The sequence below is a fragment of the Winogradskya humida genome (assembly GCF_016862215.1).
Classification (GTDB): domain Bacteria; phylum Actinomycetota; class Actinomycetes; order Mycobacteriales; family Micromonosporaceae; genus Actinoplanes; species Actinoplanes humidus.
Map to the genome: position 1 here is coordinate 166,191 of NZ_BOMN01000001.1, position 55,382 is coordinate 221,572.

The 55,382-nt window shown below is 70.0% G+C and carries 56 protein-coding genes and 1 pseudogene (2 of these 57 cut by a window edge); 25 read left to right on the plus strand and 32 right to left on the minus strand.

Annotated elements, in window-relative coordinates; genetic code table 11:
* Both Ahu01nite_RS00825 and Ahu01nite_RS00830 read right to left on the minus strand, forming a co-directional pair.
* Positions 1-1,895: the 5' portion of an ATP-binding protein gene (locus Ahu01nite_RS00825; RefSeq protein ID WP_203834375.1), read on the minus strand. Its footprint begins 97 nt before the window's first position; 1,895 of the gene's 1,992 nt are visible here — the first part of the coding sequence; it begins with the start codon at positions 1,893-1,895; its stop codon lies off the left edge, out of view.
* 17 nt (positions 1,896-1,912) lie between these two features.
* The gene (locus Ahu01nite_RS00830) at positions 1,913-2,287 is read right to left on the minus strand and encodes a response regulator transcription factor (RefSeq protein ID WP_203834376.1); all 375 of its coding nucleotides are present in this window, start codon (positions 2,285-2,287) and stop codon (positions 1,913-1,915) included.
* 163 nt (positions 2,288-2,450) lie between these two features.
* On the opposite strand from Ahu01nite_RS00830, the gene Ahu01nite_RS00835 reads away from it, so the two are divergent.
* Positions 2,451-2,687: a hypothetical protein gene (locus Ahu01nite_RS00835; RefSeq protein WP_203834377.1), complete on the plus strand. Its 237-nt coding sequence runs from the start codon at positions 2,451-2,453 to the stop codon at positions 2,685-2,687.
* Positions 2,688-2,842: 155 nt separating this feature from the next.
* Here Ahu01nite_RS00835 and Ahu01nite_RS00840 read toward each other — a convergent pair whose 3' ends face one another.
* Together Ahu01nite_RS00840 and Ahu01nite_RS00845 are read right to left on the minus strand one after the other, a co-directional pair.
* The gene (locus Ahu01nite_RS00840) at positions 2,843-3,208 is read right to left on the minus strand and encodes a VOC family protein (protein WP_203834378.1); all 366 of its coding nucleotides are present in this window, start codon (positions 3,206-3,208) and stop codon (positions 2,843-2,845) included.
* A 74-nt stretch (positions 3,209-3,282) separates the two neighbouring features.
* Positions 3,283-3,819, minus strand: coding sequence for a TetR/AcrR family transcriptional regulator (locus tag Ahu01nite_RS00845; protein ID WP_203834379.1), 537 nt, complete (start codon positions 3,817-3,819; stop codon positions 3,283-3,285).
* Positions 3,820-3,893: 74 nt separating this feature from the next.
* Between Ahu01nite_RS00845 and Ahu01nite_RS00850 the strand changes: the two genes are divergently transcribed.
* On the plus strand, positions 3,894-4,925 hold the full coding sequence (locus tag Ahu01nite_RS00850) for an aldo/keto reductase (RefSeq protein WP_203834380.1): 1,032 nt from the start codon (positions 3,894-3,896) through the stop codon (positions 4,923-4,925).
* Between the two features lie 47 nt (positions 4,926-4,972).
* Here Ahu01nite_RS00850 and Ahu01nite_RS00855 read toward each other — a convergent pair whose 3' ends face one another.
* The 6 genes from Ahu01nite_RS00855 to Ahu01nite_RS00880 all read right to left on the minus strand — a co-directional run bounded on the left by Ahu01nite_RS00855 (position 4,973) and on the right by Ahu01nite_RS00880 (position 13,378).
* Positions 4,973-5,167, minus strand: a complete 195-nt coding sequence (locus tag Ahu01nite_RS00855) for a hypothetical protein (protein WP_203834381.1) — start codon at positions 5,165-5,167, stop codon at positions 4,973-4,975.
* 29 nt (positions 5,168-5,196) lie between these two features.
* The gene (locus Ahu01nite_RS00860; protein ID WP_203834382.1) at positions 5,197-6,378 is read right to left on the minus strand and encodes a reverse transcriptase family protein; all 1,182 of its coding nucleotides are present in this window, start codon (positions 6,376-6,378) and stop codon (positions 5,197-5,199) included.
* 664 nt (positions 6,379-7,042) lie between these two features.
* On the minus strand, positions 7,043-7,486 hold the full coding sequence (locus Ahu01nite_RS00865) for a hypothetical protein (RefSeq protein ID WP_203834383.1): 444 nt from the start codon (positions 7,484-7,486) through the stop codon (positions 7,043-7,045).
* Positions 7,487-7,600: 114 nt separating this feature from the next.
* Positions 7,601-9,406: an anthranilate synthase family protein gene (locus tag Ahu01nite_RS00870; protein ID WP_203834384.1), complete on the minus strand. Its 1,806-nt coding sequence runs from the start codon at positions 9,404-9,406 to the stop codon at positions 7,601-7,603.
* A 407-nt stretch (positions 9,407-9,813) separates the two neighbouring features.
* The gene (locus tag Ahu01nite_RS00875; RefSeq protein WP_203834385.1) at positions 9,814-11,010 is read right to left on the minus strand and encodes a TolB-like translocation protein; all 1,197 of its coding nucleotides are present in this window, start codon (positions 11,008-11,010) and stop codon (positions 9,814-9,816) included.
* Between the two features lie 121 nt (positions 11,011-11,131).
* Positions 11,132-13,378, minus strand: coding sequence for an ATP-binding protein (locus Ahu01nite_RS00880; RefSeq protein ID WP_203834386.1), 2,247 nt, complete (start codon positions 13,376-13,378; stop codon positions 11,132-11,134).
* A gap of 223 nt (positions 13,379-13,601) precedes the next feature.
* Between Ahu01nite_RS00880 and Ahu01nite_RS00885 the strand changes: the two genes are divergently transcribed.
* On the plus strand, positions 13,602-14,798 hold the full coding sequence (locus Ahu01nite_RS00885) for an FAD-dependent monooxygenase (protein WP_203834387.1): 1,197 nt from the start codon (positions 13,602-13,604) through the stop codon (positions 14,796-14,798).
* Here the strand turns inward: Ahu01nite_RS00885 and Ahu01nite_RS00890 are convergent.
* Together Ahu01nite_RS00890 and Ahu01nite_RS00895 are read right to left on the minus strand one after the other, a co-directional pair.
* Positions 14,739-15,059, minus strand: a complete 321-nt coding sequence (locus tag Ahu01nite_RS00890) for a hypothetical protein (protein WP_203834388.1) — start codon at positions 15,057-15,059, stop codon at positions 14,739-14,741. The genes Ahu01nite_RS00885 and Ahu01nite_RS00890 overlap by 60 nt on opposite strands.
* A gap of 56 nt (positions 15,060-15,115) precedes the next feature.
* Complete coding sequence (locus tag Ahu01nite_RS00895; RefSeq protein WP_203834389.1) at positions 15,116-15,385, minus strand: hypothetical protein; 270 nt, start codon at positions 15,383-15,385, stop codon at positions 15,116-15,118.
* Positions 15,386-15,597: 212 nt separating this feature from the next.
* Here Ahu01nite_RS00895 and Ahu01nite_RS00900 point away from each other — a divergent pair, with 212 nt between their 5' ends.
* Genes Ahu01nite_RS00900 through Ahu01nite_RS00915 form a run of 4 tightly spaced genes read left to right on the plus strand, consistent with a single transcriptional unit; the run spans position 15,598 to position 19,771 of the window.
* Positions 15,598-16,854: an ABC transporter substrate-binding protein gene (locus tag Ahu01nite_RS00900; protein WP_203834390.1), complete on the plus strand. Its 1,257-nt coding sequence runs from the start codon at positions 15,598-15,600 to the stop codon at positions 16,852-16,854.
* Positions 16,851-17,786, plus strand: a complete 936-nt coding sequence (locus Ahu01nite_RS00905) for a carbohydrate ABC transporter permease (protein WP_275411687.1) — start codon at positions 16,851-16,853, stop codon at positions 17,784-17,786. The genes Ahu01nite_RS00900 and Ahu01nite_RS00905 overlap by 4 nt, the downstream gene beginning before the upstream one ends.
* The gene (locus Ahu01nite_RS00910) at positions 17,786-18,604 is read left to right on the plus strand and encodes a carbohydrate ABC transporter permease (protein ID WP_203834391.1); all 819 of its coding nucleotides are present in this window, start codon (positions 17,786-17,788) and stop codon (positions 18,602-18,604) included. The genes Ahu01nite_RS00905 and Ahu01nite_RS00910 overlap by 1 nt, the downstream gene beginning before the upstream one ends.
* A gap of 6 nt (positions 18,605-18,610) precedes the next feature.
* Positions 18,611-19,771 (plus strand): ABC transporter ATP-binding protein, encoded by a 1,161-nt coding sequence (locus tag Ahu01nite_RS00915; protein ID WP_203834392.1) that lies wholly within the window; start codon positions 18,611-18,613, stop codon positions 19,769-19,771.
* Between the two features lie 46 nt (positions 19,772-19,817).
* On the opposite strand, the gene Ahu01nite_RS00920 is transcribed toward Ahu01nite_RS00915, so the two are convergent.
* From Ahu01nite_RS00920 to Ahu01nite_RS00930, 3 genes are all read right to left on the minus strand, one after another.
* Positions 19,818-20,528, minus strand: coding sequence for an SDR family NAD(P)-dependent oxidoreductase (locus Ahu01nite_RS00920; RefSeq protein ID WP_203834393.1), 711 nt, complete (start codon positions 20,526-20,528; stop codon positions 19,818-19,820).
* Positions 20,529-20,595: 67 nt separating this feature from the next.
* Positions 20,596-21,246, minus strand: a complete 651-nt coding sequence (locus Ahu01nite_RS00925) for a helix-turn-helix domain-containing protein (RefSeq protein ID WP_203834394.1) — start codon at positions 21,244-21,246, stop codon at positions 20,596-20,598.
* A gap of 8 nt (positions 21,247-21,254) precedes the next feature.
* The gene (locus Ahu01nite_RS00930; RefSeq protein ID WP_203834395.1) at positions 21,255-22,265 is read right to left on the minus strand and encodes an acyl-CoA dehydrogenase family protein; all 1,011 of its coding nucleotides are present in this window, start codon (positions 22,263-22,265) and stop codon (positions 21,255-21,257) included.
* An 88-nt stretch (positions 22,266-22,353) separates the two neighbouring features.
* Between Ahu01nite_RS00930 and Ahu01nite_RS00935 the strand changes: the two genes are divergently transcribed.
* Entirely contained in the window at positions 22,354-23,250 is an 897-nt protein-coding gene (locus Ahu01nite_RS00935) for an AraC family transcriptional regulator (protein WP_203834396.1), read from the plus strand.
* Here Ahu01nite_RS00935 and Ahu01nite_RS00940 read toward each other — a convergent pair.
* The gene (locus Ahu01nite_RS00940) at positions 23,247-24,269 is read right to left on the minus strand and encodes an aldo/keto reductase (protein WP_239158529.1); all 1,023 of its coding nucleotides are present in this window, start codon (positions 24,267-24,269) and stop codon (positions 23,247-23,249) included. The genes Ahu01nite_RS00935 and Ahu01nite_RS00940 overlap by 4 nt on opposite strands.
* A 45-nt stretch (positions 24,270-24,314) precedes the next feature.
* Between Ahu01nite_RS00940 and Ahu01nite_RS00945 the strand changes: the two genes are divergently transcribed.
* Positions 24,315-25,124, plus strand: a complete 810-nt coding sequence (locus Ahu01nite_RS00945; protein WP_203834397.1) for an SAM-dependent methyltransferase — start codon at positions 24,315-24,317, stop codon at positions 25,122-25,124.
* A gap of 22 nt (positions 25,125-25,146) precedes the next feature.
* Here the strand turns inward: Ahu01nite_RS00945 and Ahu01nite_RS00950 are convergent, their stop codons facing one another.
* From Ahu01nite_RS00950 to Ahu01nite_RS00960, 3 genes are all read right to left on the minus strand, one after another.
* Positions 25,147-26,076: an alpha/beta hydrolase gene (locus tag Ahu01nite_RS00950; RefSeq protein WP_239158530.1), complete on the minus strand. Its 930-nt coding sequence runs from the start codon at positions 26,074-26,076 to the stop codon at positions 25,147-25,149.
* Positions 26,073-26,534: a YybH family protein gene (locus Ahu01nite_RS00955; protein WP_203834398.1), complete on the minus strand. Its 462-nt coding sequence runs from the start codon at positions 26,532-26,534 to the stop codon at positions 26,073-26,075. Before Ahu01nite_RS00955 ends, Ahu01nite_RS00950 begins: the two co-directional genes overlap by 4 nt.
* A 99-nt stretch (positions 26,535-26,633) precedes the next feature.
* Complete coding sequence (locus tag Ahu01nite_RS00960; protein WP_203834399.1) at positions 26,634-27,455, minus strand: helix-turn-helix transcriptional regulator; 822 nt, start codon at positions 27,453-27,455, stop codon at positions 26,634-26,636.
* Positions 27,456-27,587: 132 nt separating this feature from the next.
* Between Ahu01nite_RS00960 and Ahu01nite_RS00965 the strand changes: the two genes are divergently transcribed.
* Together Ahu01nite_RS00965 and Ahu01nite_RS00970 are read left to right on the plus strand one after the other, a co-directional pair.
* Complete coding sequence (locus Ahu01nite_RS00965) at positions 27,588-28,019, plus strand: TIGR03668 family PPOX class F420-dependent oxidoreductase (protein ID WP_203834400.1); 432 nt, start codon at positions 27,588-27,590, stop codon at positions 28,017-28,019.
* A 58-nt stretch (positions 28,020-28,077) separates the two neighbouring features.
* The gene (locus Ahu01nite_RS00970; RefSeq protein WP_203834401.1) at positions 28,078-31,299 is read left to right on the plus strand and encodes an SCO7613 C-terminal domain-containing membrane protein; all 3,222 of its coding nucleotides are present in this window, start codon (positions 28,078-28,080) and stop codon (positions 31,297-31,299) included.
* 102 nt (positions 31,300-31,401) lie between these two features.
* Here Ahu01nite_RS00970 and Ahu01nite_RS00975 read toward each other — a convergent pair whose 3' ends face one another.
* From Ahu01nite_RS00975 to Ahu01nite_RS00985, 3 genes are all read right to left on the minus strand, one after another.
* Positions 31,402-31,545, minus strand: coding sequence for a hypothetical protein (locus Ahu01nite_RS00975; protein WP_203834402.1), 144 nt, complete (start codon positions 31,543-31,545; stop codon positions 31,402-31,404).
* Entirely contained in the window at positions 31,542-31,739 is a 198-nt protein-coding gene (locus tag Ahu01nite_RS00980; RefSeq protein WP_203834403.1) for a hypothetical protein, read from the minus strand. The genes Ahu01nite_RS00975 and Ahu01nite_RS00980 overlap by 4 nt, the downstream gene beginning before the upstream one ends.
* A 71-nt stretch (positions 31,740-31,810) precedes the next feature.
* A complete protein-coding gene (locus Ahu01nite_RS00985; RefSeq protein ID WP_203834404.1) occupies positions 31,811-34,426 on the minus strand; it encodes an MGH1-like glycoside hydrolase domain-containing protein in 2,616 nt (871 codons plus the stop codon).
* Between the two features lie 109 nt (positions 34,427-34,535).
* Here Ahu01nite_RS00985 and Ahu01nite_RS00990 point away from each other — a divergent pair, with 109 nt between their 5' ends.
* Positions 34,536-35,132, plus strand: coding sequence for a TetR family transcriptional regulator (locus Ahu01nite_RS00990; RefSeq protein WP_203834405.1), 597 nt, complete (start codon positions 34,536-34,538; stop codon positions 35,130-35,132).
* 74 nt (positions 35,133-35,206) lie between these two features.
* A complete protein-coding gene (locus Ahu01nite_RS00995) occupies positions 35,207-36,082 on the plus strand; it encodes an SDR family NAD(P)-dependent oxidoreductase (RefSeq protein WP_203834406.1) in 876 nt (291 codons plus the stop codon).
* Here the strand turns inward: Ahu01nite_RS00995 and Ahu01nite_RS01000 are convergent.
* A complete protein-coding gene (locus tag Ahu01nite_RS01000) occupies positions 36,058-37,689 on the minus strand; it encodes an aminotransferase class I/II-fold pyridoxal phosphate-dependent enzyme (RefSeq protein WP_275411688.1) in 1,632 nt (543 codons plus the stop codon). The genes Ahu01nite_RS00995 and Ahu01nite_RS01000 overlap by 25 nt on opposite strands.
* A 44-nt stretch (positions 37,690-37,733) precedes the next feature.
* On the opposite strand from Ahu01nite_RS01000, the gene Ahu01nite_RS01010 reads away from it, so the two are divergent.
* Positions 37,734-38,279, plus strand: coding sequence for a CGNR zinc finger domain-containing protein (locus tag Ahu01nite_RS01010; RefSeq protein WP_203834407.1), 546 nt, complete (start codon positions 37,734-37,736; stop codon positions 38,277-38,279).
* A 467-nt stretch (positions 38,280-38,746) separates the two neighbouring features.
* Entirely contained in the window at positions 38,747-39,223 is a 477-nt protein-coding gene (locus Ahu01nite_RS01015) for a DUF6841 family protein (RefSeq protein ID WP_203834408.1), read from the plus strand.
* A gap of 301 nt (positions 39,224-39,524) precedes the next feature.
* Here the strand turns inward: Ahu01nite_RS01015 and Ahu01nite_RS01020 are convergent, their stop codons facing one another.
* Positions 39,525-40,355, minus strand: a complete 831-nt coding sequence (locus Ahu01nite_RS01020) for a metal-dependent hydrolase (protein ID WP_203834409.1) — start codon at positions 40,353-40,355, stop codon at positions 39,525-39,527.
* Between the two features lie 93 nt (positions 40,356-40,448).
* Entirely contained in the window at positions 40,449-40,913 is a 465-nt protein-coding gene (locus tag Ahu01nite_RS01025) for a DUF1707 SHOCT-like domain-containing protein (protein ID WP_203834410.1), read from the minus strand.
* A 225-nt stretch (positions 40,914-41,138) separates the two neighbouring features.
* Between Ahu01nite_RS01025 and Ahu01nite_RS51265 the strand changes: the two genes are divergently transcribed.
* The 3 genes from Ahu01nite_RS51265 (at position 41,139) to Ahu01nite_RS01040 (ending at position 43,701) form a co-directional block, all read left to right on the plus strand.
* Positions 41,139-42,722: a sensor histidine kinase gene (locus tag Ahu01nite_RS51265; RefSeq protein ID WP_203834411.1), complete on the plus strand. Its 1,584-nt coding sequence runs from the start codon at positions 41,139-41,141 to the stop codon at positions 42,720-42,722.
* Positions 42,719-43,399 carry a response regulator gene (locus Ahu01nite_RS01035; RefSeq protein WP_203834412.1) on the plus strand — a complete coding sequence of 227 codons (681 nt, stop codon included), beginning with the start codon at positions 42,719-42,721 and terminating at the stop codon, positions 43,397-43,399. The genes Ahu01nite_RS51265 and Ahu01nite_RS01035 overlap by 4 nt, the downstream gene beginning before the upstream one ends.
* Before the next feature lie 128 nt (positions 43,400-43,527).
* Positions 43,528-43,701 (plus strand): ATP-binding protein, encoded by a 174-nt coding sequence (locus Ahu01nite_RS01040; protein ID WP_203834413.1) that lies wholly within the window; start codon positions 43,528-43,530, stop codon positions 43,699-43,701.
* Between the two features lie 458 nt (positions 43,702-44,159).
* Here Ahu01nite_RS01040 and Ahu01nite_RS01045 read toward each other — a convergent pair whose 3' ends face one another.
* Positions 44,160-44,618, minus strand: a complete 459-nt coding sequence (locus tag Ahu01nite_RS01045; RefSeq protein WP_203834414.1) for a hypothetical protein — start codon at positions 44,616-44,618, stop codon at positions 44,160-44,162.
* A 180-nt stretch (positions 44,619-44,798) separates the two neighbouring features.
* Positions 44,799-45,617 (minus strand): SDR family oxidoreductase, encoded by an 819-nt coding sequence (locus Ahu01nite_RS01050; protein ID WP_203834415.1) that lies wholly within the window; start codon positions 45,615-45,617, stop codon positions 44,799-44,801.
* Between the two features lie 100 nt (positions 45,618-45,717).
* Here Ahu01nite_RS01050 and Ahu01nite_RS01055 point away from each other — a divergent pair, with 100 nt between their 5' ends.
* Positions 45,718-46,566 carry a helix-turn-helix domain-containing protein gene (locus tag Ahu01nite_RS01055; protein ID WP_203834416.1) on the plus strand — a complete coding sequence of 283 codons (849 nt, stop codon included), beginning with the start codon at positions 45,718-45,720 and terminating at the stop codon, positions 46,564-46,566.
* Here Ahu01nite_RS01055 and Ahu01nite_RS01060 read toward each other — a convergent pair.
* Positions 46,550-46,975, minus strand: coding sequence for a MarR family winged helix-turn-helix transcriptional regulator (locus tag Ahu01nite_RS01060; RefSeq protein ID WP_203834417.1), 426 nt, complete (start codon positions 46,973-46,975; stop codon positions 46,550-46,552). The two genes, Ahu01nite_RS01055 and Ahu01nite_RS01060, sit on opposite strands and share 17 nt — an antisense overlap.
* A gap of 89 nt (positions 46,976-47,064) precedes the next feature.
* Here Ahu01nite_RS01060 and Ahu01nite_RS01065 point away from each other — a divergent pair, with 89 nt between their 5' ends.
* Positions 47,065-47,259: a hypothetical protein gene (locus tag Ahu01nite_RS01065; protein ID WP_203834418.1), complete on the plus strand. Its 195-nt coding sequence runs from the start codon at positions 47,065-47,067 to the stop codon at positions 47,257-47,259.
* A 10-nt stretch (positions 47,260-47,269) separates the two neighbouring features.
* The gene (locus Ahu01nite_RS01070; RefSeq protein ID WP_203834419.1) at positions 47,270-47,782 is read left to right on the plus strand and encodes an NUDIX hydrolase; all 513 of its coding nucleotides are present in this window, start codon (positions 47,270-47,272) and stop codon (positions 47,780-47,782) included.
* 4 nt (positions 47,783-47,786) lie between these two features.
* On the opposite strand, the gene Ahu01nite_RS01075 is transcribed toward Ahu01nite_RS01070, so the two are convergent.
* Entirely contained in the window at positions 47,787-49,688 is a 1,902-nt protein-coding gene (locus Ahu01nite_RS01075; protein ID WP_203834420.1) for an amylo-alpha-1,6-glucosidase, read from the minus strand.
* 57 nt (positions 49,689-49,745) lie between these two features.
* Between Ahu01nite_RS01075 and Ahu01nite_RS01080 the strand changes: the two genes are divergently transcribed.
* Positions 49,746-51,173 (plus strand): hypothetical protein, encoded by a 1,428-nt coding sequence (locus Ahu01nite_RS01080; protein ID WP_239158532.1) that lies wholly within the window; start codon positions 49,746-49,748, stop codon positions 51,171-51,173.
* Here the strand turns inward: Ahu01nite_RS01080 and Ahu01nite_RS01085 are convergent.
* Positions 51,158-51,529: a nuclear transport factor 2 family protein gene (locus tag Ahu01nite_RS01085; protein WP_203834421.1), complete on the minus strand. Its 372-nt coding sequence runs from the start codon at positions 51,527-51,529 to the stop codon at positions 51,158-51,160. The two genes, Ahu01nite_RS01080 and Ahu01nite_RS01085, sit on opposite strands and share 16 nt — an antisense overlap.
* Complete coding sequence (locus Ahu01nite_RS01090) at positions 51,530-52,378, minus strand: NAD-dependent epimerase/dehydratase family protein (protein ID WP_203834422.1); 849 nt, start codon at positions 52,376-52,378, stop codon at positions 51,530-51,532.
* Between Ahu01nite_RS01090 and Ahu01nite_RS51750 the strand changes: the two are divergent.
* From Ahu01nite_RS51750 to Ahu01nite_RS01105, 3 genes and pseudogenes are all read left to right on the plus strand, one after another.
* Positions 52,329-52,658, plus strand: a pseudogene (locus Ahu01nite_RS51750) (GntR family transcriptional regulator); the annotation flags it as partial. The gene Ahu01nite_RS01090 and the pseudogene Ahu01nite_RS51750 overlap by 50 nt on opposite strands.
* 178 nt (positions 52,659-52,836) lie before the next feature.
* A complete protein-coding gene (locus Ahu01nite_RS01100; RefSeq protein ID WP_239158533.1) occupies positions 52,837-53,586 on the plus strand; it encodes an aminotransferase class I/II-fold pyridoxal phosphate-dependent enzyme in 750 nt (249 codons plus the stop codon).
* A gap of 56 nt (positions 53,587-53,642) precedes the next feature.
* A complete protein-coding gene (locus Ahu01nite_RS01105; RefSeq protein WP_203834425.1) occupies positions 53,643-54,320 on the plus strand; it encodes a hypothetical protein in 678 nt (225 codons plus the stop codon).
* A 30-nt stretch (positions 54,321-54,350) separates the two neighbouring features.
* On the opposite strand, the gene Ahu01nite_RS50090 is transcribed toward Ahu01nite_RS01105, so the two are convergent.
* Positions 54,351-55,382: the 3' portion of a bifunctional 3'-5' exonuclease/DNA polymerase gene (locus Ahu01nite_RS50090; RefSeq protein ID WP_438874745.1), read on the minus strand. The gene runs 957 nt beyond the window's last position; 1,032 of the gene's 1,989 nt are visible here — the last part of the coding sequence; its start codon lies off the right edge, out of view — the gene reads right to left on this strand; the stop codon is at positions 54,351-54,353.

Genomic DNA, 55,382 nt, shown 5'->3' on the forward strand with positions numbered 1-55,382 from the left:
ATGGCCAGGCCGAGGCCGGTGCCGGGGATCGCCTGATGGATGGCGTTGGTCGCGCGGAAGAAGCGGGTGAACAGGGCTTCCTGCTCGGGCGGAGGGATGCCGATGCCGGTGTCCGCGACCACGACGTTCACCTCGCCGTCGGCCCGGTACACGCGCAGGGTGACCGTGCCACCGGCGGGGGTGAACTTGACCGCGTTCGTCAGCAGGTTCATCAGGACCCGCTCGAGCTGCTCCGGGTCGGCGGTGAGCTCCTGCGGGCCGTCCAGCTCGGGCTTGAGGCGTACCTCACCCTTGTCCGCAGCCGGGCCGATCGCCGTGAGTGCCTGCTCCGCGAGCGCGACCAGGTCGACCGGCCGCCGGGCGGTCTTGAACGAACCCGTCTCGATCTTCGACAGGGTGAGCATGTCCTCGATCAGTTCCCGCAGCCGGCGCGTGTTGCGGGCGATGACGTCCAGCATCCGGCGCTGCGGCGGGTCCACCTCACCGGCGTCGGCGTCCAGCAGCAGCTCGACATACCCGGCGATGCTGGTCAGCGGCGTACGCAACTCGTGCGACACGGTCGACATGAAGTCGGTCTTGGCGTTGTCGAGCTCCTGCAGCCGGGCCACGAGATGCTGTTCACGCTCGTACAGCCGGGCCAGGTGCACGCCCCGGCCCAGGTCGGCGGCGACCACCTCGGTCAGCCGCACCTCGACCGGCGTCCAGTCCGGCCCGGTGTCGCGGATCAGGGTGAGCGCGCCCAGGCATTCCTCGCCGCCGCTGACCGCCACCGTCAGCACCGGGCCGTCGCCGACCGCGGCCCACGCGCGCCGCTCCGCCTCCGAGGGTTCGACCTCCCCGGTCGGCGCAGGATCGTTGGTCACCCACACATCCCCGGTCCGCAGCCAGGTCGCATCGGCTTCGGCCAATTCTTTGAGTACGCCGTGAGCGTGCTCGTCGCGAAGACTCGCCACCGGCGGCAGCCCCGTCTGCCCCGGAGCCATCCGCAGCAGCACATGGTCGGCGCCGATCGTGGTACTCAGCCCGTCAAGGGCCTCCCGGACGGCGTCCTCGACCTTCAGATGCGCCCGGATCCGGTAACCGAGCGCCCGCACCTCACCCCGCTGACGCGCCACGGCGGCCTCGGCGACCCGCGTACGGTCGGCCTCCTCGGCCAGCTCGTTGACTGCCTGCGCCACCGCCCGGATCTCGGTGGGCCCGACCGTCGCGTCAGCCCGGGAATTCAGGGCGCCGACGCGGCGGCGGTCGATCACCGCGACGACACCGGCCAGCGGCAGGGTGATGCGGCGGGTGGTCACAACGGCGGCGAGTACGGCGGTCACGGCGGCGAGCAGCGTCAGCGCGACCACCACGGCGGTGGTCACCGTGCTCAGCCGGGAGCTGCGTTTCTGCAGGTTCGCGGCGCGCCCGGCGAGGGCCGCGTCGAACTGCGTGTTCTCGGCCGCGAACGCCTCGAAGAGCGGCCTGCCCTGGCTCACGTACGCGGCGGCGGTGTCACTGCGGGGCACGGCAAGCCGCTGCTGCTCGGCGTGCTGCCACCAGATATCGGCACGGTCGAGCTGGTCGTTGATCGAGGCCCGTTCGTCGGCGCGGGCCAGTCCGGTCAGCGCCCTGCTCGACGTCGTATAGGCGGTCCGCGCCACCTGGTACGAATCCAGCAACTGGCTGTCGCCGGTGAGCAGATAGCCGCGCAGCCCGCGCTGGGCGTCACCCAGAACGCTGCGCAGCTCGGCATTGGCCAGTTCCAACGGCTGCACGTACGCGGAGAGCTCCCGCACCACGCGGTGCTGCATCACCAGGGCGGTGGTCTCGGCGACCCCGGAACAGACGATGAGCAGCACCAGGACGCCGAAGGCCCCGGTCAGGAGCCGGCCGACGGACCTGCTCGGGCGCATGGGCGTACCCGTGGGTGTCAGGCCCGGGTCCGGCTCAGCAGGGCCTGGATCCGGGAGACCAGCTCGCGTGGGCTGAAAGGTTTGGTCACGTAGTCGTCGGCACCGGCGCTGAACCCGCCCTCGACGTCCTGCTCCTGCACCCGCGCGGTGAGCATGATGATCAGCATCCCGGCGGTCGCCTGATCGGCCCGCAACATCCGGCACACGTCGATCCCGGAGAGCCCCGGCATCGAGACGTCGAGCACCGCGAGCGTCGGCTGCCGGGAGCGCGCCTGCTCCAGCGCCGCCTGCCCGTCCTCGACCGAGATCACCTCGAGGCCGGCCTGCTCCAGCTTGAACGCGACCAGGTCCCGGATATCGGCATCGTCATCGGCGACCAGCACCACCGTCACGGCTGCTCCCCCTCAAACTCGGCGCTCATCCGACGATATCGCCTCATCTCCGGCGTGACTGCCGGTCTCCGCAACCGCACCGCAACTTGTACGCAGCACGAATGCATCCTGGCCCAGGTGTGCTGTCTTTAGCCCGCCCGCTCGATCTTGGCAGGAGGACCCGATGCCCGTACTTGATACCGACGACACCCGCACCGACGCGCTGTTCGTCTCCCACCTGCAACGCTCCCAGCAACCCACCCCGGAGTTGATCCGAGCCGCAGTGACCGCCACGGTCGACCGCCTCGGCGAGAACACCTGCGCCGCCCTGGTCGCCCAGGAATTCGGCGAGCACCCCGACTGCGCCCTCGGCCGTATGCGCTGGGCCCGCCGCGCCATCCAGGCCGCCTTCGCCGCCTGACCTTCTACTCCCGCACCCTCTGTTCTCGGCCCGGGGCCACTGCCGCACCCGCCGATGACAGCCCTTTGCGCGCTTCTTCGGCCTTTGCGCGCTTCTTCGGCCTTTGCGCGCTTCTTCGGCCTTTCGCGCTTCTTCGGCCTTGCGCGCTTCTTCGGTCAGCGGCGTAGGCAGAATGGGTGGCCGGCCGGGTCGCGCAGCACCCGGAAGCTTTCCGGCGCGGATTGTTCCCCTTCTTTTGTGGCTCCGAGCGCGACCGCCTGCGCCTCCGCCTCGTCGAGGCTCTCGGTGCCGTCGACGGCCAGGTCGAGATGCATCTGCTGGGATCGCTCCGCCGAGGGCCACGTCGGCGGCTCGTAGCCGGGGACGCGAACGGCCCCGACGTAGAGCGCGCCCGCTTTGACGGCGCAGAAGTCCGGTGTCTCGATCGCGACCTCGCCGCCGAGCATGGCGGCCCAGAACCGGGCCAGGCCGGCCGGGTCGGGGCCTTCAAGGTTGATCGCGGCGACGTGAGCGACAGCCATAGTTCCTCCAGGGATGGACATTCCCCGCGACCCTAGCACCCAAAAAGAGAGATCACTCTTTTTAGTGACTGCGACTACCCCTCGATGATCGCCATCAGGGCGGCCACGAAGGGAGCGGGCTCCACGTCACCACGGATCGCTATCTGCTGGCTGTAACTGGCACAAAGGGCCACGAACGCTTCGGCGATCTGCCCGGCGTGCGCGCGCCGGCGCTCGGGAACCAGCTCGGCGATCGCGGCCCGCCCGGCGGCGAGCTGTTGCCGGACAACCACTGCGAGCTGCGGAGACACGGCCGCCTCGGCATAGATCTGAGTCACCAGGCGAGCGTGGTCGGTGTCTCGGGCCCGGGCGCGCACATGCTCGAGGAAGCCGGCGACGGCCTCGGCGGTGAGCGCGTTGGGCAGGGCTTCCGTCCCCTGCTCGCAGACGGCGATGACGATCTCGTCCTTGCTGGTGAAGTACCGGTAGATGGCCCCGTTGGACAGCCCGGACTCGGCCACTATGTCGGCCATCGACGTACGGGCGAAGCCGTGGCTGGCGAATCGGGCGCGAGCGGCGTCCACGATCTGCAACCGGCGCGCGTCGAGATGAGCTTGACTGACCCTAGGCATAAAAAGAGTGACCCCTCGCTTTACTTGCTACCATGGCGAGCCTACCCCTCCGGCACCACGCTCAAGGAGTTGCCATGCGCTACCAGACCTTCGGCCGGCTCACCGGACTACGCGTGTCGGAATACGCGCTCGGGACGGCGGGCTTCAGCACCTCGAACACCGAAGCACCACAGATCTTCGAGACCTTCGTCGCCGCCGGCGGCACCACGTTCGACACGTCCAACATCTACCAGGACGGCCAGGCCGAAACCGTACTCGGTGAGCTGCTCGGGCGGGACCGCGACGACTACGTGGTCATCACCAAGTACAGCGGGACCAGGCAGACCCAGGCCCGCCCCGGCACGACCGGCAACAGCCGCAAGAGCATGATCCGCTCCCTCGAAGCCAGCCTGTGCCGCCTGAACACCGACTACGTCGACGTCTTCATGCCACACTTCCCCGACGGCATCACCCCGATCGAGGAGATCCTGGCCGGCTTCAACGACCTCATCCGCGCCGGCAAAATCCTCCACGGCGGCCTCTCCAACTTCCCAGCCTGGCGCGTAGCCGGCGCCGCCCTCCGCGCCGACCTGCAAGGCCTGGCCCCGCTGGTCGGCGTCCAGACCGAATACAGCCTGGCCGAACGCTCCGCCGAACGGGAGCTGCTACCGATGGCGCAGGCTCACGGCCTGGGCGTCGTCCTTTACTCGCCCCTCGCAGGCGGGTTGCTCACCGGCAAATACCGGCTCGGTGAACAGGGCCGGCTGAGCGCCCGCGGCAACGCCATCGAGGGCGACACCCAGCGCACCGCCGTCGTCGACGCCGTCCTGGCGGTCGCCGACGAGCTCGGCACCACCGCGGTCCAGGTCTCCCTGGCCTGGCTGCGCCGCCGAGCCGCCCTCGCCCCCACGGCCCTGATCCCGATCGTCGGCCCCCGCACCGTCGCCCAGCTGGAGGAATACCTGCGATCGCTCCAGCTCAACCTCACCGACAAGCACTACCTGCAACTCGACGACGCCAGCGCCATCAAACTCGGAACCCCGCACGAGGACGTCGCCGCCGCCCTGGCCCACGGCACCGACGGCGACCGCACCCTCCTCGACCCCCACGCCGTCCCCGTCATCTGAGGGAACAGGCGGGGCTCGCCGGGTGGTCAGGCGGGCTCCCCGGGTGGTCAGGCGGGCTCGGGGACCGGGCCGGGCTCGGTTCCCGGGACGTTGCCCGGGTCGTCGGGGCCCGGCATCGGCTCGACCGGGGCGGGTGGCAGGGTCTCCGGGGTGTCCGGGGAGAGCACGCCCGGGTCGTCCGGGATGGGCTCGCTGGGGTCGATGGGCGGGTAGTTGTCCGGGTCGGGTCCTGGCTGCACCATGTCCCCTTTGTGCCCACCCCGGCCCGGTCTCATGCGCGATCTTCGCCGAGAGTGGCGGCCAGCAACCGGTCCAGCTTGGCGGCCCGGCCAGGATGCCGGTGCGAGACCCAGGCCACCCACCCCTTCAGGTACGCGGAAAAGTCCGCATGCCCGTCCCGATTCGCCTCATCCAGCCCGCGCCGCGCGGCATCGTGCAGCACCGCCCGCAGCCTGTCGTACTCAACCCGGGCCACGGCCGGCCGCTCGTTCACGACCAGCCCGGCCAGCACCTGCCGGTCCCCCTGCCCCCGGACCCGCGTCTTCGCATGACGCAGCTGGAACCCCTCGTCCTTCACCACCGCCTCGAGCGCCGCCAGCAACCGCGGCGCGGACACCCGCGGCCCGGAGAACGCGAGGTCGTCGGCGTACCGCGTGTAGGTCATCCCGAACCGCGCGGCGAGCCCGCTCAACCGCCGATCCAGCCGGTACGCGACCAGATTCGCCAGCGCGGGCGAGCTGGGCGCCCCTTGCGGCAGATGGGCGTGCCGCAACAACGGAAGATACTTGCCACCCAGGATGTCGGCCGGGGTCCGGGTGGTGGTCAGCGCGGTTAGGGCGTGCGCGACAGGCTCCGGGTAACCAGCCGTGCGGAACAGCCCATAGATCCGCGGCGCCGTGACGCTGGAGAAGAACGAGGCCAGATCGACTCGGACGACCATCGGCTGCCCGCTGTGCGGCACCGCGAACGTGTGCACCCCACGACCGGGTACGAAACCATGAGCAGCAGGATGAACCGGAATCCGCCCGAGCACCCCGTCGAGCAGACGCCGCTGCACCGCCCGCAGCCGAGGCTTGGGCGCCTCGATCAGCCGATGCGGCAACCACCGATACCGGTAGTGCCGTAACCGCTGGTCCCGAGCGTGCCGATTGATCTCCTTCCGGTCCGCGAACCAGTCCAGCTCATCGCCCGCAAGCCCGAGAAACCCCGCCAGCACCCCGAGATCATCGATGCGCGGCGTATCCCAGCGCATCCGCACAACCCGAACCGGCACCGCGCGCCGCACCACCACCGGATGCGACTGCACGCGCCCGCTGAGAAAGCCCGCCAACTCCCGCGGCCGATCAGCCGGAGCATCCCTGTACGCCCGGAGCACCCCCGCCACCACCGGCCGCAACCACCACGGCCGCCCACCCAGCACCTCACCCCCAGCCCGCACCAACCGCCCCAGCACCCACCCCGACCCCGCAGCCCGCGACGCAGCGCGGCCGAGAAGATCCGGGCGTGAACCGACGACCGGCCTGGCATCCCCGACCAATCCCCCAGCCCGCAATCCGGCCGACGCAGCCGACGCAGCCGGGCCTGGGCCAACCCGCGACCCAGCCGACGCAGCCCGACCTAAGTCAACCCGCGATCCGGCCGACGCAGCCGGGCCGAGGTCAACCCGCGACCCAGCCAGGCCTTGCGGGGTCGGAACCGGGCGAGCCGGTCGGGGCGGGCGCGGTGTGAGTCGGCGCGGGCGTGGGGCGGGGGCCGGGGCGGTGGCCTCGGTGAGGAAGGCGTCGGCCAGGGCGGTAGCTACTTGAGAAGGGGTGGCAGCGCGGCCCGACGATGCCCGGTTGTGCCTGCGTCGTGCCGCGCGGAGCGCGGGGGCACGCCGGCGGTGCTGTGCCTGGCTGATCATGTCGCCCCCGGGGTTGCCCCGGAGAGACCGTCGGCGGACCGGCGGTCAAGCTCGGGACGCGCTGCCACCAGCCAGGAAGTCTAGGCACCACCCGCAACCCGCGCACCCAGCTCCAGCACCCGGTCACCCGCGCGAAAAACCCGGCTCCGCGAGAAGCCCAGCCCCGCGCAGAGAACCGGCCCCGCACGGGAAGTCGGTCCGCGGAAAGCCAGGGTCAGTCGCCGGAGAAGCCGAAGAAGTAGATCTCGGTGGGTTTGCCGTTCTCGTGGAGGACGGCGCATCGGCCGTACCAGCGGCGCTCGGCGAGATCGTTCAGAGCCTTCGCGTGCTCGCGGGTGGGGTGTTCGGTGCCGACGTGGGCCAGGGCTTCGGCTGGGGAGACCGGTTCGACGGTGCCGAACTCGGGGTTCTCGCCGGGGTCGAGGACTTTGAAGACGTCGAGGATGGAGTGGGTGCCGCTCTCCTGGACCTCTTCGTCGTCGAAGAGGTCGTCCCAGGTGGTGGGGCGGTTGGGGAAGTCAGCGGCGGATTTGCCGTACTCCCCGGGGACCGCCCACCAGTAGTCGCCCTCGGCGAAGACCTTGTCCCGGAGGGCGTCGAGCGCCGCATCGAGATCTTCCTGGTAGGGAACGTAGTAATTCCAGCCCGAAGCGCCCATGGTCTCCCCCTCGTTTGTGGACGGGGCAAACCGTAGCGTCGGGGTGTGACAAGAATTGGGGCCGGTGGTCCAAGAGGAGGCTCTCGGTCCGCTTGAACCACCGGCACTTCTTCGCTACCCGCTCACGGACGGACTAATCACGCGATCGAGAAGTGGTGGGAGAAGTTCTTGAAGGACCGCGACGCCGTCCGCGCTGAGCACTGACTCCGGGTGGAACTGGACGCCCGCGAAGCCCTCGCCGCGCAGGGCGTGGATCTTGCCGTCGGGGTCGGCGGCGAAGGAAACGCCGGGGACGGTAGCTGCAAGGGCGGTAAAACTCGAGTAGAAGCCGACGCGGCGGGTGGTGCCGAAGAAGTGGATGTCGCGGGCTATTCCCTGGTAGGTGGAGTCGCGGCGGAGCAGGGGCAGGCCCAGGGTGGTGGCCAGGATCTGGTGGCCGAGGCAGATGCCGAGCAGGGGGCGGCCGGCGGTCAGTGCTTCCTGGGCCAGGGCGCGCAGGCGGTCCATTTTCGGTGTGGACGCGCCGGGGTCGCCGGGGCCGGGGCCGAGGATCAGCAGGTCGGCCGCGGGGATGATCGGGGCGGTCCAGGGCACCACCGTGACGGTCAGGCCCAGGGCGCGCAACTGGTGGGTGAGCATCGCCGTGAATGTGTCCTCGCCGTCGACGATGACCGCTGAGCGGCCGGCGAGGGCGGGCATGGTGAGGGCTCCCGGGACGCGCTGGTCCAGCCAGAAGCGGGCGAGGCCGTCGTTGCGCGCTGCCAGGGCCAAGTCCAGTTCAAGATCGGTGGGCTCCGGGCGTACTGATAAAGGTTGAGGTTGAGAGCGCAGGCTGAAGGCGGAGAGCACCCCGGCGGCCTTGGCGTGGGTCTCGGCCACCTCGCCCTGCGGGGTCGAGTGCCGGACCAAGGTCGCCCCCACGGGTACGCGCAGAGCCCCGTCGTCCGAGATCTCCGCCGTCCGGATGAGAATCGGCGCGTCCAGGGTCTGGCGGCCGTCAGAATCATGACCGAGCAGGGCGAGCACGCCGGCGTAGTACCCGCGGCCGCGGCCCTCGTGGCGGGCGATCACCCGGCAGGCGTTCTCGACCGGGCTGCCGGTGACCGTGGGGGCGAACATCGTCTCGCGCAACACGTCGCGGACGTCGAGGGAGCCCTTGCCGGCCAGCAGGTACTCGGTGTGGGTGAGGTGGGCCATCCGTTTCAGGTACGGCCCGATGACCTGGCCACCGTGCTCAGCGACCGTGGCCATCATCTTCAGTTCCTCGTCGAGGACCATGTGCAGCTCCTCGATCTCCTTGCGGTCGGCGAGGAAGTCGGCGAGGCTGCGGGCGCCGTCGTGGCGGTGGGTGCCGGAGATCGGGTTCATCATGGTCAGTCCGTCGGTCACGCTGACGTGCCGCTCGGGCGTGGCGCCGACGAGGGTACGCGTACCCGTGTGCACCAGAAACGTCCAGTAAGCACCCCGCTCGCCGGTGAGCAGGTTGCGGAACGCCGCGCGGGCCGTCTCCAGCGGGTCGCCGTCGACAGTGGCCTGATAAACGCGGTGGATGACGAAGTTCGCGCCCTCGCCGTGCCCGATCTCCTCGTCGAGCACCGTCCGGACGATCTGCTCGTAGTCCTCGTCCGCGATGTCGAAGGCACCGTCACGGATCGCCACGGTCCGGGGCAGCGAGGCGATCAGGTCGTCGAGCGGCACGGTCTCATGCCGCTCGACGCGCAGGCACTCCAGTGGCGTCCCGTCGTCGACGCACGCGAAGCCACGTTCCCTGATCTGCCGGTACGGGATCAGGGCCAGCGTCTGCGGCCCGTTCCCCGCCGGGAGCGGGATGTCGGCCAGGGCCTCAACGGTGACGACGTCGCCGTGCAGGACGTCGACATGGTCAGCGCCGTCACGGTGCAGCAGGGCAAAAGGTTTCATGGGTCCTCGATGGGCTGGGGACCGCCACCGAGAAGGACCACACAGAAACGGCCGCCTCGGGGAGGCGGCCGCGGTGAGTGTTTTTACACGCGGGTGGGTGTGGCCGCCGGTTCGGCGTGCCACCACATGCTCAATCGCGCGTGCATGCGATGGAGCGTAGCGCATCTCGGCCCGCCGACATTTACCCAGGTTGACGGTATATACCGGTGGACGTAATCTACCGGCATGGCAGCGATGCCGTCGTGGCGGTGCTGACGGCCGTGGGGGCCGGGGTATCGCAAGGCTGAGATGACTCAGGGTTCCGCCGGCCTGGACATGGACATGTGGCCGTGTCCAGGTCGCGGTCGACCTACGGGATTCGTCGTGTTTGGCCGGTCCTGGTCCGACGGTGAGTTGTCTGCCGCTGGTCAGCAGATGAGCAGAGGGAACCCTTCTGGGGGAAGGCGGTAGACGCTGCCGCGGGCGCCGGTCCAGGGGTCGAGCGCGACCATGTCGGTGGGATCGGTGGGATCGGCCGGCTGCTGCCCGGTCGTCGGGTCGCCTCCCTCGAACTGGACGAGGGCGTTGGGGCCGAGTCCGCATCCACTGCTGTGGAGGCGTACGCGTGCGGTGTTGGCGGGCAGATCCAGACGGTGCCGGACAACGCCGGTGGTGAGGTCGACCAGCAGGATTGCATCGCCGTCGGCCCACGGGGCGTCGCCGCCGGCCCGGATGATGGGCACTACGGCGGTGATCCCGTCGCCGAGCATCACCTCGCCCGGCCATCCCGTCGGGTTGACGATCTCGCCGGGCCGCAGGTGGGAGCGCAGGTCGGCGTCGACAACGCGGGGCTGCCGGCCTCCCACGATCCAGTGCACCGTGGTCGCGCCGGTGTTCGCGGGTTTCGCCCAGATGAGGTCGCCGTGGGCGGAGACCGCGACAAGCTGGGCGTCATCGGCGGCGGCTGGATCTTCGACCAGCCGCGCGTTGACGATGTCGACGACGGCGACCTTTTGCCCATCGGGACTGTCCGCAGACACCGCTGCCCAGCGCGCGTCGGGTGACCAGGACACCGGACCCCACGCCGCGAGGTGGTCGGGCAGGGCCACCCTGCGCGATGTTCCGCTGTCCAGACGGCGCAGGACCAACCCGTCGGACTCGTCGTACAGCATCAGGAAGGCGCCGTCCGGAGAGATCGGACCGGGCCCTTCGTGCATCACGCTTTTGGGCAGCGTGTACTGGGAGCCGTCGGTGAGCACGAGTCGGAATCGGCAGTTCTCGTCCTCGACGTTTATAGGGTTGCACCGTGAGTAGAGGAACGCGGCGCGGGCCAGCGGCCGGTCAGGCAGCGGCGCCGGATCGGCCACCGGGGAATCCACCGTGGACAACGAGGCGGTGGACGCGGCCGGTAAGTCGGCCCGCGGTCCCGTCGGGTGGGCCGACCGGTCGGGAGCCGACGGGTGTAGCGGCGAGCACGCCGCGACGAGGCCGGCCGACACCAGCCCAGCGGCCGCCAGCAGGGCCAGCCGGCGGAACCGGCGGCGGCCCGGCCGTCCGGTCAACTCCTCGTCCGGCCCGGCACCGTCGGCGCCCGCACCCAGCAACTTCGACCGGTAATCATTCATGGCTGTCAGCGTTGCGATCGTCAGGCCCGTACGCCTGAGCGCCGGTACTCAACCGAGGGTGAATTCCGGCACCTACCTGCACGTCGACCTGACGACGGATTGTGCTGTCGCCCCGGGCTGATCAGGACGCGAGTTTGGCGCGGACGGTGGCGGCGTCGGGGTGGTCGAGGTTTTCGAGGATGGTGAGGGAGCGGCGCCAGGCGTCGCGGGCCTGGGGGTGGTTGCCGGCGGCGTGGTGGGTGTCGCCGATGTGGGTGAGGATTTCTGATTCGTTGTACGGGTCGGCTGCGCGACGGTACGCCGCGAGGGCCTCCGCGTAGCAGCGCAGCGCCTCGTCATGGTTGCCGAGGTGGTGGTGGGCGTAGCCGACGGTGTCCCAGGCGGCGCCCACGCCGGAGTGGTCGTCGTCGCCGAGTTTGAGGTGCAGGGCGACGGATTCCTGGCTGAACTTCAGGGCGAGCGGGTAGTCGCCGAGCTGGACGTGGCACCAGCCGATGGCGTTGAGGGCGTGGGCCTCGTGTTCGCCGGAGCCGACCCGGCGGTAGAAGATCAGGGCCTGTTCGTTGCAGGCGAGGGCTTCGCGGTGGCGGTCGGCGACGCCGAGGACGATGGCCAGGTTGAGGTTGGCGCCGGCCTGGCCCATGGCGTCGCCGAGGGCGTCGTAGAGGGTGATCGCCTCGCGGAGGTGGTCGAGGGCTTCGTCGACGCGGCCGACGTTGAAGTAGCCGCCGGCCAGCTCGGTGTGGGTGCGGACCTGGCGGTCGCGGTCCCCGAGGCGTACGGCTGCGGCCATCGCGGTCTGCTGGGTGGTGACCCAGTCCTGGAAGAGGGCGCGGCGGTGCAGGTAGGTCGCCATGGACCAGGCGAGGTGCCAGACGTGCGCGTCGTTGCCGGTGCGGGCGGCCTGGTCGATCGCGGCGAGCAGGACCTCGTGCTCGGCGAGGAACCAGGTCATGGCCTCGTCGCGGCCGGGGGGCTCCTCGACCAGGGCGCCGGGGGCGGGCGCGGGGGCCGCGATCGGGTTGCGGTGACGGGCGAAGACCCGGTCGGCGGCGAGCGCGGTGTGCAGGAAGTGGTCCATCATGCGGCGCGATGCGGCCTCGCGGGCGGTCACTTCCTCTTCGCGGTACGCCCGGTCGGCGGCGTACGCGCGCAGCAGGTCGTGGAACGTGAACCGGCCCGGGAGTGGTTCGCTGAGCAGGCTGGCCGTGGCCAGCTCGGCGAGCAGCAGCCGGGTCCGCACGACCGGCTCGGCGATCAGGCTGGCCGCCGACTCGACCGTCATCTCGGGCCCGGGGTGCAGGCCGAGGAGCCGGAACAGCCGGGCCGCGCCGGGGGTGAGCGTGCGGTAGGACCAGGAGAAGACCGCTCGCACGTCGCCGGCCGCGTCACCGACCGCGAGTGTGTCGAGGCGGGTGTCGCGCAGCTCGGCGGCCAGATCTTCCAGGGCCACGCCGGGGCGGGTGGCGGCGAGCGCTGCGGCGATGGTCAGCGCGAGCGGCAGCCGGGCGCAGCGGGTGATGATCTCCTCGACCGCGGCGGGTGCGGCGGCCAGGCGGTCGGCGCCGAGACGGCGGGCCAGCAGCTGGAACGCCTCGTCGGTGCTGAGCAGGTGCAGCCCGAGCGGGTGCGCGCCGTGCCGCGCGACCAGTCCGGCGAGGTCGTCGCGGCTGGTCACCAGGACCATGCAGTCCTTCGCGCCGGGCAACAGCGGGCGGACCTGCGCGGCGTCACGGGCGTTGTCGAGCAGGACCAGCATCTTGCGGTCGGCGAGCATGCTGCGGTAGAGCGCTGCCCGGTCGTCGAGCCCGGCGGGGATCTCCTTGTGCTGCACCCCGAGCGCCCCGAGGAACCCGGAGAGAACGTCGCCGGGGTCGCGCAGGGCGCCGTCGGGGTCGAAGCCGCGCAGGTCGGCGTGGAGCTGGCCGTCGGGGTAGCGGGCGCGGGCCTTGTGCGCCCAGTGCACGGCGAGGGTGGTCTTGCCGATGCCCGCGGCCCCGGACAGCGCCGAGATCGCCACCGCTGCCGGGCGGCCCCCGGCGACGGTGGTGATCGTGTCGAGGGCGCGCAGCTGGGCGGTGCGGCCGACGAACCCGTACACGTCGGGTGGGAGCTGGGCGGGGACCGGGCGGCCGGGTGCGGATCCGCCGAGGAACTTGCCGCGGGCCTCCTCGTCGTCGAGGCGCAGGGCGTCGGCGATCATCCGAGCGGTCGCCGGGCGTGGCGTACGCTTCCCGGTCTCGATCATGCGGACGGTCTTCACGTCGATCCGGGCGAGCTCGGCCAGCTCCTCCTGGGTCAGTCCCAGCTCCCGCCGCCGTGCCCGCACCCGCTCGCCGAACAACGCGTCCCCCGAACCGCCGCTCAAGCTGCCCCCCGAAACACCAAACGCCCGGTGAACGCCCTGGAGACGCCCCCTGTACTAAGGGACGGTAGCTCTACGCCGATCGATCGTTCACATCGGCAGGCGTAACGGGGGCGGTCCGAGCGGTCCCGGCATGCCGTGCACGCAGGCCGGGCGTTCGGGTCGTCATACACGCTGTGAGCGTTGTGTCAGTGCGCTGTGAGCGGCGGGACCTAGCGTCGCCGTCATGAACAACACCAGGGTCCTGATCTCCGGCGCGAGCATCGCCGGTCCCGCGCTGGCATATTGGCTGGCCCGCTACGGCTTCGACGTCACGGTGGTCGAGAAGGCCGCCGAGCTGCGGCCGGGTGGGCAGGCGGTCGACTTCAAGGGCGTCACTCACCGTACGGTGCTGAGCCGGATGGGCATCCTCGACGACGTCAAGCGGCTGCAGACCGGCGGGCAGGACGGCACCGTGGTCGACGCGCGGGGTCGCAAGCTGGCCGTCGTCCCGGGTGAGTTCAGCGGCGGGGAGATCGAGATCGTCCGGGGTGATCTCGCGCGGCTGCTCTACGACCGCACGTCGTCGACCTGCGAATACATGTTCGGCGACTCGATCAGCACGCTCGATGAGACCGGCGAGGGCGTGCATGTGACTTTCCAGCACGCGCCGCCGCGGACATTCGACCTAGTCGTGGGCGCTGACGGGATCCACTCCCACACCCGCGGGCTGGCGTTCGGGCCGGAGGCGGATTATGTCCGGCATCTGGGCTACTACTACGCCCTGGCCGACATGGACACCGGCGACGATGATGCGATGTACGGCGAGCCGGGCCGGATGGCCGCGATCGGTGGCCGCAAAGCCCCGGCGTTTTTCGTCTTCGCGTCGGAGCTGCTCGACTACGACCGCGACGACGTCGACCAGCAGAAGCGGCTGGTCGCCGACGCGTATCGCGGTGGCGGGTGGCGGATCCCGGAGCTGATCGCGCAGCTTCCGGCGGCGAAGGAGTTCTATCTCGACTCGATCAGCCGGGTGACCACGGACCGGTACTCGAGTGGGCGGGTGGTGCTGCTCGGCGACGCCGCCTACGGCAACACGCTGGGCGGATTCGGGACCGGGCTCGCGGTCGTCGGTGCCTACGTGCTGGCCGGCGAGCTGTTGCGGGCCGGCGGCGACCACACGGTCGCGTACGCACAGTACGAGGCCAAGTTCCGCGGTTATGCCAAGGTCTCCCAGCAGGTCAGCGCGGGCCGGATTCTCGCACCACGGACCAGGCTCGGGATGCGTGGGCGTAATGCCATGTTCTCGGTGTCGTTGCTGTTCAAGCCGCTGATGAAGCTCATGGACCGGTTCGCCACCGACATCGAGCTGGAGGATTACCCCTCAGAGCACGGTGACGCGGGACGTGCGGAACACCCGGACGAACTGCAGGACCACGGCTGAGACGATGCCAGCCAGTGCGAGCGTCGACAGGATGCGGTTGCCGCCGGTCAGCTCGTCGACCGCGCGCAGGGTGAGGCAGACACCGAAGAGGAGCTCGATCGCGGCGAGCATCCCGGGGCCGAGCACGGGCTGCTTGCGCCAGAGGTGCACCGGGCCACCCGCGGCGCGGTGCCGGCGGACAAGCAGGATCACTGCGAGGGTGACGCACAGTGCGGCCGCGGCGAGCTCGAAGACGATGAACGCCGTGTCGGACGTTGACATGGGAGGAACGGTATCGGGTGTGCGCCAGCGCGGGGCCGGCGCACTCCCGGCGGATATCAGCCCTCGCGGACGATGGCCTCGGCCACCCGGCGCAGCTCGCGCTGGTCCGGCACGAAACCGTCGGCGATGTCGTGGTGCAGACCGGCCTTGGTCTCGTCGAGGATCTCGGTGGCGACCGTGTCGACGGGCTCCCCCGCGTACTCGTGGGAGACCTTGTCGGTGGCGGCCTGCATCGCCGACGTGAGCTGCTGCTCCAGCGGGCCGCGGAGCTTCTCCTCGACCGGGCTGAGGCTGTTCGGGTCCAAAGTGACGTGTGGCTCGACCATGGTGAGCTCTCCCCCGGCTTTATGTCTGACAACTACTGAAGACAACGCGCGAATACCCATCATGGCTCGGTCGGCAAACCGCCTGACTGAGCCGGGTGACAAGAGATCTGGGCTGGGTGACAAGAGATCGATGGTTACGGGTTTGTTTCGTGAGCCGGTGGGGCAGGGTGATCGCACGTGACCTGTGTGACCTAGATCACCTTGGAGGGTCCATGGCACTTGCCCGACGAATAGCCGCAGCGGCGGCCGCGACGATGCTGCTCACCCCGCTCGCCGCCTGCGGATCCGACGACGAGGGCGGGATACCCACCCTCAACCTCTACCAGTTCCCCGTGCAGGACATGCAGACCGTCATCGACACCTGCAACCAGGCGGCGGCCGGCCGCTACGAGATCGCGTACCAGGTCCTCCCCCGGGCCGCCGACGACCAGCGCGTGCAGATGGTGCGCCGGCTGGCCGCCGAGGACGACAGCATGGACATCCTCGGCCTCGACGTGACCTGGACCCAGGAGTTCGCCAGCGCGCACTGGATCAGGGGCTTCACCGGCGCCGACCGCGCCGAGATCGAGAAGGGCACGCTCGCCGGTCCGCTGGCCTCCGCCACCTACGACGGCAAGCTGTACGCCGCCCCGAACAACACGAACGTGCAGCTGCTCTGGTACCGCAAGGATCTCGTGCCCACGCCGCCGACGACGTGGGACGAGATGATCCGGGCGTCCCTGAAGCTGAAGGCCGAGGGCAAGCCGTCGCAGGTGCTCACCATGGGTGCGCAGTACGAGGGCCTGGTCGTGCTCTTCAACAACCTCGTCGCCAGCGCCGGCGGGCACGTGGTCAGTGACGACGGCAAAACCGCGGTCATGGATGAGGGTACGGTCACCGCGCTGCGCGTCATGCGGCAGTTCGCCACCGCAGGCGTGACGAGCGCGTCGTTCTCCAACTCCATCGAGGACGACGTGCGGCTCGCTTTCCAGAACGGCGACGGGGCGTTCCAGCTCAATTGGCCGTACGTGTATTCGGCCCTGCAGAGCGACGCTCCGCAGCTGGCACCGAACGTCACGTGGGCCCGGTATCCGGCGATCGACGCGGGGACGCCGAGCCGGGTCACGATCGGGGGCTCGAATCTGGCGGTCAGCGCGTACAGCAGGCATCCGGATCTGGCTGTCGACGCGGTGAAGTGCCTGCGCAACGCCGCCAATCAGAAGTTCCTCGCCATCAAGGCCGGGCAGCCGCCGTCGATCGAGAGCGTCTACGCCGATCCCGAGATGACGAAGGCGTACCCGATGAAGCAGGCCATTCTCGACGAGCTCAAGGATGCGGCGCCGCGACCGTTGACGCCGGCCTATCAGAACGTCTCGACCGTGGTGGCCGCGCAGTTGTCGCCGCCGTCCGCGATCGATCCCGCACGGACCGCCGCGGAGTTGAAGAAGGCGATCCAGGACGCCATCGACTCCAAGGGGGTGCTCCCGTGACCGCCGTTGTGGAAAAGCCGCGCAAGGCCGCTCGGAGCAAGGTCGCTCTGAGTGAGGGAAAGAGGCAGGAGCGGCGGCTCGGCTGGTTGCTTTGCGCGCCGGCGGCGATCGTGATGGTGGCGGTCACCGCGTACCCCATCCTGTATTCGTTCTGGCTTTCCCTGCAGCGCTACGACCTGAAGTTCCCCGGCGACCGGGAGTTCGTCTGGTTCGACAATTACATAACCGTGCTGGGCAACGGCTACTGGTGGAGCGCGTTCGGCGTGACGATGCTGATCACCGTCATCTCGGTTGTCTTCGAGCTGGTGCTCGGCATGGGGCTCGCGCTGATCATGCACCGGACCCTGATCGGGCGCGGCCTCGTGCGCACGTCTGCGCTGATCCCGTACGGCATCGTCACGGTGGTCGCGGCGTTCAGCTGGCGCTACGCGTGGACGCCCGGCACCGGATACCTCGCGAACCTCGTCACGCCGGACGGGGCACCGCTGACCGAGCGGGCCAGCGCGCTCGCGATCATCATCGTGGCCGAGATCTGGAAGACGACGCCGTTCATGGCGCTGCTGCTCATGGCCGGGCTGGCGCTGGTGCCCGAGGATCTGCTCAAGGCGGCGTCGATGGACGGCGCGAGCGCGTGGCAACGGTTCGTGCGGGTCATGCTCCCGGTCATGAAACCGGCGATTCTCGTGGCGTTGCTGTTCCGCACGCTCGACGCGCTTCGGGTATTCGACAACATCTACGTGCTGACAAACGGCGCGAACGATACGCGATCGGTGTCGATCATCGCGTACGACAATCTCATGAAGGGTTTGAATCTCGGTATCGGCTCGACGATGTCGGTGCTCATCTTCCTCACCGTGGCGATCATCGCGTTCATCTTCGTGAAGCTGTTCGGAACGGCCGCTCCCGGGGCCGGCGACGAGGGGAAACGCTGATGCCCGTCAAGCTCAAGTGGGGACTGCTGGACGCGCTCGTCGTGGTTTTCGCGATCGTGCCGGTGCTCTGGATCGTGTCGCTGTCGTTCAAGACCACGGCGACGCTGACCGACGGCAACTTCATCCCTCGCGAATGGACCCTCGACAACTACCGGACCATTTTCCAGACCGACCAGTTCGTACGAGCCCTCGTGAACTCGATCGGGATCGCGCTCATCTCGACCCTCATCGCGGTGGTCCTCGGCACGATGGCCGCGTACGCGATCAGCCGCCTGGACTTTCCCGGAAAGGGCCTGCTCGTCGGGGTTTCCCTGCTGATCGCGATGTTCCCGCAGGTGTCGCTGGTCTCGCCGCTGTTCAACATCGAACGGCAGACCGGGCTGTTCGACACGTGGCCGGGCCTGATCCTGCCCTACATCACGTTCGCGCTGCCGCTGGCGATCTACACGTTGTCGGCGTTCTTCAAACAGATCCCGTGGGACCTCGAGAAGGCCGCCAAAATGGACGGTGCTACCCAGGGCGAGGCGTTCCGCCGGGTGATCGCCCCGCTCGCGGCGCCCGGCGTGTTCACCACCGCGATCCTGGTCTTCATCTTCTGCTGGAACGACTTCCTCTTCGCCATCTCCCTGACCTCGACCGAGCAGTCCCGCACGGTCCCGGTGGCGCTGTCGTTCTTCACCGGCGCCTCGCAGTTCGAGGACCCGACCGGCGCGATCTCCGCCGCCGCCGTGGTCATCACGATCCCGATCATCCTCTTCGTGCTGTTCTTCCAGAAGCGCATCGTCGCGGGTCTCACCTCCGGCGCCGTGAAGGGATAAGAACCCATGGCTGACATCGTTCTCGACAAGGTGACCAAGAGCTATCCCGACGGCACGATCGCGGTGCACGGCATCGACCTGGAGATCGCCGACGGCGAGTTCATCATCCTGGTCGGCCCGTCCGGCTGCGGGAAGTCCACGACCCTCAACATGATCGCCGGCCTGGAGGACATCACGACCGGCGAGCTGCGCATCGGCGGCGAACGCGTCAACGACAAGGCGCCCAAGGACCGGGACATCGCGATGGTGTTCCAGTCGTATGCGCTGTATCCGAACATGACCGTACGCGACAACATGGGCTTCCCCCTGAAGCTCGCCAAACTCCCGAAGGCGGAGATCGACAAGAAGGTCGGCGAGGCCGCGAAGGTCCTCGAACTGACCGACTACCTCGACCGCAAACCCGCGAACCTCTCCGGCGGGCAGCGCCAGCGGGTCGCCATGGGCCGCGCGATCGTGCGTAACCCCAAGGCCTTCCTGATGGACGAGCCGCTGTCCAACCTGGACGCCAAACTGCGGGTGCAGATGCGTACGCAGGTATCACGCCTGCAGAAGCAGCTCGGCACCACCACGGTCTACGTCACCCACGACCAGACCGAGGCGATGACGCTCGGCGACCGCGTGGTGGTGATGCGCGCCGGTCACATCCAGCAGGTCGGCGACCCGCAGACCCTCTACGACAAGCCGGTCAACCTGTTCGTCGCCGGGTTCATCGGCTCCCCCTCGATGAACTTCCTCCCGGCCACGGTGTTCCCCGGCGGTCTCCACACCCCGATCGGCGACCTCCCGATCCCGGTCAAGGACAACGCCCCGAAGGACCTGGTCCTGGGCATCCGCCCCGAGCACTTCGAGGACGCCCGGCTGGTCGAGGAGGCGCTGCGGCCGCGCGGCTTCGAGTTCACGCTGCCGGTCGACCTCGTCGAGTCCATGGGCTCCGACAAGTACGTCTACTTCACCGTTGAGGGCGGAAAGTCGGACCTGGCGTCAGCGGACCTTGCCGACCTGGCCGCGGACGCCGGCGGCGCGGACCTCCCCGACCAGAGCGGCCTGGTCACGCGTCTGTCGGCGGAATCCCGGGTCCGCGAGGGCGCCGACGCCCGCATCTGGCTCAACCTCGACAAGATCCACCTCTTCGACCCCTCCGACGGCCGCAACCTCACCCTCGATTAGGTCTCCATGGGGACGCTCGGTTAACCGGGCGTCCCCGACATCGGCGTCAGAGGCTCTGGCCGCCGGAGAGGTCGATGATCGAGCCGGTTGCCCATTGGAACGCGTCGGAGAGGATCGCGGGGACGGCGGCGGTGATGTCGGCAGTTTCGGCGATGCGGCCCTGGGCGATCGTGTGGGCGGCGAGTTGCTGCACGTCGGGCGAGCGCATCATCCCGCCGCCGAAGTCGGTCGCGACCGCGCCGCCCATCAGCGTGTTGACCCGGATGCCCCGGTCGGCGAGTTCCACGGCCTGGTAGCGGGTCAGGACCTCGATCGCGCCCTTGGTGGCGGCGTAGGCGGACATGCCGGGCACGACGCCGCGGGTCAGCGCTGTCGTCACGTTGAGCACGCGGCCGCCGTCGTTGATCAGGGGCAGGAGCGCCTGGGTGAGGAAGAACGGGGCCTTGAGGTTCACGGCGACCAGCTCGTCGAACTGCTCGGGCGTGGTCTGCGCGTACGGTGCATAGGTCCCGATCCCCGCGTTGTTGACCAGGTAGTCGAAGGTCTCGACGCCGAACCGGTCCCGCAGCGTCTCCCGGACGGCGGTGACGAATGCGGGGTACGTGTCGAGTTCGGTGACATCGAGCCGGCAGAAGTCGGGGCCGGGTGAACCGGTGCGGTAGGTGCCCAGGACCGCGACACCCGCACGCGTCAAATGCTGTGCCATACCCTGGCCGAGCCCGCGCCCGGCGCCGGTGACCAGTGCAATTTTCGTCATGCCGTCACGATGATGGAGGCGCCCCGCCGGATCGAGCGGTTGTCCGCTGAACGGACGCCCCGTTGAATCAAGCCCGTTGAGCGGACGCCAGCTCGATCGCCGCCCGGTGGACGGGGGCCGCGAGCCGGTGCGCGGGGCGGTGCGCCGCGGTGGCGACCTGCAGGGCCGCCTTTCGCCCGCCGGGCAGCCCGACCGGCACGGCGTAGCAGGTCAGCCCCTCGAACATGTCCTCGTCGTCGACCGCCGCACCGAACGGCCGTCGCCGCGCCGCCGGTGTGGTGCCGGGGGCCAGGACCATGGCGGCGGCCGTCGACGCGGGCATCCGCGCACCGCTGCGCGCGTCGATCGGGAGCGTGTCGCGGCCGGGGATCATCTCCAGCGCGACGAAATCCCCGTCCGACGCCACGACCAGCGACACCGCGGCGCCCGTCTGCTCCCGCAACCGCGCGATGACCTTCGAGGCCGACTCGCGCAGCCCGGCGAGCGGTTCGACCCGCTGCGCGAGGTCCAGCAGGGACGCCGCCAGTGTCCAGTGCCCGTTCGCCCACTCCACCGCGCCGGATTCGCGGAGCTGGCCGAGCAGCCGGTGCACGGTCGGCCGGGGCAGCCCGGTCAGCTGCGCGAGCCGCGCGAGCTGGTGCTGCGTGCCGGCCTCCGGCAGGGCCCGCAGCACGCGGAAGGCACCGTCGACGACGCTGCGCGGTTCCCGGTCCGCCATCACTCACCTCACGGTCGCTGGGTCAGGGCCTTCCCATAATTCTCGACCGCCAGGTACGCGTTGAGGTGCGGGTGCCTGCTGGCCACCGCAACGTCCCGCCAGAACCGCTGGACGGGGTTCGAAAGGGCAAAAACGCCCGCGCCGTGCAGGTCGACCAGCATGTCCACCGCGGCCCGGCAGTCGCGGGCGATGGACGCCTGGTCCATGTGCCAGCGCGGCAGGTCCGCCGGCGGCACGTCGTCGCCGTCCACGGCTGCCGCGAGCGCGAAGGCGGTGCGCTCGGCGCGTTCGATCAGGTGGGTGGCGTCGGCGAGCCAGTGCCGGGCGCCGGGCGATTCGCCGATCGAGGCGTACGCGCTCATGAACGGTTTGCGGCCCGAGTCGAACATGGCGTGCGTGGCGTCCAGGGCACCCCGCGCCCCGCCGATCACCGGCCCGATCACGGTCAGTGCGAAGAGCATCACGTCGTTGACGCCGAACGGGCGGAACGGCGCCACCTGCACGGCCGGAACGACCAGCTCCTCGGCGACCAGCGTGTGACTGCCGGTCGCGCGCATGCCGGCCACCCGCCAGGTCCGGTCGATGCGCAGGTCGGCAACGCGGAGCTGGGCGAAATGCGGCACGCCGTCGATCATCAGCGCCACCCCTGCCCACGTCGCGTCCTCGCATCCCGACGCGTTCGGCCACGCGCCGGTGACGGTGACCGTGCCGTCGTCGTTGCGTGTACCCCGACCGCACTCCGGGCGGCCCGACCCGCAGGCCAGATCCGCGTAGACATCCTTGAGCAGCGATTCGTCGGCCAACCGCCCCGCGAGGGTCTTGCTCACCACATTCACGCCGACAACCCACGACGAGGACGGATCCGTGCGGCCCAGCTCGATCAACCGGCCAAGGATCGCCCCCGCACTCGCGCCCTGACCGCCGTGCTCAACCGGCACCGCGAGCGCAAAATCGCCGGCCGCCCGCAGCTCCTCGATCGTCTCGAGCGCCAGCCGGCTTTCTTCCAGACCATCAATCATGATCAAACCCAATCGCATCGGTACGCCCGGAGCCATGCGCGAGCGGACCCGGGGCATACGCGTGTGTACCGCGGTTACCATTTCGGCCGTGGATGTGATCAGCGAGGCCGTGGAGGATCTGCGGATCGGGCAGGTCTACGGGCGCCGGGCCGAGGTGGGGGCGTCGTTCGCGGGCCGGTTCCTGTCCTGCGAGGGCGTCGGCTTCCACGTGATGCTGCGTGGCGAAGGCTGGCTGATCTCCGGCTCGGCCCCGCCGGCGCGGATGCGTGCCGGTGACATCGCGCTGATCCCGCACGGCGCCGAGCACGGGTTCTCCCCGGAGCCGTGCACGCTGGCCGAGCTGCCCCCGGCCCCGATGGGCCTGCAGGATCCGCCGGCCGAGCGGCTGCCGGTCGAGATGATCTGCGGGATCTACCGGCTGGAACGAGGCGGCGCTGTCCACCCGTTCCTGCGCTCGCTGCCGGACGTGCTGCTGGTGTCGCCGGACTACGACCGTGAGGCTCGTTTACGCGTACTCATCGACCTGCTCGTCGAAGATCTGGACAAGCCGCGCGAGGGCACGCTCGTGACCCGGCCGGCGCTGGTCGACCTGATGCTCGTGCACACGTTGCGGCTGTGGAGCGGGACGACCGCGGAAACCTGGGACGCGCTCGGCGACCCGGGCATCGCGGCCGCCCTGCGGGAGATCCACGACAGCCCGCAGACGCCGTGGACCGTGGAACGACTCGGTCGCACGGCCGGGATGTCGCGGACCGCCTTCACCCGGCGCTTCACGACGCTGGTCGGCACGCCACCGATGACGTACCTCATCGGCCGCCGCCTCAACCAGGGCGCCCACCTGCTCCGCGAGACGGACGCGCCGCTGTCCGCGATCGCCCGCCAGGTCGGCTATGCCACGGAGTTCGCGTTCGCCGGCGCGTTCCGCCGCGAGTTCGGCATCTCCCCCGGCCGCTTCCGCCGGCGCACCGAGCCCATCCTGAATTAGTCGAGGGTGCGGCTGCGCTGGTCGAGGCCGAGGAGACCGTACGGATAGTCGGGTGCCTGGGGGTCGCTCGCCGCGTCGAGGGTCGCTGTCTCCGCCGGGTTGAGGTGCAGGGTTGCGGCCTTCAGGTTGGCGTCGAGCTGTTCGACCGTACGCGCGCCGAGGATTGTCGATGTAACGCCGGGGCGGTCGGAGACCCAGGCCAGAGCGACCTCGGCCATCGACACGCCACGGCCCTCGGCGACCTGCTGGACGGCGTCGATGACCGTCCAGGCACGCTCGGTGCCGCGCCGGTCCCAGGCCTCCATGCCGCGCTCCGGGTCCTCGCCGAGCCGCGTCGCCCCCACGGGCCGCTGGTCACGCCGGTACTTGCCGGAGAGCCAGCCGCCGCCGAGCGGGCTCCACGGCAGCAGACCCAGACCGGCATCCACGGCGGCGGGCACGATCTCCCATTCGATCTCGCGGACCAGCAGGCTGTACTGCGGCTGCAGCGTGACCGGCCCGGCGATCCCCAGCTGCCGCGCGACGTGTACGGCCTTCGTGAGCTGCCATCCCGTGAAGTTCGAGAAGCCGTAGTAGCGGATCTTCCCCGACCGTACGAAACCATCGAGCGTCCGCAGCGTCTCCTCGATCGGCGTCACCGGATCCCACGAGTGCGCCTGGTAGAGGTCGATACTGTCCAGCCCGAGCCGGGCCAGGCTGTCGTCGAGCGCCCGGGTCAGGTGCCGCGCGCTCAGGCCCCGCGCGTTCGGCTCGTCCGCCAGCGGGAAACGGCCCTTGGTCGCGAGGACCACCCGGTCGGTCAGGTCGCGGGGCCGGTCGGCGAACCAGCGGCCGACGATGCGTTCCGACTCGCCTCCCGCGTACACATCAGCGATGTCGACCAGAGTGCCACCCGCCTCGAGGAAGCGATCAAGCTGAGCGTGCGCGACCTCCTCGCTGGACTCCGCACCGAAAGTCATCGTGCCGAGGCAGAGCGTCGAAACCGCACATCCACTGTTACCGAGCGTCCGATATTCCATTCCTGGAACTTAACCCGTTCACGATGATCGACTATGGTTCGGCGCATGGCGAGCGACGGGTCCCCGGTCATCGACACGACCGTGGCCCACCCCGCCCGCCGCTACAACTACTTCCTGGGCGGCAAGGACAACTTCGCCGCCGACCGCGCCTCCGCCGACGAGATCGAACGGGTCCTCCCCACGATCCGGGTCGGCGTCCGCGCCAACCGTGACCTGCTGCGCCGCGCCACCGCGTACCTCGCGGGCGAAGCCGGCATCCGCCAGTTCCTCGACATCGGCACCGGCCTGCCCACCGCGGACAACACCCACGAGGTAGCCCAGCGCCACGCCCCCGACAGCCGCATCGTCTACGTCGACAACGACCCCCTGGTCCTCACCCACGCCCGCGCCCTGCTCACCAGCAGCCCCCAGGGCCGCACGGCCTACCTCGCCGCCGACCTCACCGACCCGGCCGCCATCCTCACCCACCCCGGCCTCAGCGCCACCCTCGACCTCACCCAGCCGGTCGCCCTGATGCTGGTCGCGGTCCTCCACTTCATCCCTGGGCGCGGCGCTGCGCAGCCGATCGTGCAGCACCTGCTCGACGCGCTCCCCGCCGGCAGCTACCTGGTCGCCACCCACGCCACCCAGGACTTCATGCCCCCGGCCCAGGCTCTCGCCTACCAGCGCATGCTCGACGAGGGCCGCTCCGACGTCTGGACCAGGGATCGCGCGGAGTTCACCGCACTGTTCGAGGGCCTCGACCTGGTCGCCCCGGGCATCACCCCACCCAGCGAATGGCGCCCCGCCGTCCACATGGGCATCCCACCCCGCGAAGACGTCGCCGTCTGGTCCGGCGTCGGCCGCAAACCCTAGCCAGCCAGGTAGTCGGATCGGCTCAGGCCAGGTGGCGGCGCCACCAGTCCAGCATCGGCTCGGGGCGCCGTTGGAACTCCAGGTATCCGTCCCAGCGTGCGGTCGTGTCGCGTACCCAGGCCAGGTGTTTGTCCTCGACATTCATGACGTCGTGCATCTGCTCAAGGTCCGCGGGCACAGTCAGGGTGTCGTCGTGGACGCCGTACAGGTAGGTCGGGATGCGTACGTGGCGCGCCCATGCGGCGTCCGGGCGTTCGCCGAAGCTGAGGGAGGTGCCGAGCTTGACGCGCCGGTCCAGCTCGTCGAGATGGTGTGCGCCGACGCCGAGCAGGTCCAGCATCCGGGCCATGATGACGCGATCGGAGACGGGCTGGCACGCCACCAGCGAGTGGACGCCGTCGAACGCTGCCGCGTCCTGGCGCATCGCCGCGAACGTGGAGTTCGCGCCGAGGCAGCGGCTGAACAGGCTCACCCGCATCGCCGCGGTGTCGCGCCGCTGTGCGGCATAGCTCAGGGAGCCGAGCACGTCGCGTCCCTCATACAGGCCGCTGGTGACCATGCCGCCGTTCGCGGCCCCGCTGAGTCCCATGTTGCGCAGGTCGTAGGCCAGCACGTTGTAGCCGGCCTCGTGCAGGATGCGGTAGTCGGGGACGAAGTTGACCTCCACCGTGTTGCCGCTCGGTCCCCAGATCGACGCCCACGGTTGGAGGTGGGTGGGCAGGCCGGCGCGGTTGAAGCCCATCGGATGGTTGGCGATGATCAACCGGTCGGAGTCGGCGGGGATGAACCAGCCTTCCAGCGGCACCCCGTCGGCGGAGGGGAAGGTGACGTCCTCGTAGGCGAGGACTTCCTCGGCCGGGGTGTGCAGGATCGGTGAGCGTGGCGGGCTGGTGAAGCCGTGCGCGAGCTGGTCGAGGGCGGCGTCGGTCGTCGTGTTCATCGGTGTGCTCATCCGTTCGGCTTCTCGGGGGTCAGGTGCATGAGCGTGCGGCCGGTGGCGAAGTCCACGGGCATCGACACGTGGTCGTGGACCATCAGCCACTGGCCGTCGATGAGGCGGAAGCAGTTCGTCGTACGGACCCACATGTCGGTGTCCTGGCCGTTCATGGTGCCGTCCAGGCGCACGAGAACCCGGGCGACGGCAAGCTGGTCGCTGCTGTGCACCTCGAGGCCGGCGAACTCGAGGCGCAGCGGACCGGCGAAGGCGGCGAAGAAGCCGACCCAGTTGTCGCGCCATCCGGTGCCGCCGCGGAACTCGATGGGCGGCATGAGGTCGAAGGCGCTGAAGGCGTCGCCGTCGGCGTAGAAGGACATCATGGCGTCGACGTCCTTGGCCTCGAAGGCGTCCTTCCAGTCCTGCATGCGTTGCCGGATCTGCCGGTCGACGGTGGTGGTCGGTGTGGTGGTCACTGTCGTTGTCCTTTCCGGGTGAGGCTTACGCCACCGATGGTTGACCAGGCCCGGATCGGTATCCATACAGCGTTTATGCGGGTATGGCGCGTACCCCTCTCAGGTCTCGAGCAGCTGCCGCATGCGGCGCGCGTCGTCGTCGGTGTCGGGGGTGTAGAGCACCAGGCCCAGCCCCGGCTCGTCGTCGATGGCGTACGACGAGTACCAGATGGCGATCTCACCGGCGATCGGATGCGCCAGGCGCTTGACGCCCTCGCCGAGAATGCCGACGTCGTGGGCGTTCCACATGCGGGCGAAGTCGGCGCTGCGGGCACGGAGTTCCTCGACGAGGATTTCCGCGCGTTCGGTGGTGCCCCAGCGGGTCAGCTCGCGGCGGAAGGTCGACACGGCCCGCCCGGCTTCCCGCTCCCACTCCGGGAGCCGCCCGCGCGTGACCGGGTCCAGGAACAGGATTTTGAGGATGTTGCGGTCCGCGGGCGCCATGGCTTCGTAGTCCGACAGGATCAGCCGCGCGGTCCGGTTCCAGGCGACCACGTCCCAGGCCGCGGTCTTGATGTACGCCGGTCCGTGCGCGAACCCGTCCAGTGCGCGCCGGAACCGCGGGTCTATCCGGTCCGCGTCGACGTGTGCCGCCTCCGGCCGCTGCCCGTGAGCGAGCAGGAACAGATGTTCGCGCTCGGCCCGGCCCAGCAGCAGTGCGTCGGCAACGCTGTCGAGCACCTGCGCCGACGGCGTCCCACCGCGGCCCTGCTCCAGGCGGGTGTACCACTCGACACTCAGCTTCGCGCGGCTGGCGACCTCCTCGCGGCGAAGCCCGGGGGTTCGGCGGCGGGCACGCGCCGGCAGACCGACGTCGAAGGGGTCGAGACGCTCTCGGCGCGAGCGCAAGAAGGCGCCCAGGGTGTTCTCCGGCAGTGCCACGGCCGCACCATACGCTCGCAAGATCAATGATGGGCTCTTCGGAGGCGTTGCCTCTGATCGTGGACACCTTGAAACCGGTTGGCCGGCCAAGGGGCGGCCCGGATCGCCCGGGTCACGATCTAGGGTCGGAGGATGGGGCTTTCGGGGACGGGGCTTTCGGGGACGGGGCTTTCGGGGACGGCGGCCGAGCGGTTCGGGCTGGCTCGGGTGGCGCGGCTGGCGACCGTCGCGCCCGATGGGGCGCCGCATCTGGTGCCGATTGTGTTTGCGCTGGTGGGCGACGTGATTCATACCGGGGTTGACGGGAAGCCGAAGCGGCATCGGAAGCTGCAGCGGCTGACCAACATCGCGCATGAGTCGCGGGTGAGCGTGCTGGTCGACCACTACGACGATGACTGGTCGGCGTTGTGGTGGGTACGGGCCGACGGGGTCGCCGAGGTCGCCGGGACGCCTGAGCCGGCGCTGCTCGCCCGCTACCCGCAGTACCGGGACGAGCCGCCGCCGGGGCCGTTCCTGCGGATCCGGGTGGAGCGGTGGACGTCCTGGGTGGGTGACGCCGCCTAGGTGGTCTGAGTACGGCGACTCAAGAGGGCGGGGCCTGCTCTCCGCGACGATCAACGGCGTGACCGCTTACCCCTGCCCGTTCTGCCGCGCCGAAGCGTCCCTGGCCACCGGTTGTCCCGGTTGTGGCCGCGGGCCGGACGCGGATGCCGCCGAGGTTGTCCGCCTGGACGGCGAGATCCCGGTGCTGACCGCCCGGCTCGCCACCGCCCGCGAGGCGGTCGGGCTGGCCGATTCGGCGTTGCGGCGGGCCTGGCGGCAGCGGGACGCGGCGGCGACCCGGGTGCGGACGGCCGTCGGTGCCGCCGTCCACGCCGCACCGAAGGCTCCCGCGATGACCGCCCCGGTGACCACGGCGGCGTCGGAGCGCTCGGCGCCGTACGTCACGGCCGCCGCAACTGAGGCGTCCACCCGGCTGATGCAGAACACCCTGTTCACCCTCGGCGGCCTGCTGCTCGCGATCGCCGCGATCGTGTTCACCGCCGTCGCGTGGTCCCAGTTCGGGCTGCGGGGCCGCGCGGGACTGCTCGCTGTCGCGACGGTGGTTGCGCTCGCTGCGCCGCTTTTCGCGCTGCGCCGCAAGCTCACGGCGACCGCGGAGACCTTCGCCGCGATCGGCCTGCTGCTCGTTCTCCTGGACGGGTACGCCGCCTGGTATGTGAACCTCTTCGGCCTCGCGGACACCTCGGCGTACGGCTACGCCGGGGCGGTCTTCGCGGTCACCGCCGCCATCGCCGCCGGATATGAGCAGCTGACCGGCCTGATCGGCCCCCGTTTCGCCGCCCTGGTTCTTGCGCAGCCCGTGCTGCCACTGATGGTCGCGCCGATGCACCCGGGGGCGGGCGGTTGGGCGTACACCCTGATCGGGGTTGCCGCCGGAAACCTCGCGGTGATCCACCTGCGCAGGGGCACGCTGACCGTCGCGGCCTATACCCTCGGATCAATCGCGGTCAGCATCGCCGCCCTGATCACGCTCGGCGATCTCGTCACCGTCTCGACCGTCACCGAGGCCGCGCTCTCCGGTTCCGCGCTGGTGACGGCCGCGGGCCTGGTCCTGACCGCCGCGGTCCTCGCCCGCGAGACCGTGCTGCGCGACCTGGCCGCCGCTGCCCTGGTGGTCACCCTCGCCATCGCCGGCGGGCGCCTGGCGTCGGTCGCGGCCGGCGGCTTCCAGGCCCCGCTGCTGATCACCCTGATCGTGACGCTCCTGGCCGTCGCCACCAAGTTCCTTCCCGCATCGGTACGTACCGGGCCTCGCATCGGCGCCCTCATCGCCTTGGTCCTGCCGGTGGTCGTAGCCACCCTGGCAACGCTGATGGCCGTGGCGGTCGGCGTCTCGGACTGGCGGCTCCCCGCGGCACTCGTCATGCTGACCGTCGGCGTGCTCGCGCTGCTGCCCCGGCTCGACGTGCTGTTCATCGGGGTCGTGCTGCTGGGGTTCGCCACGCCGGCCGGGTTCGGGCTGGTGTGGTGGGCCGCGGCCCCGATCGACCTGGCGCTGCTGGCGGCGGCCCTGTGGCTCGCCTCCTCGCGGCTGCGGTGGGCGCTCGGCGTCGCGGTCGTCCTGGCCGGGCACGCGATCTTCGTCGCCTCGGCCTCGTCCGGCGTCACCGCGCTGACGGTGGGGGCGCTGGCGGTTGCGGGGGTCGCGGTGGCCTGGCAGCGATATTGGTACGCGGGCCCGGCCCTGTCCGTCGCCGTACTCGCCGTGCCGATCGCGTCCTGGCAGGCAATGACCTGGTTCGGCTGGCCGCCGCCGGCGCAGAGCCGCGTGCTCCTGGGCGTGGCCGCGCTGCTGGTCGCTGCCACGTATGTCCTGACCCGGCACCGCACGTTCACCGTCAACGCGACGCTGCTCGTGATCGTCACGGCCCCCGGGTGGGCGTGGGCGTCGGGCGACTCGCGAGCCGTCTACGCGGCGGCGGGTGTCCTGCTGGTCGCCGGTCTCGTCCGGCACCACCTCGACAACGGGCCGGCGGTGACGGCCGGGCTGCTCGGCGCGGCGTATGTGTCGGCTGCCGGGCGGAGTCTGTCCACCGTCTACGTCCTGCCGTATTCGCGTGGCACCGGCCCGGTTGCCGTCGCTGATGCGGTGGGCTTCGGCATCATCGCCGTCGCGGTTGCGGCCGCGGTCTGGCAGCTGTGGGGCCGGCGAGCGGCGGCATGGGCGACCGCGCCGGTGGTGGTGCTCGGCGTGCCGGTCGCCGTCGCCGTGGGGGACGTGTCGTGGCCGGTGCTGCCAATGACCAGCCTGGTGCTCGGGCTCGGCGCGTTGGTCCTGGCCGCGCTGGGCGGCGCCAAGTGGGGGCGGCACACTGTGGCCCCCTGGCGGGGGAGTGCCCCGCTGCGCGTGACGCTGGCCGTGGCCGGGGTCGTCGCTGGGGGTGCCGGGCTGGCGGGTTCGGCTGCTACGGCGGCGACCGTGCTGGTGGCGTACGGGATGATCGTGGTGTCGGGTGTGGTCGTCGGTCTTGGTGGGCGGCCGGATCGGGTGCGGGTCGCGGGGTGGCTCGGCGCGGTTGTCGCCGGCTTCGCGGAGGCCTGGGTGGCGGCGCGGACGCTGGGCCTGCCGCTGCAGCAGACGGCGTTTGTGCTGCTCGGGGTCGCGGCGCTGGTCCTGGCGCTGGGCGTCGTCATCCGGCGGGAAGGACGGGTCCTGCAAGGCGCGGCACATGCGGGTGCGGTGGTCGCCCTGGCGATCAGCAGCGGCAACATCCGGTACGCGGCTGCGGTGTGCACGCTCTGGGGGCTGGCGCTCGGTGTGCGAGCCCTGGTCCGCGACGGCCGCCGAGCACATGTCGTAGCGGCTGCCGCGGTCGAGCTGGTGGGCGGGTGGCTGCTGCTGGCGGCGGAGCAGGTTGCTGTCGTGGAGGCGTACACCATTCCTGCTGCTGTTCTGGCCCTGCTGGCCGGGTGGCAGCTGCGCCGCAGCCGGCTCTCGAGCTGGACCACCTACGGCCCGGCTCTGGCCGCGGCCCTGCTCCCCACCCTGATCACCGTCCTGGTCCAGGAAGGCGAACCCCTGCGGCGCCTGCTGCTCGGCCTCGCCGCCCTCGCGATCACGGTTGTGGGAGCCCAGTTCCGCCTGCGAGCCCCGGTCGTGGCGGGCGGGGCGACCCTGATCGTGGTCGCCCTCCACGAGGCCATCCTGGTCTGGGACCTCCTGCCCCGCTGGATCCCCCTGGCCCTCGCCGGCCTCCTGCTGGTCGGCCTCGCCATGACCCTCGAACGCCGCCGCCGCGACGTCGCCCGCCTCCGCGCCGCCATCACCCGCATGGGCTAGACCGATCATCCCGCTCGGCTCGGCCGCACGGCTCCCACGGGGGTGAACCGCGCGGCCGAGCCGCAGAGCGCCCTTTACCTCGTGAGCCGGGTGCACGCCTGGTCAGGCTGCGTAGCGCTCCGCACTCGCGCGTGACGTGGCGATGGAGGGTGGGATCAGGGCCAGGACGACCATCGCGGCGATGACCGCGGCGAAGATCAGGCGGGACCATTCCAGGTGTTCGGCCAGCTCCCAGGTTTCCTTCACGGCCAGCAGGAATGCACCGGCGGCACCAGCCACCACCAGGCAGAGGGTTTCGCAGGCGGCGCAACCTCCGCAACCGCCGCCTCCATGCCCTCGCGATCAACCTCCAGGCCGAGCAGCTCCCGCGCGCCCTGGTACAACGGACCCACCACCAGCAGCCACGCGCCCGCAAAGCCGATCCAGCCAATTTCCGTCATGCGCAGACCCGTCCCGCAGCTTGTAAGCGTATTAGCCGAAAAGCTATTGGCATTAGCGAGGGGTGTCAAGATCAGGCCGCCGGGTCGTCCTTGCGGTCGAGGGTGAGGATGAGGTCGACGACCAGGGCGGTCCAGCCGGTCTGGTGCCAGGCGCCGAGGCCTGCGCCGTTGTCGCCGTGGAAGTACTCCGGGAAGACGATGAGGTCCTTCCAGTCCGGGTGGTTCTGGAAGAGTTCGTTGGCGCCGTAGATCGGGCGGCGGCCCCAGGAATCGGGGACGAAGAGGGCTATCAGGCGGCGGGAGAGGTCGTCGGCGACGTACGTCAGGGAGTGCTTGGTCTGGGAGCCGGTCGGGTATTCGACCATGAGGTCGTCGCCGAAGAAGGCGGCGAATTCGCGCAGGGCCTCGATCAGCAGGAAGTTGACCGGCATCCAGACCGGGCCGCGCCAGTTGGAATTGCCGCCGAAGAGGCCGCTGGTGCTTTCTGCGGGTTCGTAGCCGACGGTGAAATCCTGGCCGCCGAGGGACACCGTGAACGGTTTTTCGAGATGGGCGCGGGAGAGGGTGCGCAAGCCGTACGGGGAAAGGAATTCCTCCGGGTCGAGCATGCGCGCCAGGATCCGCAGCAGCTGGTCCTGGCCCACCATGGACAGCAGGCGTTGCTGGCGGCCGTCGGCTGACAGGCGGCGGGCGCTGATCACGTCGCCGGTTTCGGGCTGGTTGGCGAGCAGCCAGCGCAGCCGGGCGCCGAGCTCCGGGAGGCGGTTCAGGGTGCCCGCGCTGAGCCGGGTCGTCGCCGCGAGCGGGAGCAGGCCGACGATCGAGCGGGCCTTGAGGGGCATTTTGTGGCCGTCGGGAAGGCGTAGGACGTCGTAGAAGAAACAGTCCTCGTCGTCCCAGAGACCTTGTTTGTAGGCGGCTTCCGCGATGTACGCGAAATGCTCGAAGAACTTCGTCGCCATGTCCTCGTACGTGCGGTCGTGCAGGGCGAGGCGAATGGACATGTCGAGCAGGTTGAGGGCGTACATCGCCATCCAGCCGGTGCCGTCGGACTGTTCGAGGACGCCGGCCACGGGGAGCGCCGCTGAACGGTCGAACGGGCCGACGTTGTCGAGGCCGAGGAAGCCGCCTTCGAACACATTGTTGCCGCCGACGTCCTTGCGGTTGACCCACCACGTGAAGTTGAGCAGTTGTTTGTGCATGATCCGGGCGAGGAAGTCGTGGTCGCGGCCGCCGTCGATCTCGAAGACGCGCAGCGCGGCCCAGGCGTGGACCGGCGGGTTGACATCGCCGAACGCCCACTCGTACGCGGGGATCTGGCCGTTGGGGTGCATGTACCACTCGCGCAGCAGCAGGAGCAGTTGCGATTTCGCGAATCCGGGGTCGACGCGGGCGATGCTGACACAGTGGAAGGCGAGGTCCCAGGCGGCGTACCAGGGATATTCCCAGGGGTCCGGCATGGAGATGACGTCGAAGCTGTTCATGTGCCACCAGGCGTTGTTGCGCCCGTAGCGCCGGCCCGGTGGCGGTGGCGCCGAGCCGGGGTCGCCTTCCAGCCATTGCTTGACGTCGAAATGGTAGAACTGCTTGCCCCACATCAGACCGGCGATTCCCTGCCGGGCGACCGCGGCCTCTTCCGCCGATGCCGCCGCCGGGATCACGTCGGCGAAATAGGCGTCGGCCTCGGCCTCGCGGGCCTGGACGACGGGCGCGAAATCGAGGTCGAGCTCGGTGGGGGAATCCGATTCGGTCAGGCGCAGGCGGATCTGCCGGGTCTCCCCCGGGCCGAGCGTGATCTCGTAATACAGCGCGCCCTTGGTGCCGACCCCCGCGGGATTCACCGTCGGGGCGCCGTTGACCACAAAATCGTTGATGCCATCCTTCGGGTACGTGCTCTTGCCCGGCAATCCCCACAGCCGCTGCGAATTCGTCTCGTTGTCGCAGAGCAGCGCGGGCGGTTCACCCTCGCCGTGCAGTTCGAGGTGCCCGAGGCTGCGGTGCTCGCCGACGAGCCGTCCGGGCGTACCCGTGAGGACCGGGACGGGACGGTTGTTGAGGCCCCACGACCAGGTGTTGCGGAACCAGAGTGACGGCAGGACGTGCAGCGTGGCCTCGTCCGGGCCACGGTTGGAAATGGTCACCACGATGCACATGTCGCGCGGGGACGCCTTGGCGTAATCGACGGTCACCGCCCAGAACCGGTCCTCGTCGAACACCCCGGTGTCGACCAGCTCGTATTCCGGCTCGTCGCGGGAGCGCCGGCCGTTGACGGCGACCAGTTCGTCGTACGGAAAAGCTGTCTGTGGATAGTGGTATCGCCAGCTCATCCAGGAGTGCGTGGGGGTGGAATCCTGGTACCACCAGTATTCCTTGGCGTCCTCGCCGTGATTACCGCCGTCGCCGCCGAGGCCGAACATCCGCTCCTTGAGAATCGGATCGGTCCCGTTCCACAAGGCGAGGGCAAAACAGAACGTCTGCCGCTCGTCACAGATCCCGGCCATGCCGTCGTCATTCCATCGGTACGCCCGGGAGCGCGCATGATCGTGCGGGAAGTAATCCCACGCCGTGCCGTGCTCGCTGTAGTCCTCGCGGACGGTCCCCCACGCGCGCTCGGCCACGTAGGGCCCCCACGCTCGCCACGGCTGCTCGCCGGAGTCCGCCTGCGCCAAGCGCTCGCGCTCCGCCACGCCGTGCCTCCCCCTGCTCTTACATCCTCACTACGAACATTAACGGAAGGCATCGACGGGTGATCGAGAACACTTCCTATATAAACGGTTAGTTAGTTACCGTCGAGGGGTGAGCAACGAAAAGTCCCGGCAGCCGGACGGCAAGCCCCGGCAGCGCGATGCGGAGGCCACCAAAGCCCGCCTTCTGCAGGCCGCGACCGATGAGTTCGCGACACACGGCATCGCCGGCGCCCGGATAGACCGCATCGCCGCGGCGGCCAAGGCCAACAAGGCCCTGGTCTACGCGTACTTCGGCAACAAGGAGGCGCTGTTCGAGACGGTTCTCGACACGCATGTGGGCAGGCTGCTCGCCGAGGTGCCGTTCACCGCCGACGACCTTCCCGGGTATGCGGGGCGGCTCTTCGACTACCTGCTCGCCCACCCGCACCAGCTGCGGCTGGCCACCTGGCACCGGCTGGAGGTGGGCGCCGGCAAGCGCAATCCCGCCGAGCTCAACGACTCACTGGAGCACAACGCCGGCCTGATCGGCGCCGCCCAGGACCGGGGCAGCGTGCCCACCACGTTCAACCCCGCCGATCTGCTGGTGTTCACCCTCGCGCTCAGCAGCGCCTGGATGCCCGGCAGCCCCACCGCCATGCCCCGAGCCGTCCTGGACGGTCACCGCACGGCGGTCATCGAGGCGGTCCGCCGCCTCGTCACAAAGTAGAGCCCCCACCCCGGGCGGATTGCCGCCCAACCACAGAACAAGGGCGGGTTGCCGCCTCGTCAGGAGTGATCGTTATGAGTAGGACCTGGCTTGTCACTGGTGCTTCGCGCGGTCTGGGCCGCTCGATTGCCGTGGCCATCCTGGAGAACGGCGACAACCTCGTTGCCACGGCGCGGCGCGTTTCGGATTTGTCCGAGCTGGGCGACAAGTACGGCGATCGGGTTCGCACCGTAGCGCTTGATGTCACCGACCCGGGTGCGGCGCGGGACGCTGTTCAGGCGGCGGTCGACACGTTCGGGCGGCTGGATGTTGTGGTCAACAACGCGGGATACGCGGACAGCGCGCCTTTTGAGGAGATGCCCGATGACGTGTTCCGGGCTCAGATCGAGGCGAATTTCTTCGGGGTGGTGAATGTGACCAGGGCTGCGCTGCCAGTTCTGCGTACCCAACGGTCGGGGCTCTTCTTGCAGGTCTCGTCGGTCGGTGGCCGGGTGGGCGGGACGGCCGGGATTTCCGCCTACCAGGCCGCGAAGTTTGCCGTGGAGGGGTTGACGTTGTCGCTCGCCAAGGAGGTCGCGCCGTTCGGGGTGCGTGCGGTGATCGTGGAGCCCGGCGCGTTCCGGACCGACTGGGGTGGCTCGTCGATGGAGATCGCCGCGGCGGGGGCCGACTATCAGGAGTCGGTCGGGTTCATGCATGACTACCGGGTCAACGCGGCGGGCAAGGAGGCCGGTGACCCCGACCGGGCCGCGCGGATCCTGGTGCAACTGCCCGACCTGGCCGAGTTGCCGCAGCGGCTGCTGCTCGGGTCGGACGCCGCGCGGATCACCGAGATCGCCGAGCAGGATTGGCTTGCCGAGACGCGCGCGTGGGCCGCGGTCAGCGCCGCCACCGACTTCGGCAGCGACGCGGACCTCGGCGACGTTCAGAGCCTGGTGAACTCCGAGTAGCCCGGGTCGCCGGTCACCGCGGTGCCGGTTGCCGGGCTCGCGGAGCGCCTCAAGGCAGCGGCCATCGCGTCGATGATCCGGTCAAGGATCTCGCGGGTCGTGGCGAAGTTCAGGCGGGCATGGTCCAGGCCCTCCGAGCCGAAGTCGAGGCCTGCGCTGAGTTCGACGCCCGCGTGGCGGCGGAACCAGTCCGCCGGCTGCTCGGGGAGGGCCGCGCCGGCGCAGTCGAGCCAGGCCAGATAGCCCGCTTCCGGCACATGCATGGTGACGCCCGGCAATTCCGCGTGTACGCGCGAAGCCAGGTGATCGCGTTGCGCACGCAGGTGGTCGTTGACGCCGCGCAGCCAGTCATCGCCGTGCGCCCAGGCCGCCAGGGTCGCCTCCACGCCGAGGACGTTGACGGCGCCGAACAGATCCGGGGGCTGCGCGTCCCAACGTGCACGGAGATCGTCGGGGCCGACGTGCGCGAGCGCTGTGCGCAGGCCGGCGAGGTTGAAGGCCTTCGTTGCGGAGGTCACGGTGACCGTACGGGCTGCCGTCCGGGGGTGGAGAGCGGCGAACGGGATGTGCTCGCTGTAGGACAGCTCGGCGTGGATCTCGTCGCTGATGACGAGGAGGTCATGGCGCTCGGCGCGGTCCGCGATGTGCTCCAGCTCGGCACGGGAGTAGACATGGCCGGTCGGGTTGTGCGGGTTGACCAGGAGCAGGACCTTCGCGTCGCTCAGATCGCCGGAGGCCGCACTTATCAGGCGCCGGTTCATCGACTCGATCGTCGCCAGGAACGGCGGGTAGGACGGGGTGAAGACCGCCACGCCGTCACCGGGGCCGGTGGTCAGGGTCAGGACGATCTGCAGGGCCTGGATCAGATCCGTGATCGGGCGTACGAGCTCCGGAGCCGGCCGCCACCCGTAACGCCGGCTCATCCGCTCGGCGAACGGGGCCGCGAGGGGATACTGCGGCCAGTCGGGGTAACCGAGGTCGCCGCGGGCGACGGTGGCGTGGATCGCGTCGCGCACCGGCCGCGCCACGGGGAAATCCATGTCGGCCACCCAGGCGGGCAGGAGGTCCGGGCCGGGCCGATGCCATTTCACGCCACGCTTCGCCCGTAGCCATTCCACTGTCACCGAGGCCGGTTCGGCCGCGACGTCCTGCGCCGCCGCCTCTTGCAGCGTGTCGCGGAGGATTTCCATCTGGCCGTGGTGCTGGGCCATTTCCTCGTAGAGGTGGAGCAGCGCCTCGCCCTGGTTCATGGTGCGGTCGGGGCCGAGCGCCGCGGGGTCGGGGTCGTGGCGCAGCGGCTCGTCCCAACGGGCGGCGGCCACATCGGCGCGCAGCTGCATGAGGGCCTCCTCAGCTCGATCGCACAGCACCGCGACAGGGCCGGCGGCATCGAACTCGGCAAGGCGGTCGCGCTCGACCGGACGACCGGCGACGAGGTGACCACCCCAGTAGGACATCACGCCGAGGCAATGGGTGAGCACTGCGAAAGGAGTATTCGCGCCGGGGAGTTCGGGGCGGCGGTTGGCGCCCTCGTCGCCGAGCGCGCTGACGATGGCGCTCATGCCCCGAACGGCGCGCTCAACGAAATATAGGTAACCGGTCTGCATGGTTACACCTTGCAGGCAGACTCGTAACCGGTCAAGATGGTTACGTGAGCTTCGTCTTCGTCAGCGGCCGCCCGAGCCTCGACTACGCCGGCACCCTCAAATGGCGGCGCCGGGACCAGGGCGAGGAGCAGCTCCACTCCCCCGCGGACCTCGCTTCATGGGCTTCCTTGGCATCGCTCGGTGACCTGACTGACGGGCCGGTTGATTTTGCTGCTGCGATATCCGCCAGGGAAGCGATCTATCGGGTGATTCGGTCCCGGCTTGACGGCGCTGCACCCGCGGTCACCGACGTGGGGCTGATCAACGCGCTGGCCCGGGGGCCGCGGCTCACGCCGACGCTGCTGGCCGATGGCCACCTGACCCGGACCGGCACCACCGAGGAGCTGCTGGCCACCCTCGCGGCCGACCTGCTCGACCTGCTCTCGTCCGACGAGATCAACCGGGTGAAAGGCTGCGCCAACAACGACTGCACCCGGCTCTACGTCGACGCCTCACGCCTCGGCAACCGCCAGTGGTGCGGCATGGCCGAATGCGGCAACCGAGCCAAGGTCTCCGCCTTCCGCGCCCGCCGCCGCACATCCGCAAACTGAGCCGCGCCACCGCACGCTGAGCCGCGCCACCGCACGCTGAGCCGCGCCACCGCACGCTGAGCCGCGCCACCGCGGGACAAATAGTGCCCTCGCAATAAAGTCGACCTGACTGCAGAGCATGATCCGGTCGCGATCAATGCTGCGCGTTGCCTAAAGCAGCGTGTGCAGCGCCGAAAATCTCTCCCGGCGGCGGGCGGCGACACCGATCGGCATTGCCGCCCGGAAAGCTCATCGCGCTTACGCCACCGGGCGACGGGCAGCGATCGGCGTCACACGCAGGCCTTGTTGCCCCTGCGACGCTGACATATCCATAATAGTTTTGGTTATTTCAGCGGTGGGCATGACGGCCGGGGCACGACAGCACGGGGCACGACAGCACGGCATGTCAGCGTCGGCGCACACCGACTGCTCGCCATCGCGGCGACGCGGGCGGGCTCGGCGACCAGGGACAACGAGAGAGACGCACAATGCCGGAGAAGTTGACGAAGTCCGACCTCAGTGAGGCCTACGCCGAGTTCAGCGACTGGTTCACCGAGCAGTACATGCCGGCGTTCATCAGCGCGGTCGGGGGCGCCACCGACCCGGCGTTCATCTCCGGCTACTGGGGATCGCCGCTCTGGGTGGGTAATGACCTCGGACCGATCACGCTGGCGGAGACCGATGAGGACGTCGTCCGCGCGTTCGTCGCCATGACCGCCCGGCTGCACGCCGCCGGTTATGCGGACAGCGTCGTGCTGGACCGCCGGACCGTGGTTTTCAACAAGGACGGCGCCGCCATCGACTCGCTCTGGTCCCGCCGCCGGGGTGACGGCTCAGAGATCGAGCGGGTTGCCGTGCACTTCGTCGTGGCACGCCGCGCCGACGGGATTCGCGTGGTCACCTTCGAGACCCACGCCACGGACGCCGGAACGCTCGACGAGGTCTGGCCTGTCATCAAAAGCTGATCACGTGAGCGGGTCGAGGCCACGCCGGCCCCGTGCCCACGGCGCTCACATGTCACCCGTTGTGAAGGAAGACAGCTGGGACGGCTCCGTCATGCTCCTGGAATTCCCGGGCAGGACAGCGGTGGACGGCTGGTACGAACGTGGCATGACTCGCGATCATCGCGCCGTGCATCCCCGCAGAACCCGCCACAACCCGCCCGCAATCCCATCCCCGCAGAACCCGCCACAACCCGTCCGCAATCCCATCCGAGGCGTACCAGCGCATCCTGCCGCCGCGTGCCGGGATCGCGGCGGCGCGTAGCTACGGTGTGTCGTCGGAGGCCCAGACGTCCAGGTTGAACTGGTGGAGCAGGTGCGGCGCGAACAGACCGGCGACTGACACGAACGAGATCACCGTGAAGACCGTACGCAGCACCACGGTCTCCGTCTTTCCGCCGACCACGACGGCGATGCTGTTCGGGATGCCGATCATGCGCCACATGCGGCGGTTGATCGGGATGGGCCAGAGGATGGGTACGCCCGCCCTGGTGATCATGTCGCCTAGCAGGTGGACCACGCAGCCGACCGCGACCGAGAAGCCGAGCATCGGGTAGCCCCGGTCACCGGGCAGGTTGGCCGCCGTGAACCAGGCGATCGCGGCGGACGACAACGTGATGATCACCCAGCCGGCGCGCTCGGCCCACTCGTCGAACAGGCCGCGCAGCGCGAGACCGGCCATGAAGAAGATGATCCCGACGACCGCCCATTTACCGTACGCGGTGGCGAGGCTGGTCGTGCCCCACCCGATCAGTGCGGCGAACGGGAGCGTGTGCGTGAACGTGCGGTGGCCGTTGTTGCGGCGTGGGTCCTTGCTCAGTTTCGTGGCGGTGTAGACGCCGAGGGATATCTTCTCGACCACCTCCGCTACGAAGAGTGAGAACACGCCGAACGTGCGGGCCACCGTTGCGCCGCCCTGGTTGCGGGTGACCTTTCCGGACAGGTCGAGGTCGGGCAGCAATGCCCCGCCCGCGCACATGATCGTGCCGATGGCGATGGCGAGCGGGCTCTGCTCGTACCCGGCGAAGGCATCCAGGGCCCAGCTTCCCGCGAGCCAGACTGCCGCGCCTGACAGTGCGTGCGACGGACCCATCATTGTTGTTGCCCACCCCTCCCGATAGGGGCACCACTGTCGCATCGGGGTACAAGGTGGGCAACGACCGCCGCGTCTACTTCGGAATGATCAACGTCACTTCCAGCCGGGCGAGTTCCACGGAGCAACGTGACCATAGTGGTGGAAATTGCGCCGCATCTCGCCGTACTTCGCGTGCCGGATCAGGCCCATGAACAGGAACGCGAGCGGGAAGATCGGCCAGAAGAACGTCGCACCGCTCGCGAACCACAGACCGGTCAGCAACAGTGCGGCAAACATCACGAAACCCGTGTGCCGGCGGAGGTCCCGGCGTGTCGCGGCGCGCGCCTGCGGGGTCTCGGTCAGTGCCTGCCGGCCGCCGTTCGGGAGGTCGGCGGTGAGCGGGGCGAGCTCGTCGCGGAACTTGGCGGCGTACACACCGCTCAGACGTTCTTCGCCCTCTTCCAGGGTGAGGCGCCCCTCGGTCATCGCGGACCGCAGGATGGTCGCGATCTGCTCACGCTCGGTGTCGGAGGTCCGGAGCCGGTTCGGCCCGGACCAGGTGGAAACGTTCGGCTGCATGACGACCTCCTGGACGTGGCGGCTTGCCACTCAAGCTTCCCGGGCGGGTCACCGCGGGGCATCGGTCCGGAGGAGCATCTCGGTACGCGACCAGCGGCGCAGCTGTCCGATAATGCGTACGCCGCAGGGAGTACGCCGGGCAGGGGCACTACTCCGTAAGTGTTATCCACAGGCCCGACTTGGTGTTGATGCGGCCCCTCCCCGGGTTGCCGTAGCGTCGTTCACGTGCGACACCAGGCGCCCTTCCCGAGCGGCTCACCCTTCCCGAGCGGCCCGTCCTTCTCGACCGGACGGTTCGCCGAGCGGCGTGCGCGTTATGAGCGCGGGCGGGGAAACCATGCCATCCCCGGTGTGATCACCGCGCTGTGCTTCCACGTGTTCGGCAACTGGTCGCACGCCAGCTCTGCCGGGGTGATCGCGTGCGCGCTGCTGCTGATCGGCCCGCTCGCGCTCGGATGGCGGACCAAGTCTCCCCTGCTCGTGCTGGCCGTGACCGCTGCCTCGACCATCGGTTACGCGACCCTCGCCGCACCGACCTGGACATTCGCGGTGGCCGCCACGATGGCGTTGTTCTCCGCGGTCAAGGCCGGTCGCAGCCGGGCCGCCCTGCCCATCACGGCTGCCGCCTACGTTGCCTATCTGACGGTCACCACGTTCCTCGCCGACCAGCTCGGCGTCGCCGCCACCGCCCGCCCCACCCTGCGCGACGCCGTCCTCACCGCCCTCGGCCTGGCGCTGACCATGTTCATCGGCGGCGCCGCCCGCGCCCGCGCCGCCTACCTCGCCGAGCTGACCAAGGTCAACGCCGAACGCGCCCGCGCCCAGGAGGAACAGGAAAAACGCCAGACCGCCGACGAACGCCTGCGCATAGCCCGCGAGCTGCACGACGTCCTCGGCCACCACCTGTCCCTCATCAACGTCCAGGCCGGCGTCGGCCTCCACCTCATGGACAGCCGCCCCGAACAGGCCCGCGAAGCCCTCACCGCCATCAAGACCGCCAGCTCCGAAGCCCTCCGCGAGGTCCGCGCCGTCCTCGACGCCCTCCGCCCCGAACAGGAAGCCGCCCCCCGCCAGCCCGCCCTGGGCCTCGACCGCCTCGCCGACCTCACCGCCGACGCCGCCCTCCCCATAACCACCACGACAACAGGCACCCCGCGCCCACTGCCCGCCGAGGTCGACCGAGCCGCCTACCGCATCGTCCAGGAAGCCCTGACCAACGTCCGCCGCCACGCCCAAGCCGCCAAGACCGAGGTCTCCATCACCTACACCCCCACCGCCCTCCACCTCCACATCACCAACGCCGGCACCCCCACAGCCGCTCCCCCCACCACCAGCACCGGCCTCCCGGGCACCGGCATCGCCGGCATGCGAGCCCGCGCAGAAACCCTCGGCGGCACCCTCACCGCCGAACCACTCCCCGAAGGCGGCTTCCAGGTCCACGCAATCCTCCCCACCTCCCCCGGCCCCACCTCCCCCGGCCCGGTCTCCTCCCCCACTCCGCCATCCCCGGCCACACCGCGATTCCCCGACAACACACGTCCCCCTGCCGCCCCGCCCCAACCCGCTGCCACACCCTCACCGGCCACCGCGCCCAACGCCGCCACACCCCCGCCCATGGCCGCCGCACGCACACCCGCAACACCCACGCCCAAAACGCCCATGGGCGCCGCACGCACACCCGCAACACCCACACCCGCAACACCCACGCCCACGACGACGCCCACCGCGCCAACGACAGCCGAAGCACCCGCTGACGCCGCATTCTCTTCCGCGAAGAAAGCGGCCGACCCCCTCGAGGAATCCGCGTGATCAAGGTTTTGCTCGCCGACGACCAGGCACTGGTCCGGGCCGGCTTCCGCGCCCTCATCGACGCCGAACCGGACCTCGAGGTGGTCGGCGAGGCGGGCGACGGCCTGGAAGCGGTCCGGCTCGCCGCCCTGACCCACCCCGACGTCGTCCTGATGGACATCCGCATGCCCGGCGTCGACGGCCTCGAAGCCACCCGCCGCATCGCCGCCGACCCCACCCTGGCGGGCATCCGGGTGGTCATCCTGACCACGTTCGAACTCGACGAGTACGTTTTCGAGGCCCTGCGCACCGGCGCATCGGGCTTCCTCGTCAAGGACACCGAACCGGTCGACCTCCTACGCGGCATCCGAGCGGTGGCAGCCGGCGACGCCCTGCTCTCCCCGAGCGTGACGCGCCGCGTGATCGGCGAGTTCGCCACCCCCGGAGGCCGCGCCGCCCAACCCCCACAGGAACCCGACCCCCGCCTCGACCAACTAACCGAACGCGAACGCGAAGTCATGGTCCTCGTCGGCGAAGGCCTCTCCAACGACGAAATCGCCACCCGCCTCCTCATCAGCCCCGCCACCGCCAAAACCCACGTCAGCCGCACCATGCTCAAACTCGCGGCCCGCGACCGAGCCCAACTCGTCGTCCTCGCCTACGAGGCCGGCCTCATCAGACCCGGCTGGCTCGCCTGACCCCGCCCTGCTCACGCGCATGAAGGTGGGGGTCACCGCGGCGTCGGCGTCCAGGCCGCAGGACCAGGCCGCAGGACCAGGCCGCACATCGGGGCGTTGTCGAGGGTGCGACAGAGCCAGAGCACGCCATGGGCGGCACGATCGGGGTGGACAGCGAACCGGGTCAGGGCTCCACGTTCTGGTGGTCGATCCCGTTCGAACCGGCGACCAGTGATGTCGTCGCGGCCGCACCGGACAACGCGAGGCCAGCGCATTCGGCGGCGCTCGGCCTGCCACGGGCGGGTCTCCCCAGCCTCGGCTGAGCCACCCCGAACCTCGCACCTACCCGCAGGCCAGCCTGGCCACGGGGTTGGACGCACAACGCCGTCGGTGGGATCACCCACTCGGCCGAGCCATGCCTTGACGAAATCACGCAGTCAGCTGAGACACGCCCCCGGCGAGATCACGCAATCAGCCGAGCCACGCCCCCAGCCAAGCCACGCGGTCAGCCAAGCCAGGCCCTCGGCCGAGCCACGCCCCCCGGCCAAGCCACGCAGTCAGCCAAGCCACGCGGTCAGCCAAGCAACGCGGTCAGCCAAGCCAGGCCCTCGGCCAAGCCACGCAGTCAGCCGAGCCACGCCCCCGGCCAAGCCACGCGGTCAGCCAAGCCACGCCCTCGGCCAAGCCACGCGCCCTCGGTCGGGTCGGTTGGCGGTCGGCCCGCAGATCAACCTCACGTCCCATCGCGGAGCGCAAATGTCAGCCGGCGGGGGTGGGCGGGTCAAACGCTGGCTGCGGCGGTTTGCTGGGCTTGCCAGAGGGCTAGCTGGACGCCGATTACGAAGATCTGGAGTGGGAGGGGCAGGCCGGGGAGGTCGGCCTCGATGGCGCCCGACCAGGCGCTTGTGCGGCGCATGGAGCCTGTTACGACCCCGTCGATCACCAGCTCCTGCCGGTTGCCCCACATGGAGGCGCGGCGGAATTCGTAGGAGCGGCCGCCGGATTGGGCTGTCCAGTGTTTGCGGCCGGCTCGTTCGACGAGGGCGATCACGCCGCCGGTCTCGTCGAGCATGCGGTATTTGCTGCCCCAGCCGTTGGAGCGGACCTGGTAGCGGCGGCCTTGCACCTCGAAGTCGCCGCCGCTGCGCCACCATGACGGGTCCCACACGGCGACCGGGTGCCCGTCCGCGGCCAGTTGGTAACGGCCGCGCCACATGCCCATCTTCTCGGCGGTCAACATGACTTCACGGTAGCGATGCCGCGCCATCGGGGCGTGCCCACCGCCAGGCCTCGCGCCACCGCCAGGCCTCGCGCCACCGAGGCGTGCCCACCGCCGGGTCCGGCGCAATCGAGGCGTGCCCCATCGCCAGGCCCGGCGGCACCGGCAAGGTTGGGGGGACCGGCGCGGCTGGTCTGGGAGTCAGGCGGTGTGGGCGAGGGATGAGGAGAGGGCGCGGTGGGCGGTGGCTTGGTGGAGGAGGGTGTGGGCCTTGTCCTCGAGGACCTTGAGGGCGTCGGTGCCGGCGGCCCAGCGCAGGGGTGGGGCGTCGGAGTTGATGAGGGTGAGCAGGGCTGTGGCGAGTTTGGCCGGGTCGCCGCCCTGGAGGCCGTTCATGGCTGTCCAGGCGGTGACGGTTTGCCTGGTGCGTTCGGCGTAGTCGTCGATGGCGGGGGCGGCGTACGTCGTGGATTGCGGGGTGAGCAGGTCGGTGCGGAAGAAGCCGGGTTCGACCAGCATGGTGCGGATGCCGTAGGGGGCGACTTCGGGGGTCAGGGATTCCGCCCAGCCTTCGAGGCCGAACTTGGCGGCGGCGTAGGCCGTGCAGAATTCCTGGCCGGTTATGCCTGCGGTCGACGAGATCGTGACTATCAGGCCGGAGCGCTGGGCGCGCATGATCGGGAGCACCGCGCGGGTGACGTTCAGCGGGCCGAAGAGGTTTGTCTCAACCTGGGCCCGGAAGTCCGCCGGGGTGATTTCTTCGAAGAAGCCTGCGACGAAATTGCCGGCGTTGTTGACCAGCACGTCGATGCTGCCGAAGCGGTCCACCGCGGCCTGCACCGCTGATTGGGCGCTGGCGGGATCGGTGACGTCCAGGCGTACGGTGAGCAGATTTTTTGCTGGGGGGATCTTGGCCGGGTCGCGGCCGGTGGCTACCACGGCGTAGCCGGCGGCGAGGGCTGCCTGGGTGATGTCGACGCCCATGCCCCGGGCTGCGCCGGTGATCATCAGTACCTTCATGTCACCAGGAGACCGGATCGCGGCGGTGGGGAGAAGACGCTGCTGACAGGTGTGCTGACAGCCCACCTTTGAGAAATGCAAACCGGCCGAGCCTGGGAACGTGGACAACCGTGACGAGGTGAAGGCCTTTCTCAGCTCCCGCCGCGCCCGGATCAGCCCGGAGCAGGCGGGGCTGGTGCACCACGGCCGTAATCGGCGGGTGCAGGGGCTGCGGCGTAGTGAGGTCGCCGATCTCGCCGGGGTCAGCGTCGAGTATTACGCCCAGCTTGAGCGGGGTGATCTCGCCGGGGCGTCCGGGAGTGTTCTCGATGCGGTCGCCGGAGCGCTGCAGCTCGATGAGGCCGAGCGGCGGCATCTCGGCGACCTGGCCCGCACCGCCGGGCCGGGGCGTGGGCGGCGGCGAGGGCCCGCGCCGCAGGTCAGACCCGGCGTTTTGCGCATTCTGGAGTTGATGACGGAGATTCCGGCGTTTGTCACCAACGGACGCGGGGATGTCCCGGCCGCGAACACGCTCGCTGAGGCGTTGTACGCGCCGATGTTCGACGAGCCGGCCCGGCCCGTGAACCATGCCCGGTTCGCGTTCCTCGATCCGCGGGCCCGGGAATTCTGGCGGGATTGGGAACGGATCGCGGGTGACACGGTGGCCATGATGCGTACGGAGGCCGGGCGGGACCCGTACGACAAGGATCTGACCGATCTTGTGGGTGAGCTCTGCACCCGCAGCGAGGATTTCCGCATCAGGTGGGCCGCCCACGACGTGCGGCTGCATCGCACGGGCGTCAAGCAGTTCCGGCATCCCGTGGTCGGCGACCTCGACCTGAACTTCGAGACCCTGCCGCTGGCCGCCGATCCCGGCCTGACCCTGACGATGCTCAGCGCCCCCGCGGGTTCGGTCAGCGACGACGCCCTGCGACAGCTGTCGAGCTGGTCGGCTATGTCGCGGCGCTGATGACGCGGGTGAGGGCGGCGTGGAGGGACATGAGTTCGTCGAGGGGCATGCCGAGGCGGTCGACGACGGCCGGGGGGATCTTCAGGGCCTGTTCGCGCAGGTCACGGCCGGCGGGGGTGAGGGTGACGGCGAGGCTGCGTTCGTCTTTCGGGTCTCGTTCGCGGCGTAGGTAGCCGATCGTCTCGAGGCGTTTGAGCAGCGGGGACAGGGTGCCGGGGTCCAGCTGCAGAAGAGTGCTCAGCTTGCGTACGGATAGAGGGGCGTGCTGCCACAACGCGAGCATCACCAGGTACTGGGGGTGGGTGAGGCCCATGGGTTCGAGCAGTGGCCGGTAGACGGCGACCACGCTGCGGGCTGCCACGGACAGCGCGAAGCACACCTGCTGTTCAAGTTCCAACGGATCGCTCATGGTTGCCGCTCCTCTGCCGATACGGTTATCGTACCAATAGTTGGTGCACCAATGATTGGTGTGGCAACCTTCTCGAGGAGTTGGGGATCATGGCGAAGGATGTCCGCGAGGGCGGGTTCCTCTGGAACTGGATCTACAAGTACTGGGCGGGGCCGGCCTCGGTGCAGGGTGCGATCGAGGGCGTCACCCAGGAGGCACGCGACGGCTGGAAGGCCGACCTCGAGGAACGCAAGCGGTATTCCCGGGCGCAGCGCGCCCGTAAGCAGGCTGCGAAGCGCGGCTAAAGTCGCGGGCGTGCCTGCTTCTGACTACGTCAAAGACCTGCGCGCCAAGTACGGCCAGGGCTTGATCATGTTTCCGACCGTCAGCGCCGTGGTGCTCAACGACCGCGGCGAGGTGCTGCTGGGGCAGCGCAGCGACAACCACCAGTGGGCGCTGATCGCGGGGATGATGGATCCGGGCGAGCAGCCCGCCGAGGCCGTCGTGCGCGAGACGCTCGAGGAGACGAACGTCCAGGTCAAGGTCGAGCGGCTGGCCGGGGTGGTCCTGCACGAGGTGGTCTATGGCAACGGCGATCACTGTCAGATGGTCAACACGTGGTTCCGGTGCCGCGCGGTCGGCGGTGAGGCACGGGTCAACGACTCCGAGTCGCTCGAGGTCGGCTGGTTCTCGCTGGACGATCTTCCGCCGCTCACCCGCTTCGCCCACCATCGCATCGCCACGGCGCTCGACGACAGTCTCCCCGCCTGGTTCGCCCAGCCGGGTGAAGCCATCGACGAGCTGATGCACCGCATGCCCGGCGCCTGAGCAGCTACGACAGTTTTCTGACGCGCAGGCTCTCCGCGACCGACCAGGCCTGGAACGGGCAGCCCGTCGCGCCGTGCGGGGCCTCGCCGTCGGCGGTTTCCGAGACCGAACCCAGGCCGTACTCCCCCAGGTGACCGTCGGCGTCGGACAGTGTCTGCTCCGCGGAGACGCCGAGCCGCCGCCAGGCCTCCACATAGGGGCCGGTGAGCCAGGGCCAGACCGTACCCGTGTGGTAGGCCCGATCGCGGGAACCCGGCGGGCCGCGGTGGCTGCCGTGATAACCCGGCGTGCCCGGGGCCTGGCTGCGCGGGCCGAGCGGTGTCATCAGCGCCGCGCCGATGGTCTGCAACGCCCCGGGCGACGGACGCAACGGCGCATACGGCAGTGACCAGGCGAGCAGCTGATTCGGGCGCAGCACGTCGTCGTCCGGGCCGTCGATCACGTCGTGCAGCAGGCCGGCCTTGGCCGGAAACCGGCGGGCGAAGGACGTGAGCGCCGCCGAGTGGGCCAGGGCGGCCTGGCCGGCGCCGGCACCGACCTGCCAGGCGAGCCTGATCATCATGGCCAGGCCGTTGATCCACAGGGCGTTGACCTCGACAGGCTTACCCGTACGCGGGGTGACCGGCTCGCCGTTGACCCGCGCGTCCATCCAGGTCAGCGCCGTGCCCGGGGCGCCCTGGCGGAGCAGTCCGTCGGCCGGGTCCGCCTGGATGCCGTAGCGCGTGCCTGCCAGGTGGGCGCCGACCACGTCGCGCAGGGCGGGCAGCAGCTCCGCGGCAAGGTCGTTGTCGCCGGTGACCGCCACGTGCCGCCCGACGGCGTGCAGGAACCACAGCGTGCCGTCCACGGTGTTGTACTCGATGCTGCCCGTGTCGGCGGTGTTCGCGAGCATGCCCTCCGACAACGTTTCCGCGTACCCGAGGAGAAGTTTTCGTCCCTGCTCGGCCCGGTTGGTCGCCAGGAAAAGACCTTCATAGCTGAGCATCGTGTCCCGCGACCAGGCGCCGAACCAGGGATAGCCCGCCACGACATCGGGACCGGTCGCGGTTTCGACAACAAAGGCATCGGCGGCCAGGGCGAGCGTGGCCTGCGCTTCGCCGCCGGGTGCGGCCGCTGCCACCAGAGTCCTGTTACGGGTACGCGCGGAGCTGACCACCGCCGCCGCCGGCTCGGGCACAACGTCGAGGTCCTCCGCCCACGCCGAAACGGACGCGGTGTCCCCAGCTTGGCGGAGCTCGGCGTGGAAGCTCCCCGCGTACCATAAGTCCTCGGTGGGGGTGAGCCCGCGCGCCGCCTCCTCGCGGTGCCGCACCCCGCGGAACCAAGCACCCGCGCCGCGAAAATCGGGCCCGCGCAAGCGATAAGCGCCCTCGACCACGCACCCGCCCGCCACCTCGGTCACCTCGGGCTCGGCGCTCCCCGCGGTCCGCTCGGCGTGCACATCCCGCCACGTGCACAGCGCTTCGAGCCGCAAACTGACCGGCCCACCGGTGAGCAACCGGTGCACCACCGCGACACTGCTCCGCCCGTGCACCATGGCGACCTCGCGCTCGAGAACAACGTCCCCGATCCGCCACCGCCACCGCGGCAACCCGTCCACCAGCTCGAACCCGGACAGAAACCGATGCCCAGCCGGCGCAACAGTCCCGTCGGCCCACTCGTGCGTCCCCAGCCGCACCACCGTCCCGGACGCCAGCGTCACCACCGGATCGAGCGACGCAAGCCCGAGATACCGCAGCGACGGCGTCTTCCCGGCCACGACCAGCAGCCCGTGATAGCGCCGGGTCCGCAACCCGCTGACCGTCCCCATCGCATATCCACCACGCCCGTCGGGCACAAGCCACTCCCGGACCGACCCCTCCCCGAGGTCCCCGCAAACCTGCGCCCCGAACGCCACACGGTGCATCCCCCGACGCTATCCCTGTTTCCGGGGACCCGCTGAGCGCGCACTAAGGTGCGTCCGATGATCAGTGATCCCTTGGTACGCGGCTTGGCGAGGAACCCCGCGACGCCGGCGGATGTGCTGCTCGATCTGCTCGCGTCAGCAGAGTCGCCGTTCTGCCGAGGGCTGACAGATCGCCGTGATCTGCCGGAATCGGTGCAGGAAGCGATGGTGCGGCATCCGTCGCGCGAGGTCCGCGGCACGCTGGCCGAGCATGCCCGGACCCTGCCGGAGCTCCGCAGCCGGTTGCTGGCAGACCCCGAATGGCGCGTGCGACTGCGTGCCTTGAGCAACCACCTCACCGACGATCACCTGCGCTCACTGCTGGTGAGCGTCGAGGACGACCCCGACGCGCCGTTGTCCCCCTGGGAGCTTTTCGATGAGCTGTGGGTGGCCATGGAGTACGACCGGCGCCTCCACCGCTCGGCGGGTGCACACCCCGATCCACGGGTACGCCTGCACCCGGCGCGGTTCCCCCAACTGCTCGACGGAGCCACCCGGGCCGCGCTGCTGGCCGACCCCGAGCCGCAGGTCAGGGAGACCATCGCCGCGGCCATCTCCGAGAACGAGCGGGTCATGCAGCCCGACGACCTGCCGAAGACGCACATCCACGCGTTCTGGGCCGTGCTGCAACGACCGCTGTCCCGCGCGCTGGTCGACCAGGTGATGGCGAGCGGTGACGAAGCCGCGCTGCCTTTTGTCAGCGCGAACCCGAGCACCCCACCGGACGTCATCCAGGCTCTGCTGCATCATCCCAGCCCTGTCGTACGCGCCCGGCTCGCCGACCGCGCCGACCTGAGCCCCGAGCAGCTGGAATCCCTGGCCACCGACCCCGATATCGGGGTGCGCACGGCTGTCTCGGTCCACCCCGGTCTCACTGAGCAGCAGCGGGCGGGCATCACCATTGCCGTCAGCGACAGCCAGTATTCCTACTCCAGGCACATGCCGGGGCCGCTCGGCGAGGCGATGCGCTGGGCGCATTCGGTCAACCCGTTGCTACGCCGCCGAGCGGCCCGTCACCCCGGACTGCCCGGGGATCTGGTCAGTCTGCTGGCCGATGATGACGATCGGGGCGTACGCGTGTTGCTCGCCCTGCACCATCCTGATGCCCCACCTAGGTTGCTCCTGCGCGCCTTCCTGGAGGACCAGGGGCGTGACCGGGAGCGGCTCCCGTCGCTTGCTCACTTCCCGACAGCGGGACTGGCCGCATTCGCCGATCACAACGATCCGTCGGTACGCCGGTTGGTCGCGCTCGACCCGGATGCCGACCCGGAGCTCGTGGATCGGCTGACCACCGACCCGGACCTGGGCGTGCGGCTGGCGATGGCGTCGTGTGCGCGCTTGCCCGTCGCCCGGATCGTCGCGTTGCTCGACGACCCCGAGCTGGCGGAACACGCGGCCGCCAACCCTGCGCTGCCGGTCGAGCGGATGCGTCAGGCTCTGAAGTAGTCGCGGAGGTGGGCGATGTGCTCGTCGCGTACCCGGAAGATGTGGATTATTGACATTGTCGGGCCTGTTTCGAGCGTCGCGTCGATCTCGACGATGAAGACTGCCGGGTCAGCGGTCTCGTGCAGCACGAAACCGGAAGGCGCGGGATCGGCCTTGCCCTCGTAGGCCGGGTCGCGATGCATGGCACCGATGCCGTCACGGATCGCGTTGCGGCCTTCGAGCCGGAAGCCACCCGGTGCGAGCGGCGCCTCGTAGACGCCGTCCTCGGTGAACAGGGCCGCCACCGCGTCGGCGTTGCGGGTGATCGCGCCGGCGTACAGATAGCGTTTGAAGAGGTCCTCGTGCGAAAGGGTCACTCATTCCATTCTGAACCCTTCACGCCATGACCGGTAGGCCGGGGCGAAACCCGCGTGGCGGGCGCGAGCGTTCGAGACCGGGCGCCCGATGTCCCCGCCCACCGCGGGCGCGGCAGCATTTTTCGAGGCGCCGACGGCATCGGCGAAGACCGGCACCCACTGATCGCCCGCGGCGGGTTCGTCGTCGACGATGTTCCAGATTCCCCGCGGCCAGGTCAGCGCCTGAGAAGCGGCACGGGCGGCGTCATCGACGTGGACGAACGAGGTTACCGTCGCAGAGGTGGGCAGCGTTCCCGTCCGAGCCGCCCGCCCGAACCGGCCGTCGCGGGCGTACCAGGTCCCGGGGCCGTAGAGCTGGCCGTAGCGCAGGACCACTCCCTCGCGGCAGCCGAGCACGGCGGTCTCGAGAGCCCGAACGCCGGCGATGGTCGTACGTCGCGGTGCGGCGGAGTCGGTGTCGAGCGGGTCGTCCTCCACGGCCGGGGTCGTGCCCGGCCGGTAGACCCAGCTGATGCTCTGCGCCACCACGCGCCGGACCCCCGCCCGCTGTGCGGCGCCGACGAGGTGGCGGGTGCCGACGCGGCGCAGGTGGGCGTTGCTGGCGGGGTCCCCGCCGGTCAGGTCGGTGAGCTGATGTATGACGGCGTCGGGTCTCACCTGCTCGAACGCTACCTGCACCGCGTCCCGGTCGAAGACGTCCAGGGGTACGGCTCGTGCGCCCAGCTCCCGCAGCAGTTCGATCTTTGCCGCGGAGCGGGTGGTGGCGCTGACGTCGTGGCCATCGGCCACCAGCATGGGGATGAGGGCCCGTCCGACAACACCGGAACCCCCGGCCAGGAACACGCGCATAACCGTTGACAGTAGGAACCATCTGGACTGGCCGACAGGTCCACGGAACGTCCAATATTGTGGTCCAGTGGAGTGGCTCAGCCTGGACCCGTCCCTGTCGAAGGTCCGCGGGGTCGAGTCCGCCGTCCGCACGGCGATCGCCACCGGGGTCCTGCCGGTGGGCCAGCGACTGCCTTCCACCCGCGACCTCGCTGCGGAGCTGGGCATCTCCCGGACCACGGTGGTCGCCGCCCTCGACGACCTCGTCGCCGAAGGCGTCCTCACCGCGAGGAACCGCAGCGGCATCCACGTCGCCCGGGACACTTCGCCCACGGCCGCCACTGCTCCTGCGGCCGTTGAAGCGCAGGCCCCGCGTTTCGACCTGCGCCCGGGGCAACCCGAACTCGGATCGTTCCCGGCCGCCCGCTGGTTGAGTGCGCTACGACGAGCAAGCACCGCGGTGCCCCCTTCTGCCGGCAGTGGTGGAGCTGTGGCAGCGCCTGGGGCACACGGTCCTGGACCTGCCCGTCGACGCCGACGGTGCCCGGGTCGAGGACCTGGGCGGCGGCGTCGACGTTGTGTCGCTGACCCCAGCTCATCAGTTCCCGCTCGGTGGTGCGCTCAGCCCGCGACGGCGTGGCCTGGTCTGCGACTGGGCTGCCAGAACCGGCGGGTACATCGTCGAGGACGACTACGACGGGGAGTTCCGCTTCGACCGCCGTCCCGTGGCCGCCCTGCAACGCTCCGCACCCGACCGTGTCATCTACGCGGGCAGCGTCAGCAAGACCCTGTCACCTGACCTGCGCATCGGCTGGCTCGTCCTGCCCGACGAGCTGGTGGCCCCCACCGCCCACGCGGTCGCCACCCTCACCGGCGGGGTTCCGCTGCTGAACCAGCTCGCCCTGGCCGACTTCATCGCTTCTGGCGACTACGAACGGCATGTGCGGGCCCAACGCCGTGAGTACGCACGCCGGCGGCTTCTGCTCCGGAACGCTCTGCACGCCCACGGCCTGACCGTCCCCGGAATCCCCGCCGGCCTGCACGCCGTCATCGAACCGGCCGCCACCGTTGCGCCGTCCGGCACCCGCGTGGCCGTCCACACCCTCGGGCGCTACAGCCGCACGCACCCCGTGCCCGATGCCCTCGTCGTCGGCTTCGCCACCCCCGCCCGCAAGGACGTCGACGCGGCCGTCGCGGCCCTGATGAGTACCCTCGCGCCGCCCTCCTGACAGGCATCACCGCAAACACGGTGAACGTCAGGGGTCACAGCACTACCGTCGGTGGGGTGGGCGAGTTCGTGCACGCGACTGCGCTGCCTGCCATGGACCCGGATCTGATCGCGCGGGCGATCGTACGGTTCGCGGCGGGCTATGACGTGGCCGCTGAGGTGACGACGGCCGGGGCCACGGTGGGCCGGGACGCGGCCATCATCGTGCCGCCCAAGGACGGGTGGGTGGTGGTGGACTGGCCACGATTCGCCACGTACGCCGACCGCGCCGGCGGGCGCCTCTCCGCCGAGTTCGGCGTGGTCGCCAGCTCGATCGACATCTACGACTCGGACCTGTGGTGCCACATCGCGTACGACGCGGGCTGCCCGGTCGACCATTTCGCCTCCGACCCGCGCGAGGTGGTCGCCGACCCGGCCCAGCTCCCCGAGGCCAAACGGCGCTGGCAGGGCGACGCGGACGTTCTCGGCGACCTCTTCAACCGGCCGCCCGCCACGATCGCGCCGTACTTCGTCAATCCCTACACCTTCACCTTCCGTCTCTTCCGGCGCTTCCTGGCACCGCACGACGGGAAGGCGTTCCCCGACGACCATTCGCTGCTCGAGGACACCTGGGTGGTCACCGACTTCTGGCGCCGCCTCGGCATCCCCTACCCGGACGCGCCCGCGGAGGACTGGCCCAGCTACCCGGCCGTCGTCTTCTCCGGCACGTTCCCGCCCGAGGCCAGCCACGACTGAGGTCCCGCTCTCCAGGGACGCGCATGGGCGCTATTTGGCGTCGGTGTAGCACTCGGCGATGGCGACTTCGAGGGGGAAGCGGACTGCTGTGTTGCCGAAGAGGAGCTCGCCGGCCCGGACAGCGGAGCGGCGGACCGCCTCGGCGACCTGTTCCGCCTCTTCCTTCGGGCAGTGCACGCCCACCTCGTCGTGGACGAAAATGACGATCTCGGCCTGCAGGCCCTCGAGCGCCGTACGCAGGGTCGCCAGCAGCACCAGCGCCCATTCCGCCGCCGTCGCCTGGATCACGAAGTTTCGGGTGAACCGGCCCCGGGCCCGGCCGGACGCGCCGCCCTGGGGGACCTCGGCGGAGCCCGACTCCTCCGGCGGGTCGAGTCCGGCGTCGCGCCACGCGGTTGAGGACGGCGGGCAGGTGCGGCCGAGCCAGGAGCGGACCAGTCCCCCGGCCTCGCCCGTACGGGCGGCTGCCTCGACGTACTCGAAGGCTGTCGGGTAGTGCTTGCGGAGCACGGCGAGGGCCGGGATGGCGGCGCCGCCGGTCTGGCCGTACATGGCGCCGAGCAGGGCGACCTTGGCCTTGGGGCGATCGCCCGCGAACGAGTCGGCGGCCAGGGCGGCGTAGAGGTCGTCGGCCACGCCCGCGGCGGCCAGCCGGTCGTCGCCGGAGACCGCCGCCAGCACGCGCGGCTCCAGTTGGCCCGCGTCGGCGATCACGAACGTCCAGCCCGGGTCGGCGATCACCGCGCCGCGGACCACCTTGGGAACCTGCAGGGCACCGCCACCCCGCGCTGCCCAGCGGCCCGAGACCACGCCGCCGGGGACGTACTCGGGGCGGAACCGGCCCTCGCTCACCCAGGAGTCGAGCCAGGTCCAGCCGTGGGCCGTCCAGATGCGGTAGAGCTCCTTGTATTCGAGCAGGGGCTGGACCGCGGGATGCTCGACCTGGCGCAGCACCCAGGCACGCGTGTTGGGGACCTCGATGCCGGCGCGGGCGAAAGCCTTGAGCACCTCGGCCGGGGAGTCCAGATGCAGGCCGCGGGTGCCGAACGCCGCGTTGACCTC

Coding starts and splice junctions, on each gene's coding strand:
- Ahu01nite_RS00835 (WP_203834377.1), top strand. CDS start 2,451: ATGCCCGTACTTGATACCGACGACACCCGCACCGACGCGCTGTTCGTC.
- Ahu01nite_RS00840 (WP_203834378.1), bottom strand. CDS start 3,208: ATGGCTGTCGCTCACGTCGCCGCGATCAACCTTGAAGGCCCCGACCCG.
- Ahu01nite_RS00845 (WP_203834379.1), bottom strand. CDS start 3,819: ATGCCTAGGGTCAGTCAAGCTCATCTCGACGCGCGCCGGTTGCAGATC.
- Ahu01nite_RS00850 (WP_203834380.1), top strand. CDS start 3,894: ATGCGCTACCAGACCTTCGGCCGGCTCACCGGACTACGCGTGTCGGAA.
- Ahu01nite_RS00855 (WP_203834381.1), bottom strand. CDS start 5,167: ATGGTGCAGCCAGGACCCGACCCGGACAACTACCCGCCCATCGACCCC.
- Ahu01nite_RS00865 (WP_203834383.1), bottom strand. CDS start 7,486: ATGGGCGCTTCGGGCTGGAATTACTACGTTCCCTACCAGGAAGATCTC.
- Ahu01nite_RS00870 (WP_203834384.1), bottom strand. CDS start 9,406: ATGAAACCTTTTGCCCTGCTGCACCGTGACGGCGCTGACCATGTCGAC.
- Ahu01nite_RS00875 (WP_203834385.1), bottom strand. CDS start 11,010: ATGAATGATTACCGGTCGAAGTTGCTGGGTGCGGGCGCCGACGGTGCC.
- Ahu01nite_RS00885 (WP_203834387.1), top strand. CDS start 13,602: ATGAACAACACCAGGGTCCTGATCTCCGGCGCGAGCATCGCCGGTCCC.
- Ahu01nite_RS00890 (WP_203834388.1), bottom strand. CDS start 15,059: ATGTCAACGTCCGACACGGCGTTCATCGTCTTCGAGCTCGCCGCGGCC.
- Ahu01nite_RS00895 (WP_203834389.1), bottom strand. CDS start 15,385: ATGGTCGAGCCACACGTCACTTTGGACCCGAACAGCCTCAGCCCGGTC.
- Ahu01nite_RS00900 (WP_203834390.1), top strand. CDS start 15,598: ATGGCACTTGCCCGACGAATAGCCGCAGCGGCGGCCGCGACGATGCTG.
- Ahu01nite_RS00910 (WP_203834391.1), top strand. CDS start 17,786: ATGCCCGTCAAGCTCAAGTGGGGACTGCTGGACGCGCTCGTCGTGGTT.
- Ahu01nite_RS00915 (WP_203834392.1), top strand. CDS start 18,611: ATGGCTGACATCGTTCTCGACAAGGTGACCAAGAGCTATCCCGACGGC.
- Ahu01nite_RS00920 (WP_203834393.1), bottom strand. CDS start 20,528: ATGACGAAAATTGCACTGGTCACCGGCGCCGGGCGCGGGCTCGGCCAG.
- Ahu01nite_RS00925 (WP_203834394.1), bottom strand. CDS start 21,246: ATGGCGGACCGGGAACCGCGCAGCGTCGTCGACGGTGCCTTCCGCGTG.
- Ahu01nite_RS00930 (WP_203834395.1), bottom strand. CDS start 22,265: ATGATTGATGGTCTGGAAGAAAGCCGGCTGGCGCTCGAGACGATCGAG.
- Ahu01nite_RS00940 (WP_239158529.1), bottom strand. CDS start 24,269: ATGGAATATCGGACGCTCGGTAACAGTGGATGTGCGGTTTCGACGCTC.
- Ahu01nite_RS00945 (WP_203834397.1), top strand. CDS start 24,315: ATGGCGAGCGACGGGTCCCCGGTCATCGACACGACCGTGGCCCACCCC.
- Ahu01nite_RS00950 (WP_239158530.1), bottom strand. CDS start 26,076: ATGAGCACACCGATGAACACGACGACCGACGCCGCCCTCGACCAGCTC.
- Ahu01nite_RS00965 (WP_203834400.1), top strand. CDS start 27,588: ATGGGGCTTTCGGGGACGGGGCTTTCGGGGACGGGGCTTTCGGGGACG.
- Ahu01nite_RS00980 (WP_203834403.1), bottom strand. CDS start 31,739: ATGACGGAAATTGGCTGGATCGGCTTTGCGGGCGCGTGGCTGCTGGTG.
- Ahu01nite_RS00995 (WP_203834406.1), top strand. CDS start 35,207: ATGAGTAGGACCTGGCTTGTCACTGGTGCTTCGCGCGGTCTGGGCCGC.
- Ahu01nite_RS01000 (WP_275411688.1), bottom strand. CDS start 37,689: ATGCAGACCGGTTACCTATATTTCGTTGAGCGCGCCGTTCGGGGCATG.
- Ahu01nite_RS01015 (WP_203834408.1), top strand. CDS start 38,747: ATGCCGGAGAAGTTGACGAAGTCCGACCTCAGTGAGGCCTACGCCGAG.
- Ahu01nite_RS01020 (WP_203834409.1), bottom strand. CDS start 40,355: ATGATGGGTCCGTCGCACGCACTGTCAGGCGCGGCAGTCTGGCTCGCG.
- Ahu01nite_RS01025 (WP_203834410.1), bottom strand. CDS start 40,913: ATGCAGCCGAACGTTTCCACCTGGTCCGGGCCGAACCGGCTCCGGACC.
- Ahu01nite_RS01040 (WP_203834413.1), top strand. CDS start 43,528: ATGGGCGGCACGATCGGGGTGGACAGCGAACCGGGTCAGGGCTCCACG.
- Ahu01nite_RS01045 (WP_203834414.1), bottom strand. CDS start 44,618: ATGTTGACCGCCGAGAAGATGGGCATGTGGCGCGGCCGTTACCAACTG.
- Ahu01nite_RS01050 (WP_203834415.1), bottom strand. CDS start 45,617: ATGAAGGTACTGATGATCACCGGCGCAGCCCGGGGCATGGGCGTCGAC.
- Ahu01nite_RS01060 (WP_203834417.1), bottom strand. CDS start 46,975: ATGAGCGATCCGTTGGAACTTGAACAGCAGGTGTGCTTCGCGCTGTCC.
- Ahu01nite_RS01065 (WP_203834418.1), top strand. CDS start 47,065: ATGGCGAAGGATGTCCGCGAGGGCGGGTTCCTCTGGAACTGGATCTAC.
- Ahu01nite_RS01075 (WP_203834420.1), bottom strand. CDS start 49,688: ATGCACCGTGTGGCGTTCGGGGCGCAGGTTTGCGGGGACCTCGGGGAG.
- Ahu01nite_RS01080 (WP_239158532.1), top strand. CDS start 49,746: ATGATCAGTGATCCCTTGGTACGCGGCTTGGCGAGGAACCCCGCGACG.
- Ahu01nite_RS01090 (WP_203834422.1), bottom strand. CDS start 52,378: ATGCGCGTGTTCCTGGCCGGGGGTTCCGGTGTTGTCGGACGGGCCCTC.